We start from the raw sequence: 49,829 nt of genomic DNA on the forward strand, positions 1-49,829 counted from the left end.
CGAGCCCTTCCCCTCATTCATCGTTATTGTCGCTGTGGCAAAAACAGCCCGCTATATCGTGGTTGCGCTGATTACCTTGCAGTTCACCTGAGGATGAAGAATAGCGGCTTGAAGCAGGCCGAGCTATACAGAATTACTGTGCCAACGCGTGCGCCAATCAGTGCCAACCGCCCCGCGATCATGTAAAACAGGCAGGGGGTGACAGGTGGGTGACTGGCAGGCAACCAAACAGATATTTTGCCCCAAAAACAAAAAAGGATGTCACATGAAAAACCATGTAACATCCTGATTTATTTATTGGCGCTCCCGAGAGGAATCGAACCCCTGACCAAGAACTTAGAAGGTTCCTGCTCTATCATTCTATCATTTACTGCCAATTACCATATCTTACTATTTCCAAAGGCTTTTTTGAATTTAATTTCGTTGATCTACCGTCTTTTACCCTCTATTTTGGCCTTGCGTGTTGGGAATGGTGTTGGGAAGAATAACACCTGCAACCCTTAAATAGAGATAGAAAATGGCTGCCGCAAAAAGAGGAAAAACAAAATATCCCGGTGTATTCTTTCGCCTCCAGTCAAGGCTAGATGGTCTTGGCGAAGAACGCCAGTATTATATCATCTACCGTCGCGCAGGCGAGGGCCGTTCCGGCAAGCTCATTGAAGAACCCATAGGTCGAGAATCTGAGGGCATGAGCGCGGCCAAGGCAAACCGCATTCGCGCCCTTCGGGCTTCAGGCTCAGAAAAATCAAACACCGAACGCAGGGCGGCGGCTGAAGCCGCTCAAGTTGCTGAAGGTGGCCCCCTCACGTTTTCTCGGCTTTGGCTCCTGTACCATGAGGTAAACGCAAGCAAGCCTTCTGCCAAAGGCGATGCCTTTCGCTACCAGAAGCATATTGCCCCCGGCCTGGCCGCCAAGCTGATTGCCGACATTTCCACTGCTGACATTGATATCATTCGCGGGCGAATGGTCAAGGATGGATACTCACCCCAAACCATCAAAAACATTTTGGGGCAGATAAGGCGCATCATTCGCTTTGGGATAAAACGCGGGCTATGCAACATGCCCACGGCCTTGCATTTCGAAATGCCCAAGGTGGACAATGAACGCACCGAAGCCTTCACAGATAAACAGCTTGCGGCTTACCTCACGGCTCTGGATGAAGAACCTGATCAAAATGCTGTGGGCATCCTTCGCCTTGCACTAGTAACAGGCATGCGCCGTGGCGCGCTACTGGCTTTGCGCTGGAGCGACTGCGACTTTGAAAGCGACATAATTACGCTGCAAGGCGCTTCTGCCAAAAAAGGAAAAACTGAATTCATCCCCATGACCGCCGCCGCGCGGCGCATCCTTGCTGCACTTGACCACACCAGTGAATTTGTATTCCCAGGCAAGGACGGGGGACAACGGCAAGACTTCCGGCGCATAGCCCGCCGTGTTCGTGACAAGGCAGGTCTGCCCAAAGATTTTCGGCCTATGCACGGCCTGCGACACGCATACGCCAGCATGCTTATCAGCAGTGGCCAAGTTGATCTTTACACCCTGCAAAAGATCCTCACGCACGAAAGCCCTGCCATGACACAACGATACAGCCAGTTGCGGGATGAGGCTTTGCGCAAGGCCGCCAGCGTTATTAACGATTGCCTTGATATAGGCACGAAAGACAAATAACGGTCTTGACAGGTTGCCCCAAAATGGCAACCATACACCCAAGGGAGATCAGTAGTGGCTTGGACAGTCAATGTTACCCGCAAGGCGCAAAAACAGCTTGCGCGCCTCCCCAAGGTTGTATTTGAAACGCTACTCGCGCTTATGCTCGACATTGAGCTTGAGGGGCCGGTGCGTGGTGACTGGCCCAATTATGGCAAGCTGGATGCAAAAACCCATCACTGCCATTTGAAGAAAGGCCACCCCACATACGTGGCCGTATGGGAAGAAAGCGCAGAGAGCATGAAACTTATCGAGGTGACATATGTTGGAACGCACGAACGCGCCCCGTACTGACACAAAAATTCTTTCCTTTGCCGTGCCTCATGACATGGTAGAGAAAATTTTGAACACCATGCACGGCTATGGCCTGCGGGAAGAAAACGAATCGATCCCCTGGCGGGAAGCCTTGGGCCTCACTGGTGAAGAGTGTATCCCCGCCATGTATCTGCGCGGCGCTCGGTATCGGGAGAACCTCACGCAACGGCAGCTTTCCGAAATGACCGGAATCAGCGTGCCGCACTTGTCTGCCATGGAAAATGGCAAACGCACTATTGGCAAGAAAAACGCCCGCCTGCTGGCCGATGCACTGAACATTGACCCACGCCGGTTGCTGGACGTTTAGATTAAAGTCTTCACCGACAAAGCCAGCGGCAAAAGTAGGCAGCGCCCCCAACTAGAGGCTTGCTTGGAATACCTGCGTGACGGTGACACTCTCCACGTTCACAGCATTGACCGCTTCGCCCGCAATCTTCAGGATTTGCTTACGCTCATTTCGGATTTGACCAGCCGCGCCGTGACGGTGCAGTTCCACAAAGAGGGATTGATTTTTACAGGCGAAGACAGCCCGTTCCAGCGCCTTCAGTTGCAGATCATCGGCAGCGTGGCTGAATTTGAACGGGCAATGATTCGAGAGCGCCAGCGCGAAGGCATCGCCCTAGCAAAGAAGGAAGGGAAATACAAAGGCCGTAAGGCTGCGCTAGATGCAGCCCAGATAGCCAAAGCCCGCGTACAAATTAATGCTGGGGCCAAGGTCGCACAAGTCGCGCGTGATTTAGGTGTTTCGCGGCAAACACTTTACACGTCTCTTGAGAGATAGCGCGCTGAAATTTTGCAGATGGCAAACCTAGTCTTCAAATAATGACAGTAGCCATTCCACATCGTTGTCAGAAAATTCGAAATCAAATTCATCAAGATTCTGGCAGGCGGAAAGAACTTCTTCGATTGTCGAAACCAGTTCACTTGCCCCATCAGTGCGGTACTTCTCACCGTTATTTGCGCTGACGTCAGCTGTTTTTTGATCGCCGAATGTCGTCACGCTAATGGAAGGACCCTTAGCTAACTGTATGGTCTTTGTTACGCATGTGCTTAAGGCCATTTCTGCCATTTCTTCTAAGTCGCTCATTTTTTCACCCCCCTTTTTTGTAAAATTATATGAAACTACTTTAAACGGCTAGTGTGTTGGGAACTGTGTTGGGAATAAAAAAAGCTCTCATGGTTTACTAACCATAAGAGCTTGATTTTATTGGCGCGCCCGAGAGGAATCGAACCCCTGACCAAGAACTTAGAAGGTTCCTGCTCTATCCAACTGAGCTACGGGCGCACATGGCAAGGGCGCAGAGCCCTGCCGTGTGGCGGCCAATATAGTGATAGCGCCCCACTGCGTCAAGCGTTCCCGCGCATTCAGGCATACACGCCTTTGCTGCGAGGTTTGCGTGATGGCGCACTTTTTTTACGCAAGCATCGGGCAAGACTTGCGCGGCTTTTGCCTGTGCGCGCCCGCTGACAGACAGCGCGCTTTGCGCTACCATATATAAATGAGCAACACGTTCAGCACTCCCGCAGATATCCAGCGCCATCTGGACAGCCTGGGGCTTTTTCATATGGATATGGGCCTGGGCCGCATGCGCCGGGCTTTGGCCGCCCTTGATCTGGCTCGCCCGCCCTTTGTGGTCGTTCAGGTGCTCGGCACCAACGGCAAGGGATCAACTTCGTCCTTTCTGGCTTCCCTTGCTCTTGCTCACGGCTGCCGGGTAGGCCTCTACACCTCGCCGCACTTTGTCAGCCCCACTGAGCGCATCCGCATTGGCGGGCCCAATGATGCCGCCTGCGCCCCATGGTCTGCGGATGATTGGGTTGAACCAGCCAATCAGGTCATGGCTGCCGCGCCCGATCTGACCTATTTTGAATTTCTTACGGTGCTGGCCCTGCTGGGTTTTGCCCGCAAGGACGTGGAGCTGGCAGTGCTTGAAGCTGGCCTTGGCGGCAAACACGACGCCACAACCGCCGTTGCCGCCGACCTCATGTGCTATGCGCCCATTGCCCTTGACCACAAGGACATCCTTGGCCCCACCCTTGCCGACATTGCGGCAGACAAGGCCGCAGCCATACGCAGCGCCGCGCCCGTGTGCAGTGTTGCGCAGTTTCCCGAAGCCGCAAAAATTCTTGAAAGCGCGGCCCGCAGCCATAACGCACCCTTCATAAGGGCTTGTCCGCTTGCCGCCGATACCCGCCTTGGGCTCAGCGGCCCTCACCAGCGCGCCAACGCAGGTCTGGCCCTCACGGCATGGCGCGAGCTTGCCCCCATGCTGGGCAAAAGTGCGGGCGACACCCCAGCGCAGGCTCAAGGGCTGGCGCAAGCCTTTATGCCGGGCCGCTTGCAGCGGGTGCCGGGTACAGATCAGTATCCGCCGCTGCTGCTTGACGGCGCCCACAATCCGCACGGCATGGCCGCACTGATCAAGGCCCTGCGCGCCGAAGGCCTGCAACCCGCCGGAGCGGTGTTTTCCTGCCTTGCAGACAAAGACTGGCTGCCTGCCGCCCAGATGCTCAAGCACTATCTGGGTGAAGCCCCCATTTTTGTGGTTACGTTGGGCAACCACCGGGCCGCAGCGGCGCAAGACATAGCCGCCGCCTGCAATGCCCTGCCGCCGACCACGGCGCAGGCATTGCCCGAAGGCCCTCAAGGCTTGGCAAAGGCGCTTGAACTGGCGCGCGCCCTGCCCGCCGCCACTGAAGCCCGCCCGGTACTCATGACGGGTTCGCTGTACCTGCTTTCGGAATTTTTTACGCAGCACCCCCAATGGCTGCTGCAACCGCAGCTTCAGTAGGCGCAGGCAAACCCTCCGCTGGCCCGGCTTACGGCGCAGCATGGCAAACAAAGCCCAAGCCGCCGTGCTCGCGTATTTTTCATTTTTTGCGGTAAACGCAGTATAAAGGACGCCCATGCAAAATCTTTTTCGCGCCATTCCCGCCGTAGACGCCAGCATTGCCGCGCTGCACCGCGCGGATGCCGCACTGGGCGACAGCCAGCAAACACCGCGCGCTTTGCTGCGCGATCTTGTGGCCGCCTATTGGGATATTCGGCGGGATGACGTCCGCGCCGGGCGCTGCACCGCCCCCGAAGACCTGCACCTTGAGCGCCAGTTGCCAGGACTGCTGGCCTTTGTGCAGCGCGGGCTGCGCCCCCGTTTCCGGTCAGCGCTCAACGCCACGGGCGTTGTGGTGCATACCAACATGGGGCGCTCCGTACTGGCAGAAGAAGCCCGAGAGGCAGTGCTGCGGGCAGCTACCGGCTACTGCAATCTGGAACTGAATCTCGCCACAGGTGGCCGGGGCAGCCGTCACGCACTGGTGGAAGAACTCATTTGCCGCGTCACCGGGGCCGAAGCGGCCCTTGTGGTCAACAACAACGCCGCCGCCGTGCTGCTGGTGCTCGACACCTTCTGCAAAGGCGGCGAAGTTATTGTTTCACGCGGCGAGCTGGTGGAGATAGGCGGCAGCTTCCGCATTCCTGAAGTGATGGAAAAAAGCGGGGCCACCCTGCGCGAGGTGGGGGCCACCAACCGCACCCACCTGCGCGATTACCGCACCGCCATCAACGAGAATACCCGCGCCCTCATGCGCGTGCACACGTCCAACTACCGGATTGTGGGTTTTCATGCTGCCGTGGCCCTGCCCGAGCTGGCGGAACTGGCGCGCGAGCACAACCTGCCGCTCATTGAAGACCTCGGCAGCGGCAGTCTTATGGATTTTTCTGCCTGCGGCCTGCCCAACGAACCCACCGTGCCGGAAGTGCTCTCGCAGGGCGCGGATATCGCAACTTTTTCGGGTGACAAAGTGCTTGGCGGCCCTCAGGCTGGCATCATCACCGGGCGCAAGAGCATGGTGGAAAAGCTCAAGAGCAATCCGCTCACGCGGGCGCTGCGCTGCGACAAGCTGTGCCTCTCCGCCCTGGAGGCAACCCTGCGCCTGTACCTTGACCCGGAAAAAGCCCGCAAGAGCGTGCCAACCCTGCGCATGATAACCTGCCCACCCGATGAACTGGCCAAGGCTGCCCGCAATCTGGCAAACCGCCTGCGCAAGGGGCTTAACGCAGACAGCACCCTGTGCGAGATAGGCTTGCGGGAGGATGTGTCGCGCGTAGGCGGCGGCGCTTTTCCGCAGTACGACCTGCCCACGACCCTGGTGCGGATCAGGCCCACGGCATGCAGCCCCACGGCCCTCAAGGCTGCCCTGCTTGAAACGGTTCCCCCGCTCATAGGGCGGCTGGAAGACGACGCCTTCTGCCTTGACCCGCGCACACTTGATGTCAAAGAATACCCAGAGGTACTGCGCGTCCTGCGTCAGGCGCTGAACGCTGCAAACCCTCAACAGGCATAATACGCGAAACACATAGCGTGATATAAAAGGAACAGCATCATGGAAAAGAATCTTGCCTACAAGCCCAAAAGCATCTGGGACAACGCCGACGCCAAAACCCGCAAGGACATGGAAGCCCTGACCCAGCGCTATATCGACTTTATCACCCACTGCAAGACCGAGCGCGAAACAGTGGAATACGTGCGCCAGCGCCTTGCCGAGCATGGTTACGCGGAAGATTTCAGCGGCGACCGCGTTATGCGGTCCCTGCGGGGCAAGGCCATTTTTGCGGCCCGCAAGGGTGCACTGCCCCTGAGCAAGGGGCTTTCGCTGCTGGCCGCCCACGCCGATACCCCACGCCTTGATTTCAAGCAGCGCCCGCTCATCGAGCAGCCCGGCGTTGCTCAGGCCAAGACCCACTACTATGGCGGTATCCGCAAATATCAGTGGCTGGCGCGCCCCCTGGCCCTGCACGGCGTTATCGTGCGTGAAAATGGCGAAACCCTCACGGTGACCATTGGCGAAAAGCCCGGGGAGCCAGTGTTCTGCATTGCCGACCTTTTGCCCCATCTGGCCCAGAAGCAGGTTACCCAGCCGGTCAGCGAAGCTTTTGAGGCCGAAAAACTCAACATCATTCTGGCCCACAGCACGCCCAAGGCTGGCAAATCCAGCAAGGACGATACACCCAAAGACCCCATCAAAACCCAGCTGCTCGAACTGCTGCACAAAAAATACGGCATTTGCGAAGAAGACCTCATCACTGCCGAGCTTCAGGCTGTGCCCGCTGGCCCGGCCCGCTTTGTGGGCTTTGACAAGGCCATGATCGGCGGCTACGGGCAGGACGACCGCATCTGCGTGTTTACCGCGCTGGAGGCCCTGCTTGAGGCCGAAGCCACAGGCCACAGCATGGCTGTTATTTTCTGGGACAAAGAGGAAATCGGCTCGGACGGCGCATCTGGCGCGGCCTCGCGCTTTATGCAGTATTGCGTGGAAGACCTCACCCGCGCGTGGGAAAAGGACGTCCCGCCCTCGCATGTGCTGCTTGAAACCCGTGCCCTTTCTGCCGATGTTTCCGCAGCGCTGGATCCCGATTATCAGGATGTGCACGAAAAACAGAACGCCGCCATGCTGGGCTACGGCCCGGTATTTTCCAAGTTCACCGGTTCGCGCGGCAAGTACGGTGCAAGCGAGGCCGACGCCGAATTTTTCGGCGCGTTGCGCGGACTTTTCAACGGCAAGGGCATCGCATGGCAGAGTGCGGAGCTTGGCAAGGTCGACCTTGGCGGCGGCGGCACCGTGGCCCTGTTCCTTGCAGCCTACGGCATGCAGGTTATTGACCTTGGCCCTGCCATCCTGTCCATGCACAGCCCCTTTGAACTGGCAAGCAGCGCCGACCTCTTCGCCACCAAGCAGGCCTTCCGCGCATTTCTGGAAGCCCAGCTATAGCCCGGCAAGCCCAGGCAGCGAGCATCTGAACAACTGACGCTTCCCGCCCCGGCTGCACAAAGCCACATAGATAACAGACTGCCCTTGCGGGCTGGCGAAAAAATCAGCCAGCCCGCAAGGGCAGTCTATGTATGGCATGTGCGGATGCGCTCTATTTTTTATGCAGACTGCGCAGCGCTCTTTTGCAGATGCGCGCGGTCGCCTTACCCGGATTTTGCGCAAGCCACGCGTCGCAGAGCGCGCTCACCCACTGCGGCTGAGATTTGGCGGCATCATTGAGCCAGTTCCCCACGCTGTCCTGCACATAGGTGGAGGGGTCGGCCCGCAAGGGTTCAAGAACAGGCAAGCCCAGCGCCGGATTCTCCTTGAGGATAGTCAGGTGGGCGCACCACACGCCGCGCGGGCGGGTGCTTTCGCTGGCAAAACGGCGCACCCTTTCCGAGGGGTCGGCGGTCCAGCCTGCAAGGTGGCGTATGGCGTGTTCCGGCTGCTTTGCCAGATGAGGCCGCACAGCCATCCATACCCATTCGCGCACGCCAAAATGTGCATCATCCGCGAAGGGACGCACGGCTTCCAGCAGATTTTCCAGCGGCTCCGCCGGAGAATGCAGGGCATGCTCGTGCGTTAGAGCATAGCATATCCAGCCCCGAACAGTATCCGACCTGTGCGCGGCAAGCCTTGCCAATCCCTGCGCGCCCACGGCCCGGTGCACCAGCTCGCCAGCCAGCAGCATGCGCTTTGAAATCCCAAGGGATGCGGCCGCGCGCATTTCGCCCAGCAATGCGGCATCAGCCTGTGGCAAAGCCGCAGCCATCAGGGCGGCAAAATCCACCGCCAAGCCCTCTGCCAGATTTTTTGAAGCATCCTGCCCGCTGTTGAGCTGGGCCAGACGCGTGGAAGAAATGGTCATGGCACTCCCGGCGACACCAAGGCTCAAGGTATGCAAAGACCTGCGTCAAACTGGCGCAGGTCTTTGCATATCAAAATTATTGTCACAAAAGTCAAATGCATGATGCAGCACTGTTATCCCAAACGGGCGCGGCAGCCTCACCAGCCTACGCGCTGCGCCCCATACCCTCAGCCCGTGTAACCAGCTTGCCAATGTCCGAAACAATATGTTGCAGCGGACACTTATCGGGCGTTCTGGCATAAATGCTACACACGGCTCCCCTGTCTTCATCGTAGGGAAGCAAAAACTTGGGGCCAACACCTTTCTGAACCCATTCAGGGTTGATGCCCTTTTTCTTCAGCAAGCTGAGTAGCCACTTGGAAGGGATGGCCAGCCGCTTTTTGGAATCAGAAATGCAGGATTGAGAAACATCAAAAAACTGCGCAAGTTCCTGTTGGGTTCTGCATTGGGTGACATTCTTGATACGATCCATAATGGCCATATACTCAAATACCTTTCCACTCATTTGAAGAGCCTCCTCTGTACGCTGTAGCGTGCAAAATGCCCGGAATTATCAACGTCTTGAAACGAAGGAACCGGGTGCGGCGAGCGGATGCTCAGATGCGCGTTTATTGTGCTGGCCAAGATGTGGCAAACCCATAAAAACGGACGCGAGGATGCTTTTCTGAAAGGGAGCGGTCTGGACAGTGGAACAGGCCGACGGATTGTTGCACAAAGAATAGTGCAACAGCCGGGAGAACTGACATAGACTCCGTGCAGCCACAACAGTTGCCTAAAGAACCGTGACAATATGCCAACGCTTCGTAGCCCTGCAGGTCGCAACCGGGTTTTGGTGAGGCAGAAATAAAATTTCAGCCCCAAGGGGAGAGTAGGGGGAACCCAAATGCGGTTCCCGTGCACATTAAGCCAAACCAGCGGGACAAAATTATCGCAAATCTGGAGAGACTTACTGTGTACGCCTTAACAAATACACACAACATGAGATAAGTCAAGGAGTTTAATTATCAGGTATGCGTGTTTTTGGCCGCGCATAGGGCTGAAATATCCGCGCAATCAGGCAAGGCTGCGTGTAAAATTAATGAGATATGAAAGAAAAATATCTGACATTAGAACAATAAAAATGCACGGTTTCAAAAACAACCGAGCAGATCAGAAAGGCCGAAGCAGCTTTCAACCGCTTCGGCCCCATATGCTTCTGAAATTTTCAACCAAGTCCGTCAGCATCGCTGCTGGCGGCAAAAGGCCTGTTCAGCCCTAGCGCGCCAGCAGCACCCAGGCGGGCCCCTTGGCGTCCAGATGGCTTGCCACGTAGTTGGCGCGTTGGTCGCCGCCGCAGAAAATATCTATGCGGTTACGCTTGATGGCTCCGCCCACGTCCTGGGCAAGGCCAATGCCGCGCAGGGGCATCTTGCCCTTGGTTTCATCCGGAATATTGACGCCGTAGGCCACAATGGAGCCGAGCGGGATAAAGCCGCGATCCGTTGCGAGCGTCAGCCAGTCGTCCACCTGGTAGCCCATGGCTCCCGTGGGGCCGCGCATGCCGTATTTAAAGAAGACATAGCTCGGGTTATCATTGAGAATTTCGCGCACCCGGCCGGGATTATTTTTGAACCACTCGCGCTGTTCAAAAATATCGCCGCGCCTGAGCAGGCCTTTTTCACGCATGATGCGGCCAGAGCTTTTGTATTTGTGCCCGTTCTGGCCTGCGTAGTTAACATAGGCCTGAGTGCCGTCGTCAAAAATCAGGCGGCCAGAACCTTGGATTTCAAGAAAAAACACGTCAACAGGGTCTGCGGCCCAAGCCAGTTCCAGCCCCTTGCCCGCCAGCACCTGCTTTTCTTCGATGGTGCGGCGGTCATAGTACTGCCCACGCTTGGCAATGACCTTGTTCAGATCCGGGGGCAGGCCATAGATGGCCTGGGTGTACCCCGGTTTGCGGGTACGGCTGGCGGGGACGGCAGGCTCGTAGTAACCGGAATAGTTGATGCCGCCCGTCACTTCCGCCCAGCGAAAGTTTGCCAGCAGCAGCTCCGGTTCTTTGTCCAGCCGGGGCAAAAGTTCCTGCAAACGCTCAAGCGTACGCGACAGGTCGCCCCACGTCACGGTCAGGCCGGGGCGCTGCACAGCGATGGCGTCCTTGGGCTTGCTGTTGACGTAACGCAGCGACTTACGCACACTGGGGGCCATATCCTTCCAGCTTGTCAGATCCTGACTGGCAGGAATAAGATTGCTCACAAAAAATTCCGGGCTTTCAAACCCCACCGGCGGCAGGGTTCTTTCCACCACTGGCGGCGGGGCCTGCTTGGCGCAGGCAAACAAAACCATTGTAACCGCCAGCAGAAGCAACAGGCGCAACATGCCGCCTGCACGGTTTGCAAATCCGCTGCAACAACGCCCGGAAAACGCGTAACAAGGAGCCGTTTCGTGCATGACCAATTTCCCACCCCTGATATTTGGATGCCGCACCGCGTGTCGTATGGCGAAACAGACACGATGGGCGTGCTTTATTATGCGGAATATCTGCATCTCTTCGAGCGGGCGCGCAGCGAATACATTCGCCGTTGCGGCATGAGCTATGCGGAAGTTGAAAAGAAAGGCCTTATCCTGCCTGTGCGCGAGGCCCAGTGCCGTTACCGCTCATCCGCCCGCTATGATGACCTTGTACTTGTGCGCGCTGGCATAGCCGAATGGGCGCGCGCATCCCTGCGCTTTGTATATGAGATATGGAACGAGGACAAGACGAGACTTCTGGCCACGGGCATGACCCAGCATGCGCTGGTCAATCACGAAGGTCGCCCCGCTCCTGTGCCGGACTGGTTCCGTAATCTCACCTTTACGGAGTAACCGCCAGCCCTCTCCTCTGCCCTGGGATGATGCCGAGCCACGCTGCCGTATGAATGTCGGTTCGATCTGCCGCCGCAATCACTTGCGGCGGCAGAAAAATATTTTTTCTAAGCCCTTAACGGTGCCTGCTCCCGATGGGGCCGGGGTTGGCCCGCAGCTGCTTGCGCGCGGCACGGGCGTCTTCCAAACGTCGCAGCCTTTCAAGGCGGCCCTCCTCCTCATCGCGTCGCACCGCAGGCAGCCGCTTCTGCCGCACAGGCCGCGCACTACTGAAACGGCGCGCAAGATGCGGCAATTCAGGGGGCACATCGGCTGCAGGGTCCCCAAGGGGGCAATACGGCGCGCTGGCGCTCTCCCCTCCACCAAGGTACATGGCCAGCCTCGCACTGAGCGCGCGCATGAGCGGCACAAGGTCTGTATATTCCTCGTTCAGGCCCAAACCGTTAAGATGCCACCGCCCATGCCCGTGGACAACCTTGCGCATCCCTTTAAGCTCCCGCTCGCGCATGCTCAGGCTGATGCGCACCTCGCCCTCGGGCAAGTGCAGCACAAGGGCCTCGCCCTGCGCTTCGCCCTGCCCCCTGGCGAGAGACTCAAGCCGCATGCCGGGCGGATTGCCCGCCAGCCGCAAAAGATCTTCCAGCCCGGCGCGGGCTACGCGCAGGTGTTCGCTGGAAGCCATATTTTTTTGATCTTCCTGAATTTTTTCTTCCATCTGGCGAATGCGCTCAAGGCATTGTGCGCGCTCGTCCTCAAGCGTGGTCAAACCACGCTTCATCAGCCGCACGCAAAAAACCACAGCCGCCAAAAAAATCGCACCAGCGCCAGCCCATTCCCATAGCGCCATGGTCGCTCCCTCCGCCTGCTCCAATATATCCGAATAACTGTCACAGTGGCGGCCTCTGCTGTCAAGCGTTAAGCCTTACATTAAAAGTCGCGGCCTCTTTCCTTTTTTGCGACAAGCCTGTAACGTGGGAACCAATAGCAGATGGAAGACTTGTTCCTTTCCCTAGTTTCGTTCACCAGGCCGCCAAGGGCGCGCCATATCGCTTACGAAGGGAGAAAACCATGCCTACTCCACTGGAAATGCAACGCACGTTCGCCATCGTCGGGACCGGCGGTTGCGGCAAAACATCCCTGGCAGAGATGCTTCTCTACAAGGCCGGGGCGGTGAATCGCCTGGGGGCTGTAGAAGACGGCACCACATGCCTTGACTACGAACCCGAAGAAACCCGCCGACGCGGATCCGTTCAACCCTCCTGCGCAACATATCTCTGGAATAAAAACCGCCATTTCCTTCTGGATATCCCCGGTGACGGCAACTTTACAGGCGACATGGAATGCCTGCTCAAAGGCGTGGACAGCGTTGTTTTTGTGCTGGACGCCGTGGACGGTGTGCGCCCCCTTGCCAAAAAGTTCTGGAATCTGGTCCGCGCAGCCGGATTGCCCTCCATTATAGTGGTCAACAAGGTTGACCGCGACCGCGCCGATTTTCAGATGGCCCTTGACGGGCTCTCGGGCCTGAACGTCAAGCCCGTTGTGCTGCAATTGCCCATTCGCCAGGGCGAATCCTTTGTGGGTGTTGCCGATGTGCTGACGGGCAAGGCCCGCATGTTTGGCGAAAACGGCGCCATCGCAGAGGCTGAAATTCCTGCCGCTCTGGCTGACGATGTCAGCCTGCTGCGCGATGTGACCGTAGAAAATATCGCAGAAAGCGATGAAGAACTCATGGAAAAGTATCTGGAAGAAGGCATTCTTTCAGAAGATGACCTCAAAACAGGCCTGCGCTCGGGTGTGCTCAAAGGCGAGCTTACGCCGGTGCTGGCCTGCTCGGCCCTTGAAAACAAGGGCGGCGAATCCGTGCTGGCCGCCATTGAAGCCCTGCTGCCCTCGCCCCTCGATCGCCCGCCCTTTGCGGGTCGCGATGGCGCAGAACGCGCCGCTGCCCCGGATGGGCCGGTGGCCTGCTTTATTTTCAAAACTTTGGCCGATCCTTTTTCGGGGCAGCTTTCCCTCCTGCGGGTTCTTTCCGGCACCATCAACGGCGATGCCACGCTGAAAAACTCCCGCACGGAAGAAAACGAACGCCTAGGCAACCTGCTGTACATTCAGGGCAAAACGCAGACCCCCTGCAAGGAGCCCATTGGCCCCGGTGCCATCGTGGCCGTTGCCAAGCTCAAGAACACCCGCACGGGCGACACCCTCTACGATGAAAAAGCCCCCTTTGCCCTGCCCATGCCCGCCCTGCCCCCGCAGCTCATCACCTATGCCCTCGCCCCCAAGGAAAAAGGGGAGGAAGACAAGGTCTACGCAGCCATCCAGCGGCTGCTGGATGAAGACATCACCCTGCGTCTGGGGCGCGACGAAGAAACCGGCGACATTCTGCTTTCCGGCATGGGGCAGTTGCATATCGAGCTTTCGGTCGAAAAGGCCAAACGCCGCTTCAAGGTGGATATCATCCTCAAAACGCCCAAGGTTCCCTACCGCGAAACCGTGCGCGGCAAATGTCAGGTACAGGGCCGTCACAAAAAGCAGTCCGGCGGCCGTGGTCAGTTTGGCGATTGCTGGATCGAGATGGAAGGCCTGCCGCGCGGTTCCGGCTATGTGTTTGAAGACGCCATCGTGGGCGGCGTTATCCCCCGCCAGTACGTTCCCGCCATCGACAAGGGCGTTCAGGAAGCCGCAGCTCGCGGATTTCTGGCCGGATGCCAGGTGGTGGACTTCCGCGTCAAGGTCTACGATGGCAGCTACCACACGGTAGACTCGTCAGAAATGGCCTTCAAGGTGGCTGGCTCCGTCGCTTTCAAAAAGGCCATGGAAGGCCTCAAGCCCGTGCTGCTCGAACCCATTGTGCTGCTCACCGTTTCCGTGCCCGATGAAAGCATGGGCGATGTCATCGGCGACCTTTCCTCCCGCCGGGGCAAGGTGCTGGGTTCTGATTCGCAGGGCGGCAGCACGGAAATCAAGGCCCACGTGCCCATGAGCGAAGTACTGCGCTACGCGCCCGACCTGCGCTCCATGACCGGTGGGCAGGGATTCTTCACCATGGAATTTGCCCATTATGAAGAAGCCCCGCAACCCGTGGCGGAAAAGGTCATTGCCGAGCACCAGAAGCACAAGGCTGCCGAATAACCATTGGGGTGGGGCAGACCACCTCTTCCTCTTATAGATGACAAACCGGCTGTTTTCTGTAAAACAGCCGGTTTGCGCGTCTTTGCCGCAAGCAACATCATATGGAAAATCATGGAACGCCCGCTCACAATACTCTGCACCCCCCTGCCCGCTGGCTCCAGTAAAGATCTGGAAGACTGGCGTTGTGCGCTTGAAGCGGCGCTGGAACCATGGCAGGACGACAGGCAGCTTGCCCATGTGCGCCGCTTTGGCCGCTCGCCAAACGGTCAGGCCGAGGCTCGGGAGATGCGGCAGGACGTGCTGCGGGCGGCTTTGTCGCGGCTACTCGCGCGCGCCCAACTGGTGACGCATGCCGCACAGCAGGCCAGAGCAATAAGTTCAAGCATCGCAGGGCCGCTGCCGCAACTGGGCATGGATACTCAGGGCCGCCCCCTGTTCACCGGTTGGCACGCGGCCTTCAGCCACAGCGGCGAGGCGGCCTTTTGCGCCCTTTGCCCTGAGCCAGCAGATGCCGCCGTTGCCCCTCATGCGCTGGATGCGGAATCGTTGCTTTCACCGCCGCCAGCCCTCAATGCCTTTGCCCCGGCAGAACTGCCCCGGCACGAGACCGGCCTTTCACAGCAGGGCATCAACCGTGAAGCCCTGCGCCGCTGGACAATCAAGGAGGCCCTGCTCAAGGCCTCCGGTCTGGGGCTGGGCATGAATCCCGCCAGGATTCCCACAGGGAGGTTCGGCCAGCGGGCCGGGATCTGGCACGGGCCGATGGGCATATTTTACTGGCGCAGCCTGCCCTATCCCGGACACTGGCTGTGCCTGGCGCAACAGGTGGGCGCAAAAACAGATTTCCGGCCGGGTCTTTTACGACCACTGGTGCACCGTCAGACCCCGACTACCCTGCTGCGCGCCCTTTCCGCCTTACGCCCGCGCGTCTGATCGGCCCTGGCAGACATTTCCTTGCAAGGCGAACGTTTTTACGGCACTCTCCGCCCATGCCGCGTTTTCACCTTGTCACGCTTTTTCCCGAATTTTTCGAGTCGCCCCTGTCCACCGCCCTCATGGGCCGTGCACGGGAGGCTGGCATTGTGGAATGCAGCCTTCATGACCCCCGGCAGTTCAGCACAGACAAACACCGCCATGTGGACGACCGCCCCTACGGCGGCGGCCCCGGCATGGTCATGCAGGGCGAGCCTCTGGCCCGCGCCCTGCGCTCCATTGAGCGGCCCGGCCGCATGCTGTTCATGGCCCCCGGCGGACGCCCGCTGACGCAGGACATGGTGCGCGATCTTGCGCGCGAGGAAGACCTGACCATTGTTTGCGGCCGGTACGAGGGCATTGACGCGCGGCTGTTGCAGCTGTTTCCGCTTGAACCTGTGAGCGTGGGCGATATTGTGCTCAACGGCGGCGAAAGCGCGGCTCTTTCCGTGCTGGAGGCCGTGGCCCGCCTCATGCCCGGTTTTATGGGCAAGGAAGAATCCGGCGACGATGAAAGTTTTTCTCACGGATTGCTGGAATATCCGCACTACACGCGGCCAGAATCCCTGGAAGGTCTGTCGGTTCCCGAGGTGCTGCAAAGCGGCGACCATGCCCGCATCGCCCAGTGGCGCAGGCAGGAATCTGTGCGCGCCACCTTGCGCATGCGCCCGGAAATGTTGAATGAAGCGCCGCTCTATCGCGAAGACGTGCAAACGCTGGCTGAAACCCCACGTGACAGGCCGGGACGCAACCTTTCGTTCTGCCTTGTTCACTACCCGGTTTCCCTTGGGCCAAAAAAAATCGGCGCTTCCTCTTTGACAAATCTGGACATACACGATATAGCCCGAATTTCCCGCAGCTATGCGATGGGTTCCTTTTATCCGGTGACCCCTCTTCGCGATCAGTTGCGGGTACTGGAAGAAATTTTGCGTCACTGGACGCGGGGGCCGGGCGGTATCGGAAACGCCGACCGCGCTCAGGCCCTCGGCCTGGTGCAACCCGCGACTTCGCTTGAAGAAGCGGTGGCGCATATGACCGCGCAGCATGGAACGCGACCCAGACTGGTGGCTAGTTCTGCCGTCTGGCCTGCCAAGGGCAAGGCATCCCAACCGGGACGCATGCCCATGACTCCGCGTGACGTGCGGCGCTGGTGCGACCAGGGGCCGGTTATGCTCTGCCTGGGCACGGCGCAAGGGCTTGCGCCGGAGGTGCTCGAACAGTGCGAAGGCACTCTGAGGCCGGTGCGTTTTTTGGGCTACAACCATCTTTCGGTGCGCAGCGCGGCCGCCATTCTGGCCGACAGGATATTAGGCGACTACTACTGACGCAACACGGCGGCCTGAGCGCATCGGCGCCGCTTTGCAACGACGCAACAATCCGCCCGGATTTGCAAGGAGTTCACGATGGACATCATCAGGAAAATTGAACTGGAAAACCAGCGCATGGATCTTCCCGCGTTTCGCTCCGGCGACACGGTGAAAGTGCACCTGCGCATTGTGGAAGGCGAAAAAGAACGTATCCAGGTCTTCCAGGGTAACGTTATCCGCATCAAGCGCGGTACCACCAGCGCCACCTTTACGGTGCGCAAGGTTTCCGACGGCGTGGGCGTGGAACGTATTTTCCCGCTCAACTCGCCCTTCATCGACCGCGTTGAGCTGATCACGCAGGGCCGCGTGCGCCGCAGCCGCCTGTACTACCTGCGTGCCCTCAAGGGCAAAGCCGCGCGCATCAAGCCGCGTGGCCGCTTCTGATCCTTTTTTAGGCATCAGAATCGCAGCGAGCGTTTTTACGGCGCGCCAGGGCATGCAGGCAACTGCAAAATCCCTGGCGCGCTGTTCGCGCGTCTTTAGAACAGTTAGCGCTTGAAATACTCGGTTACGGCAGGCAAAGCTGCCTGCTCGCTTTTTGTGGCAAGGATTTTCAAAAAAATTCTTGCAGAGCAGTTAACACATTTCATTTATAAACTGCTCTAAACCGACGCGCTGACCATCACGTATTGACCATAGGGTCGCGGCCCTTGCTGCGCAGCGGAGAAATCATGGGCAGAAAAGCAATGAGCCGCCCGGCAAAGCCGCGCAACCAGCAGGCACAGGCGAGCCTTGTCCAGATGGTGAGCACCTTGAGCGCCCCGCTGCCCCAGGATGATTCTCCCCTTTTGCAGGCAAGCAGCCAGACAGGCCCACAAATTTTTACCGCTGGCATAGACGAGGCCGGTCGCGGTTGTCTGGCCGGGCCGGTAGTAGCCGCTGCGGTCATATTGCCGGAGTGCTACGACCTGCCGGGCCTCAACGATTCCAAGGCATGCAGCGCCAAAACCCGCGACATGCTCGCCCCGCGCATACGCCAGTGCGCGGTGGCCTGGGGTCTGGGTGTAGTGTGGCCCGCCCGCATTGACGCCATCAATATTTTACAGGCCACTTTTGAAGCCATGAGCAGGGCTGTGCGCTGCCTGCGCTGCGCGCCCGCGCATCTGCTCATCGATGGCAACAAGACCGTACCCGGCGAGGTTTTTGCCTTCCACTGGCGCAAGGGGCATACAGCCCCCCTGCCCTCGCAGCGCTGCATTATTGGCGGCGACGCCAGCGAACCGGCCATCTCCGCCGCGTCCATCCTTGCCAAAACTTACAGGGACAAGCTCATGACCCGGCTGGAAAAACGCTGGCCCGGCTACGGCTTTGAAGCCCACAAAGGCTATGGCACAGAGGATCATTACGAAGCCCTGCGCCGCCTAGGGCCCTGCCCGCAGCACCGTCTGACCTTTCGGGGCGTTTTACCCGAAAAGCCAAGCCCCCAGCAGGGCAGCCTGTTGTGAAGCCGCGCTGGCTGCAAACGCTTTTTGGCGGCAAGGATGAACCAGCCGCCGCCCCGGCCCATCTGAACCTTGGGCGCAAAGGCGAGGAAGCCGCGCGCAAGCTGCTGCAACGCAGCGGCATGGAACTGCTGGACTGCAACTGGCGCAGCGGCAGGCTTGAACTGGATATTGTCTGCCGCGATGGCGACACCGTTGTTTTTGTCGAAGTAAAAACCCGCAGCGGTTCAACCTACGGCGGCCCCGCCGCCGCACTGACCCCTGCCAAGCAGCGTACCCTGTGCCGGGCGGCCAGGGCGTGGCTTGCGGCCCACGATGCATGGAGCAGCCCCTGCCGGTTTGATGTGGTCTGCATTGTGCGCGAGGGCGATACCCTGCACCTGGAGCACTGCCGCCATGCCTTTGAATGCGAACCGTCTGTGGATAGTGGCAACGCCGCTTGGCAACCCTGGTGATCTTTCGCCTCGTGCGCGCGAGGTGCTGGCGAGCGCCGATCTTGTGCTGGCCGAGGATACCCGCCGCACTGCCCGCCTGTTGCGCGATTGCGGCATTGAAGCCCGCCGCCTGCTGAGTTTTTACGATCACAACGAGGCCGAGCGGCAGGAGGGCGTATTGCGCATGCTGCGTGAAGGCCAGACCGTTGCCCTTGTCTCCGATGCCGGAACGCCGCTCTTGGCTGATCCCGGCTACCGTCTGGTGCGGGCCTGCCGCAAGGAGGGCCTTGCCGTATCCCCACTGCCGGGGCCTTCGGCTCCTGTGACGGCCCTTTCCGCAGCTGGCATTCCTCCGCTGCCGCACAGTTTTCTGGGTTTTCTGCCGCGCGATGCCGCAGGGCGCGACGCCCTTTTTGCCGCATTTACCCATGTGCCGGGCGCGCTCATTTTTTTTGAGCGCAAGGATCGTCTCAAGGAAAGCCTCGCTCAGGCCGCGCGCATTCTTGGCCCCCGCGAGGTGGCCGTGTGCCGGGAATTGACCAAGGAACACGAGGAATTTATAGTAGGACGTCTGGAAGACAGCGACCTGCTGCCCGATGAACTGCTGGGCGAAATCACGGTTGTTGTAGGCCCGCCGGAGCAGGCAGAGCGCACCCCAAGGGAAGATGTGCTGCTGCTGGCCCAAGAAGAACTTGCTCAGGGCGGCAAACCTCGTCAGGTTGCCCGCAGGGTGCAGGATGCCGTGCGCGGCTGGTCGGGCAAGGAAATCTACGCCCTGCTGACGGGCACAGAGCAGGCGGAGCCGGACGCTTAGGGGCTGTTCACTCCATGGCTCTTTTGCTCTCTGCAAGACGGGCTTTGCATCAGGCCAGCAGTTGCGCACGTTGCGAAAGCAGTTTGCGACAGCAGATCATGGCCGAGTGTTCATAAGGCGGCGCTTTCCTTTTGAATGCGCCCTCGCCGCAACTGCCAAACCGGCATGCCACGGGGTTGCCATGTATCCCACACGCGTTGTACTTGCCTGCCTGGCGCGCACAGGCTGCATCAATGCAGCCATGACCGCTCGGGGGATGCAGCAGATAGGCCTGGCCTACGTGCTGGAGCCTGCCCTGCGCGAGCTGTATCCCGAACCGCAGGCCTTTGCCCGCGCCATGAGCCGTTACGCGGGGCACAGCAACACCCACCCCTTCATGATTCCCCTTTTCGTGGGCATCCTGCTCTCGCTTGAGCAGGCCATCGCCAAGGGGGCGCTGCCGGAAGGCGCGCTGAATTCCGTGCGCGAAACTCTGGCCACAACCCTTTCCGCCCTGGGCGACTCATTTTTCAGCGGCACATTGCTGCCCCTGTGGTCGCTGCTCAGCATCAGCCTGCTGCTGGCGGGCTTTACCAACATTGCCATGCTGCTGGCGGTGATCCTGTTCGGTTCCCTGCTGCTGTTCAGGGCCATCTGTTTTGTTTCCGGCCTGCGGTACGGGCTGACCACGCTCGCCCGCCTGCGCAAGCTCAACCTCATCAACTGGGTGGACAGGCTCAAGATGGTCAATGCCGCGCTGGCCGCACTGGTTATCTGGCATCTGCCCATCAGCACCATGAAGCCCTTTCCCTGGACAGCTTACGCCATGGGCGCCGCAGCGGTGCTTGCCGCCGCATGGCTTGTGGGGCGAATGCGCCTGCCAAGGCTGCTGCTTTGGGCTGTGACAACAGGAGCCCTTATTCTCGTGGACTTGGGCTTCATAGGCATGTAGAATATACGTGTTTTTCGGTAGTGGACACGCTTTGTCCCCTTTTGGCCGATAACACGCTCATAAGGTAGGATGATGGAAGAAGCCATAGAACAAACGCCGCGCGGGCTGGCGCTACGGGTATGCATTGGCCTGCGCAACGGCCTGCACGCCCGACCGGCGGCCCGTCTGGCGCAAGAGGCGCAGCGCTATGCCTCAGATATACTGCTTGTCAGCGACACCGGCGAGGTAGACGCCAAAAGCATGCTCGACATACTTTCTCTTGCGCCGCCCGCCAATGCGGAACTGACCCTGGTGGCTCAGGGTGACGATGCCCGCGAGGCCCTTTGCGGTCTGGCCCAATTTTTAACCAATCTACAGGACTGACATGGCCCGCGCGGTACTTTTCGGCACACCTGTTTCGCCTGGCGTAGCCATAGGCAGGGTGCGCTTCATGCACAAGACACGGCAGGATGACGAACGCCGCATCACTGCCGCCGAAGTGGCTGCGGAGCAGGAGACCCTGCGCGCCGCCGCTGAAAGTGTGCGCGCCTCGCTGGCCGCCACCATGGAAAATGTGCCGGAAGACCTTTCGGAATACCGCGACGTCATTGCCGCCCAGATGGAAATGGCCCGCGACCCCAAGCTGCTCAAGGCCGCGCTGGCCCGCATAGAGAGCAACCTTGTGTGCGCCTCGTGGGCGCTCAAACTCACGGTGGATGAACTGTGCGCGCTGTTCAGAAGTATGGACGATGCCTACCTGCGCGACCGCGCCCAGGATATCCGCGCCGTGGGCCTGCGCCTGCGCGAGCATCTGGCGGCAGACCCGGCCCACAAGGGAGAGGATGAAACCCCCGGCGTGCTGGTGGCGGAAGACCTCTCCCCCGCCGATGTCATGGAACTCAACCTTGACTTGGTGCTGGGCATTCTGACCGCAGAAGGCGGCCCCACCTCCCACACGGCCATTTTGTCGCGCGGGCTGCACATTCCCTGCCTTGCGGGGGTTACCGGGCTCATGGACATTGCCCGCGAAAACGAAACCCTGGTGGTGGACGGTCTCGGCGGCAGCGTACTGCTCAGCCCCGATGAGGCTGACGAGGCCCGCTTTACGGCCCGGCGCGAGGAATATACGGCGTGGGAAGACCTCACGCTCAAATCTGCCCGCTGGCCTGCCGAAATGTGCGATGGCGTACGAGTGGAAGTTCAGGCCAACCTTGAAGGCACCAATGAACTGTCAGCTCTTGCCCAGTGCGGGGCCGACGGCGTGGGCCTGTACCGCACCGAATTTGCCTATTTTACCGACCGCCTGCCGTCAGAAGAAGACCTGCTGGCAGAATACGCGGCAGTGGCACAGCGGGCCGCGCCGGATCGGGTGGTGTTTCGCACGCTTGACGTGGGCGCAGACAAGATGCTCCACGCGCAGGCAGTGCTCAAGGAACCTAACCCGGCGCTGGGTTTGCGCGGCATACGTTTTTGCCTGCGGCATCAGGGCATTTTTCGCACGCAGCTGCGGGCGCTCATGCGCGCCGGGGCTATGGGCAATGTGGCCATCATGCTGCCCATGATTTCCTGCATGGATGAAGTGCAGCAGGTGCGCCGCATCATGCAGGAACTGCATCAGGAGCTTGCGGCGCAAAACCTGCCCCACGCCCCATTGCTGCCCTTGGGCGTCATGGTTGAAACCCCGGCTGCGGCCCTTATTTGCGATGCCCTTGCGCGGGAGTGCGACTTTTTCAGCATCGGCACCAATGACCTTATCCACTACATAATGGGCATTGACCGCAACAACCGCCATGTGGCCTACCTCAACGAGCCGCTGCATCCGGCTATCGTGCGCTCGCTCAAGCACATAATTGACGCCGCCCACCGCGAGGGCATAGGTGTTTCCGTCTGCGGCGAGCTTGCTTCTGACCCCTTTGGCCTGGCCCTGCTGCTGGGCATGGGCGTGGATACTGTGTCCGCCGCCCCCCGATTTGTACCGGGCATGAAGCACCTTATACGCCAGTTCAACGCCCAGACCTGCATGGATCTGGCCAACAGCGTGCTGCTCAGCACCGATGTGGCCGCTTCCAAACGCATGGTGCGCGAAGCGTTGCAACAGTCACTGGGACAGGAACTGGCCTTTCACACCACAAGCCTTTTCACATACAGTCACCCATGAACCAAAAAATATCCCCATCCACTGTGGCCCTGAATAAAAAGGCCCGCCACCTCTATGAACTTTCCGAGTTCACCGAGGCGGGCATTGTACTGACCGGCCCGGAAGTCAAAAGCATCCGCGCGGGCAAGGTCAACTTTATCGACAGCTACGTAGACTTTCGCCAAGGAGAAGCCTGGCTTGTTTCGCTGCACATCGCGCCCTACGCCAACGCGGGCTATGTGTCGCAGGAGCCAGACCGCGCGCGCAAACTGCTGATGCACGAACGGGAAATTTCCAAATTCGCAGGGCTGGTGGCCCAGCAGGGCCTGACGGTTGTGCCCGTGCGCCTCTACTTCAAGCGGGGCAAGATCAAGGTAGAAATTGCCCTCGGCAAGGGCAAAAAACTGCACGACCACCGCGAAACACTCAAACGCAGGGCAGAAGAACGGGATATGGCCCGGGAGCTGTCCTAGCCTCCCGCTGTTCAAAGGGGCGCTCTTGCTGCAAGGGCGCTCCTTTTTTTACGCGCACTGCCCCGCCACAACCGCGCGGTACATCACTTTTACAAGGTTCGTCATGCGGCACCCTCCATTGCAAGCCCCCCTGCTCTGGCAGACGTATCTGGGCTTCTGGATAGCGGGCATTACCGCAGCACCCTGGCCTCTGCCCTCACTTTGCTGCGCCTTGCTGCTGTTTTTTGCGGATGCCCGCCTGTGGCGCGCCGCGCGCACGGCTCTTGCCGCCTTGTGCCTGCTGGCGGGATTTCTGACCGGATACTGGCAACTCTATGGTTGCCCGTGGCAAACGCTGCTCTCAACAGAAGAGCAGACAAGGCAAAGGGGCCAGCCGCCCCAATGGCTGCACGAGTCTGCCCAGCCGCCGCGAGTGTGCGGCATTGTACGCGATCTGCAGGGCCTGCCCGACAACCGCCTGCGCCTGCTGCTGAGCGATGTGCGCCCCGCCTGTGCAGACGGCAGAGACGGCCTGTCCTCCGCCTCTGATGCTGCCGCAATACCGCCAGACGCCACAAATTCAACGGTTCGCCCCCTGCCCGGCAAACTGGCCTGGACATGGGAAGCCCCCACAGCCGCCATTGCCCTTTCTCCTCCGCTCCCCGGCCAGACAGTCTGCCTGACGCGGCGGCCCATGCCCGCGCAGGGCTTTGCCAATGAAGGCCAGACCGACTGGGGCCTGTGGCTGGCGGCTCAAGGCGTGCGCTGGCGCATGTGGTCTCTGGGCAATCAGGGAGACCCGCGCATTTCCGGCCAGCCAACCCTCTCCGCCCGCTGGCGCGAATCATTACGGCAGGATTTTGTGGGCGTGCTGTTTCCAGCCCAGGAGGCGGCACAGTCCCACGCAGACAAGCCAGACGAAACCACAGAGGCTGGCGCTTCCCCTCCGGCATCCCATAACAAACCCACGCAGTACAAACTTTCGCAGGGCAAGGCCATCCTGCTGGCTCTGCTCTTTGGCGACAGGCAATACCTGAACCAGCAGACACTGAACAATTTTGCCTCGGCCACGTTGGTGCACAGCCTCGCCCTTTCCGGCCAGCACCTCACCGTGGCGGGCCTTGTGGGCCTGCTCTGCGTGCTTGCCGCCGCGCGCGTTCGCCCCGGCATCTACCTACGCCGCCCCCGAGCAGTCTGGACGCTGCTGGCAACACTGCCGCCAGCACTGGCCTACCTGTGGCTGGGCGATGCCCCGGCGTCATTGCTGCGGGCTGCTGTCATGCTGCTGCTTCTTGCCGTCTATTTCTTGCGCGGACGGCCCCACACAACACTTGATGTGCTCTGCGCCGCCCTGCTCTGCATCAGCGTGGTTTCCCCCCTGAGCATGCTGGATACAGGCCTGCAACTTTCCGTACTGTGCGTGGCGGTCATCGGCATGAGCCTGCCCTGGCTGCGGGTACTGGCCCCGGAGCCGGATCCGGCTGCGCAGATGCGGCGGAGCGGAGGCTTTGGCAGACGTATGAATCAGCAGCTTAAACGGGGAACGTGGGCCTTAACGCGGATATTTCTGGTTTCCCTGGGCATCCAGATTGCCCTTCTGCCTCTGAACATGATGCTGTTCAACAATATGGGGCACTGGTTCTGGCTCAATGTGCTCTGGCTGCCCGTGGCCGACATGCTGGTGTTGCCCGCCTCTGTGCTCGGCCTGTTCCTGTCCGCTCTGGGCCTTGACCTTGCGGCGCGGGCAGTGCTGGACACGGCGGCTCTGCCCTGCCAATGGCTTACAGACTGCCTTGCGTGGCTGGCTGGCGCGAACCTGTTGCAGCCCCCGGCCCTGCTGCGCCCGCACTGGACAGCCCTGCCAGCTTTTGCGGCCTTGCTTGGGGCCCTGGCGCTGAAGGCGGGGCGCGCAGACCTGCCCCGCGCGGCGCAACGTCTGCTGCTGGCCGGGGCGCTGCTGCTATGCGTTGGCCCGGCCCTGCGCACGGCTGAGCGGCTGTCAGACAACATTCGCCTTGATGTGCTGGATGTGGGGCAGAGTCAGGCCCTGCTGCTGCGTCTGCCGGGGCATGTGCGCCTGCTGCTGGACGGCGGGGGCAGCGCCTCTCCGCGTTTTGATCCGGGGCAGGCACTGGTGGCCCCGGCCCTGACCTATAATGACGCGCCGCACCTGACCGCCATACTCAACACCCACCCCGACCTTGACCACATGGGCGGCTTGCTGCACATACTGCGCGTTTTTTGTGTGGATCACCTGCTGGACAACGGGCGCGAAGGCAAGGGCAGCTGGGGCGAACAGTGGCGCGCGGCGCGCACGGCCCACCACAGCCGCGCCCTTGTCCGTGGTGATGTTCTGATACTGGGCAAACCGTCTCTGGGTCTGCGCCTGGAAATTCTGCACCCTCCAATGAACGAGTGGGACGCATGGCAAGGCAACGATGCCTCTGTGGTGGCCCGGCTGACCCAGCATGGCCGTGGTCTGGCCCTGTTTTTGGGCGATGCGGAACGCCCTGTGCTGCGCCGCCTGCTGGATAACGGAGATGACCTGCGGGCCGAAGTTCTTGTTGCGCCGCACCACGGTTCTGCCACAGGGTTTCTGCCGGAATTTTATGAAGTTGTGCAGCCCGGCCTTGTGGTCGCCTCGTGCGGATTTGAAAACCGCTACGGCTACCCTTCACAACCGCTGCGGGCGTGGTGCGATGCCGCGAGCGCACCACTGCACTACACAGGGCGCGACGGCGCTGTGCGGATTATCTGGCCCGCGCGCGGCGACAGCCTTGGTCAGCCAGCCATTCATTCCGCGCGGCCCTGAACGCATACACCCCGGCGGCCTTTGCGGGCAACCGGGGTGCATCAGGAGGAACAATAACGCCTCTTGCAGGTCTTACCTATTTTTTAAGCCAGGCTTCTACCAGCTGGGGATTTTCCTTCATGAAGCTGCGGGCGTTTTTCAGAGGATCTGCGCCCTTTTCCTGATTCCTGTCCATGAGCCTCTGGAGCTGGCTTGGATCTTCGTACCGGAAGTTGATCAAAAAGGCCCAGGCCTCGGGGTGGTCCTTTTTCAGACCTTTGCGGCCAACCTTGAAAATACCTTCTTCCTTGCCCAGGCTGCCCAGCGGGTCATCCAGATAATGCATCTGCCAGCGGCCAAACATCCAGTGCGGCGACCAGGCCGTCACTACAATCCACTCCTGCTTGCGGATGGCCTCGGCCAGGCTGGAGGTCATGATGGTTCCACTGCCCTCCACAAGCTGCAACTTCTTGATGCCATAATCCTTCATGGCTTTTTCCGTAAGCTGCATCAGGCCGGAGCCCGGATCAATGCCCACAATGCGCCCCTGGAACTTGTCCGCATTGGCGTCCAGTTCATCAATGGACTTGAGCGGCACATAGTCCGGCACGGCCAGTCCAAGGCGCGCACCGCCCACAAGCTTGCCCAGCATTTCCACCTGACTTTTCACCTTGCCGTACATGGCGGCGTGGGTATCGGGCAACCACGCCGTAACCATGGCATCGGCATCGCCGGTAGCAATGCTCGTCCATAATATTGGCTGGGTAACGGGCAGCAATTCCACCTTATAACCGAGTTTGTCTTCCAGCACGGCCTTGGCAAGATTGCTGGAGGCAGTGGCGCAATCCCACTCGACATAGACGATTTTAAGGGTTTTGTTCTGTTTGCTGCCAGCAGCGGCCTGAGCAGGCCACGCCCACAAAACCATGATGGCAAGAACCATTATAAAAAGTCTGCGTGTCATTGCGTCCTCCCGTCTAGTTTTGTCCGGCGCATTTTTGCGCCAACGCACGAAAGAGGCGATCAAGTGTGATTGCCACGATAACAATTCCAAGTCCGGCTTCAAAGCCATTTCCTATCTGCAATCTCTGGATTGCTTTCCAGACTTCGCCGCCAAGGCCGCGCGCACCGATCATGGCGGCAATGACCGCCATGGAAAGCGCCAGCATGATTGTCTGGTTCACGCCTGCCACGATGGTGGGCATGGCGAGGGGCAGCTCAAGCTTGCGCAGGCGCTGCACACGCGTGAGGCCAAAGGCCTCGGCGCACTCCACAAGGTCTGCAGGAATCTGCCGGATGCCCAGGCAGGTAAGGCGAATGGCGGGGGGCACGGAAAAAACCACCGTTGCCACCACTGCGCTTACCTTGCCGATACCGAAAAAGGGAATGGCGGGAATAAGATACACAAATGCGGGCATGGTCTGCATAACGTCCAGTACGGGCATGATGATCTGCCTGCCCCAGCGCGACACAGCCGCCAGGATGCCGCAGGGAACTCCCAGCAGCACGGAAAGCAAGGTTGCGGAAAGCACCAGGGCAAGCGTGCTCATGGTCGGTTCCCACAAGCCAAGGTTCCACAGCAGGGCAAAGCCGAGCATGGAAAAGGCGGGCAACTTGATGCTGCGCGTGGCCCACCAGCACACAAGGCCCAGCAGGATGATGAAAAGCCAGGGCTGGGGCAGCATGAGCAGGTTTTCAAATCCGTCCAGCAGCTTGCCCATTGCGGCAGAGCCAGCACGGGTAAAATCCGAGCAGGTTTCCACCAGAAAATCTACGGAGGCGTCAATGCTCTGGGCTAAGGGGATTCTAGGCAGCATTTTGACCTCCCGATTCCATGCCCTCCACCATTGCCGCCAGCAGCAGGCCGCGCACGATGACGCCCTGAAGCCGCTGTCGCTCGTCAACAACGGCCAGCGGATAAGGAAGCTCAGCCATGATGGGCATCACTTCTGCAATGGGGGTCGAGGGCGAAACTGTTGTTATGTCGCGCTGGGTGATGGCGGCAATGTCAGTCTTGCCTTGGGCCACCATGCGCTCGGCATCGGCGGCATACAGGATGCCCGCAAAGCGCCGCTGCGCATCAATGACAAACAGCGAGCTTATGGAATGAGCGGCCATCTTGCGCAAAACGGAATGCGGCCCGTCAAGGCCCAACACGGCCCAGTCTTCTGACCGTTTCATGATGCCGCCAGCCGTGAGCACATGGGTCACGTCGGCAGAGGCCACAAAGCGGGCCACGTGACTGTTGGCTGGCGATTGCAGTATCTGCTCCGGCGTGCCGGTCTGCACCACCGCGCCGTCCTGCAGCAGCACAATGCGGTCGCCAAGCCTGAAGGCCTCGTTCAGATCATGGGTAATAAAGATGATTGTCTTGCGGATATCCTGCTGGAGCGTCAGGAGTTCTTCCTGCATTTCCTGCCGGATAAGCGGATCAAGCGCGCTGAAGGCCTCGTCCATGAGCAGCACTTCCGGCTCCATTGCCAGGGCGCGGGCAAGGCCCACACGCTGCTTCATGCCGCCGGAAAGCTGCCGGGGATAGGCATTGGCCCATTGGGAGAGGCCAACGCGCTCGAGTATTTCACCGCTTTTTTTCAGCCGCAGGGCCTCGCCCATGCCCATGGCCTCAAGGCCGAAGGCCGCGTTTTGCAGCACCGTGCGGTGTGGGAAAAGGGCAAAATTCTGAAAAACCATGCCAAAACAGCGCTGCCGCACACGACGCAGCTCGCGCGGCTTCATCTGCATGATGTCCTGATCATCCACCAGCACGGAACCAGCCGTGGGCATGATAAGACCGTTGAGGCAGCGCAGCAGTGTGGACTTGCCGCTGCCGGAAAGTCCCATGACCACGAGCAGCTCGCTCTCTGCAATATTGAGGGAGACATCACGCAATGCCACGGTGGAGCGTGTCTGCCGCAAAATATCTTCGCGGGAACGCCCCTTGGATGCCAGTTGAAGGGCATGCTCCGGGTTTGGCCCAAAGACCTTGAACAGATTCTTGACGGAAATCTTCGCCATATACTCTCCTTCTGCCGCAGCAGAAAACCGCTGCGGGTGTAGCCCCTGAGGAGGGACGAGTATATGGAAGCACGGCCCCAATGTGGCCGTCAAAACGAACGGGCTGGAGTCATCAGCGCAGACAGCACCAGCTTTTGAACGCCTCCTCGGTTATTACCGAACTTCCATAATGTTATAACAAAATCGTTAAACAACCAAGGCAGAAAAAAATCATAACTATACACGCAGCAGGTTATACTACGTCCATATGATTTTTGTAGTTTCTGCACCGACATTGCCACATTACTATAAAACAAAATTTTGTGCAAATATGGAAATTTGCTTCGCTATAATACATTATAAGTAATGTGCTGCATCATAAAATTACGCAATATATGCAAAACACAAAACAGCACTCTCGCGATGTAAAGCACATAGCTCAAAGGTGGGGAGGCAACAGAAAATGGGGAAAAACTTTTTCAGCAGCGGGCAAGCGGGAGTTCATCCCAGCTGGTTGTGAGGCGGGGGGAGCGGTGTTCCTGCCGCATATGCCAGGGAGCCTCGCCCATGCCTTGCGCGCCAAAGATAACCGTATCGCGGCCAAAACGGTTATTGATATTGTCCAGCGAGCGCATGAGGCTCTGCCGCCGTCCATCACCGCCGGATTCAAGCCCGGCCGCAAGGGCCAGCAAACTGCCCTGCACGGCATCGGCTCGCTCAAGGCCGTAGAGCATCACCCCGGCCTTTGCGTAGGCAAAGCCGGGCAAAAATATGCGATCCAGCCCCTCCAGCGCCGTGCGGATGAACATCTGGCTGTCAGCCGTAGGCAGGGGCAGGGGGCACTGGGCTGTCTGGTCGTAAAGCCGCTCCCCCGCTGCCGCCTGACCGGGGCGCGCCGTGCGGATATGAACGCCAAGCCCGCTGGCCACAAGGCCCTCGCGCCGCAGCCGCGTGGCCGCGCGCACGGCAAAGGTTGAGAGCGCCTGCGCCAGCATAGCCTTGTCGTGGATGCGCTGCGCAAACGAACGTGTGGACATGAGTGTTTTACGCGCCACAGGAGCGGTCTCGTTGCCAAGGCAGGGGACACCGCGCAACTCCAGAGCCGTGCGCCAGCCTGTCACGGTGAGCAGACGGCGCAGCATGATGTCGTCAGCGTTTTTCATATGCAGGGCCGTGCAGATGCCCTCGGCCCACAAGCGCCGCGCCTGCCGCCGCCCCACACCCCAAACATCCTCAACGGGCGTGCCCGCAAGCACGCGGTCGATGTCGCGTTTTTGCCGTGCCAGGGAAAACACGCCCCCGTAGGACGGATGCTTTTTGGCCACATGTGTGGCAATCTTGGCAAGGGTGCGCGTTGCTCCAACCCCGACGGAAACTGTGATTCCCGTCCAGCGCTGGATGCGTTGCCGCACATCGCGGCAGAATTCAGGCAGATTGGCCCGCTGGGGGGCCTCAAGCCGCAAAAAGGATTCATCAATGGAGTACGGCTCCACCTGCGAGCAGCATTGCTCCAGAATATCGACCACCCGTGCGGAGATATCGCCGTACAGCGCGTAATTGGAGGAAAATACCGCCACGTTCAGCGCGCGCAACTGGGAACGCAGCTTGAATTCCGGCGCGCCCATGGGGATGCCCAGAGCCTTGGCCTCTGCCGAGCGCGACACAATGCAGCCATCGTTGTTGGAGAGCACCACCACAGGGCGATCTGCAAGATCGGGCCGGAACAGTTTTTCACACGAGGCGTAAAAATTGTTGCAGTCCACAAGCGCCCACAGGGACGCTGGCGAATCAGAGCTTGTGGACGACATAGGTGACAACGCCCCAAATGTGCACGAATTCGCTTTCTGTAATGTCGATGGGGTCAAACCGGGGATTCTCGGGGGCAAGCAAGACGCGCCCATCGCGGCGCAGCAGGCGCTTGACGGTCAGCTCCCCTTCCAGCGCGGCGATAACCACCTTGCGGTGCCCAGCCTCTACCGAGCGGTCAACCACCAGCAGGTCTCCGTCATGGATACCTGCGCCCAGCATGGACTCACCATGCGCCCGCAAAAAGAAGGTGGCAGCCTCGTTACGCACCATGTGCCGGTGCAGATCCAGCTTGCAGTCGAGGTAATCCTCCGCCGGAGAAGGAAAACCCGCCTCCACAGGCGTAAGATACAGGGGCAGCCCCGCCCTGTGGTCAGAAATGGCCGCTGCCGGAGCCAGCAGTTCCAGCGAAGACGAAATGAAAGCCATACCGCCTCCTGTGGATCGGTTCACCGCAGCCCAATGGGTACGGGTGGCAAGATCTGCAAAAATGCGGGGCAAAGCCACGCGACCATCAGTTTTTAGCTTATTTTATCCTTGCAAGCAACGCCTGAGGTTGATACCCTGAATGAAAAGTTGAAACAACCCCGCCGAAAGCGTGTGCGGCAATCACCCATTCGCGCGGAAGCGAGGAACGCCATGCCCGAGAAATCAGATTTCAAAGAAACATTGCAAAGGCTTATGCAGGCCCTCAGCGTGGTCAGCGATGCGGAACTGGCAAGATCGCTGGGCATCACCCCGCAATCCGTGAGTGGAGCGCGCAAACGCGGCGAGGTGCCGCCTGCGTGGATTCAGACCTGCGCCGCCCAGACAGGCGTAAACGCCCACTGGCTTTTTTTTGGCAGCGGGCCCATGCGGCTGCCGGAAGCGGCAGATGGCGAACTGCCCAGCATTCAGGCGGATTGTGAGACGGATCTCATCAGTGTGCCGCTGGCAGAAGCGCGGCTCTCTGCCGGAACGGGCAGCCTTGAGGTCAATAATCACAGCCAGGGCAGCTATGCCTTCAGGGGCGATTTTTTACGCCGCAAGGGCAACCCCCGGCGCATGGTGCTCATGCGTGTTTCTGGCGACAGCATGGTGCCGGAAATTTTTGACAACGATCTGGTGCTGCTGGATCGGGGCCAGACGGAAATCAGCCCTGGGCGGCTTTATGCCGTTGGCTTTGAAGACGCCATCTATATAAAACGCATCGACAAGCTGCCCGGCAAGATTGTGCTGAACAGCGTCAACCCGGCCTATCCGCCTGTGAGCCTTGACTTGCGCGGCGACTGCGCCGACCAGTTCAGGGTTATTGGCCGCGTGCTGTGGTCTGGAAGGGAATACAGGTAAGAATGCTTGCGCACGACACCCGGCGCGCGTACACTTTCAACATATAAGGTTTTTTCGCCAAGGAGTCTGGGATGTCGTCTGCTTGTCAATCCTTTGCAACGTTTTTTGCCAATCTTGCGGCATTCAGTGCGCTCTGTGCCGTGCTGCTTGTTGCCCACCCCGCCCTTGCCGCAGAGGCCACGCCGCAGGCTGCGCCGCCGGTTCAGCAGGACGCCAGCGCCGCCGCTGCCGCCGACAGCCCTGACCAGCAAGACTCCGCCCTTCCGGCGGAGAATCTGTTCAGCCAGACCTATCAGGCCTGCATGGACGAAGCTGCGGGGGTGACCACCGGCATGCAGGACTGCATGAATGCGGAACAGGAACGCCTTGAAACCCGCCTGAACGCGCAACGCGCGCGCGTTGCCGCCACACTTAACCCGGAACGCGCCAAGGCCTTTAATGACGCCCTGAGCGCGTGGGATGCCCTGCGCAAGAACGGTTCCCTTGCCATGTTTGACCCCAACGGCGGCACCCTTTCGCCGCTTATGGCATCGCTCTGGTATCTGGAACAAACTGCCCGCATGACGCGCTGGGTTGACGTCTTGCAGGAAAGCGCCGAACAGTAGCTAACAAGGTCCGGCATCACGGCTGGTACAAATCAATGACATGCAAAAGCGCATCCTTGGGGGTGCGCTTTTTTTGTACCCGGCCTCTCGCGTAACAGGCAAAGCAGCGGCGCTCTATGCGCAAATGGCACATTGCCACGTTTATACCCAGAAATAATTCAATAATTTCATATTATTGGTTTAGCAAGTTAGCACATTTTACCCTTCACAGGCTACGCAAAACAGACCAACAAGCTAGTAATTACATATCGTTGCGCCTATTATCAGTTACCAGTATACTCCCACGATGCAAAATATGGCGAGAGTCTAACATGCTGCGCAACATACTGATGCTTGCCTCCATTATAATCATTCTTTCCGGGTGCCTTCCAGATTTGGCTGCTATTTCGACTGACCCACCTCCCAGCAAGCCTGTCATAGATGTCAATACCGGGAAAGTCCTCAACATGTGGATTCCAAAAGAAATGCTGCGGGTTGAAACGTGGAAATATATCGCCAGAGCCGAGGAGCGAATGTGTTCAGATGGTGACTATCTGGGGAAGTATATTCATGAGCTATCTTCATTCCAAAGATCAATATATAAAAAATATAATGATGATGGGGACAAAATCTGGGCATATTACTATTACTACGATTCTCCTGCTGCACCAAGCAGAATGGACTCTGTTACAGTCAAACGCATGACTGTTTTCAATCTGTACACGGACAGAAACGGTAAAATTTATGGCTGCACGTGGGCCAGATATTCCGGCGGCTACCACAGGGACCACGGCACGGACGATTGGCTAACCCCGTAGATCGAGACTCAGCAATCAAGATGCCCGATCATCAATACTATACTGTCAACGCAGCAAAATGAACGCCTGATGGAACTCCTGCTATTCTGTAAAAGCATGCTTCTCGGCCTTGCCGTTGCAGCTCCGCTTGGCCCCATCGGCGTATTGTGCATAAACCGCGCGCTTGAACGCGGCTTTTGGGCAGGGGTAGCCGGAGGGCTGGGAACGGCCCTGGCCGATGCCATCTACGCGAGCCTTGCGGCGATCGGCTTTTCAGCATTAACAGCAACATTGGCAACGCTTGCCCCGTGGCTCAAACTTGCAGGCGGTCTGTTCATGCTTTGGCTTGGCTGTAAAAGCCTGCGGCCAAATCCCCGGCGGGCGGCTGCGCCTGCCCCCACCACTGAATTCAGGGGACTCTCCGGAACTATCGCCGCGACCTTCCTTCTTACGCTCACCAACCCGGTGACCATCTTCTCCTTTGCAGCAATGTTCGCTGGCCTCGGCTTGACCGACACACCAGGGGCGATCAATGCCCTTGCCGTTGTTGCTGGAGTCTTTCTGGGGTCGCTATTGTGGTGGTTCTTGTTGAGCGGGGGCGTTGCTCTGGCTCAACGGCGCTTGCCCGAAGGATTTTCCCTTTGTGTATCACGAATGTCCGGGGTGATCCTCATGGGTTTCGGCTTTTATGCGCTCGGGTCTCTGCTTTATATGACAATCTGGCAATCTTGAGATGTAGCCTCGTAACTGAAAATTTCTCCCCCACAGCTTCACCTCTCCATTGCCGATAGAAAAATCAAAAAAAAGGCCGCAGGAACATGTATCATTCCTGCGGCCCTTTGCATAACAGCATGCTGATTACAGCTAACCCGCTTCAACACTCCCTTTCAATGCCCTGTAGTCCGTTTTGCCGCTGCCCAGCAGGGGGATCGCCTCCACCTTCACAATGCGCTTTATAGCGTACAGGGATGAAAGCCCCGCCCCGCGCAGGGCTGCGTTTACTTCCGGCAAGGAGAGCACCAGCGGGGTGAAGAGCATAATTGCCGAGCCGCTTTCTTCCGCTGTGGCTTCCACTGCCAGCGCTGGGCCTTGCTCCGGCGCATCGCCCCGCTTGCCGAATATTTCAAGCAACACTGATTCGATCTGCGGCAGAGAAATCATTTCTCCGCCAATCTTCACAAAACGCTTGAGCCGCCCCTGAAATGTCAGGCGGCCAGTTTCATCCATTCGCACAAGGTCGCCCGTGCGGTACCATGTATGGCCTTCAAACTCCACAAAGGGCGAGGGCGCATCACTCAGGTAGCCGCCAAAAATGCTGGGGCCGCGCACCAGAAGCATGCCGGTCTGCCCCGCCTCCACGCGCCCGCAGATATTGCCGTCTTCTTCGCGCACAAGGGCCAGCGTTACCGAGGGCATGGCGTGGCCTATGGTTCCGCACACAATGTCGCCCGGCCTGTTGACGGAAACCACCGGAGAGCATTCCGTAACGCCATAGCCCTCACAAAGCGCCGCTTGCGGGCATTGCGCGGCAAAAGCGCGGTAGACGTGATCCGGGCATTTCTCCGCCCCCACGAAGGCGCAGCGCAGGCTTGCCAGATTTTCTGTCCCTGCTGCCCGATCAAGCACTGCCCCAAGAAAGGTTGGCGGCGCGGCCATGAGCGAGAGTCTGTAATCGCGCACCAAAGCCGCCAACGGGCCGGGTTCTGTGGGATTGGGATGAAAGGCGGCCCGGATGCCCAGCGACAGGGGCAACACAATATTCACCATGAGGCCGAAGGAATGGAACGGCGGCAACATGGCGAGCACGCTGTCGTCCGGCTCAAGGTGCAGCACCTCCACAATATCGCGGGCATTGGCGAGCAGATTGGCGTGGCTCAGGGGCACGGCCTTGGGCAGGGATTCCGAGCCGGATGTAAAGAGCACCGCCGCTGTTTCCGGCACCTTGTAGTCTTTCAGATTACGCAGCAAGCGGGCTTTGAGGACGCCGCAAAGCTTCTCCCATATGGTCAGCGATGCCGCCAGTTTGTCCAGCAGCACCCACTGCACTGACAGGGATGCAAGGTCAAGCCCCTGGCGTTCCAGCCGCTCCTGCAAGGCTGTTGCGCTGAGAATATGGCTGACCCCGGTTATACTGATGCAGTGGCGGAGATTGGCTTCGCCCACTGTCCAGTTGAACAGCACAGGCGTCTTGCCTGCCAGCAGTGCGGCAAGCCACACCGTAACCACTGCGGGCGTGGCGGGCAGCATGATGCCAAGGCGCTCGCCGGGCAGCGTCCGTAAACGGGGAGCCAGAATCAATGCGCCCATGAGGATGTCCCTCCGGCTGCGCAGGCTTGCGCGGTCAGCCAGCAATGGCTGGGCAGGGTCGGAACGCACCTGGGTCAGAAAGGCATCTGCAATGGTTGCGGCGTGTTCGGGTATGGCAAACTTATTGTCGGCGGCAGGCGCAAACCAGCCAGCAGGGGCGGGAGCGTCCGTATTGGCCTCGCCAAGCTGACCGCTCGCCGCCAGCAGGCAATCACGCACAGTAACCAGAAGTTCCAGATTTGCGATATTGGTGCCGTGCGCCCCTTCCAGGCTGAGGGCCAGATCCATGAGTGCCAGGCTGTCCAACCCCAGATCGCCGCCCAGAGTCATATCGTCCGAGAGCGGCTGACCTTCAGGCAGGCCAGCCGCCTCACGCAAGGCCGCATACACGGCGGCGCGCACTTCCGCAGGGATATCTGCCGCCTCTGGCGCGCGGTTTTGCGGCACGGCATCCAGAATCCGCGCCTCGCTGCCCTGCCAGAAAAAGCGGGAAATCCCCTGCGCCGGGCGCTCCGCTTGATTATAAAACTGCTCCAGCCAGAGGTTGAGCACACGCTTGTCGCCCGTGCGGGGCAGATCAGCGGCTTCCACAAACTCCACCGCCACGGGGCGGCGCGGTGTGAAGAACACCAGATTGGCAACTACCGCCAGCGCGCCCCGCAGCAGCACCTTGCCAAAATGCGGCGCCTTGCCTGTGGCCCCATAGCCGAAAGCACTGCCCCACAATCCCGTTGTGCGCACCAGCACCACCCGCAGGCCGGGCATTTTTTGCAGAACAAGCGCTGCCCCGGAGTTGCCGCCAAGGCTCTCCCTGGCTGAGCGATAAATCCTCCCTGCGGGATAGAGCAATACGTTGTCCCCGGCCTGCAAGGCATTCAGCACGGCCTGCATGCCAGCTTCAACGCCCTGCCGGGCCTTGGCCCCATCCTTCATGGCGTCAGGAATAAGCACTGCGCGCAGGGCCTTTGCTGCCAGCCGCCCAAACGGGCCTTCCATCTGGCGCTCGTCTGCCAGGGGGCGCGGCGCATGATCTGCCAGCAGTGAATATATAATAATAGGGTCAATCAGCGCGGGATGGTTGGGCATGAACAGGATAGGGCCGGGGCCGGATATGGTTTCAAGCCCGGTCGCCGTCACTTGGTAGCGCAGGCTCAGCAGTAGACGCAGGCACACGCCCAACAGGCTAAAGTGCGTGCCGCAAGAAAGCATATGTGCAATGCGCACGGCGGCCCAGCCGATGAAAACCAGCGCCACAAGGCCGCTGCCAGCCAAAAGCCAGGCCGGCGGCACCTTGCCCAGCCATGCGAACAGCAGCCCGGAAAGAAGTATGCCGCTGAAGCACGAAAAGTTGGAAATCCCCAAGGTTTTGCCTTTTTCCGTGGACGCTGGCTTTACCTGAATAAAGCTTACAAGCGGGATGAGGTACAGGCCGCCGCAAACGCCGGAAAACGTCAACAGCAGAAAAAGCCAGGGGAATTGCAACGCCTCCGGCAGCAACGGGGCAAGGCCGGAAAGCACGAGGCCAAGGCCAAGCCCTGCGCCCGCCGGAACCATAATGCGCCGCCAGCTTGTGGCCTCGTACCGCCCGGCCAGAACAGAGCCTATGCATATGCCAATCATCATCGCCACAGAAAGCAGGCTCGTAACGGTAAGCGAAAAACCAAGCTGGATGATGCCGAGATTATTGATGCACAACAGGGCAAAGGACGACAGGCAGTAGAAAAAAGCTTCCCCTGCCAGCGTGAGAAACAGGTGCGGGTCGCGCCTGCGGCACTCCAGCGCATGGAGTACGGAATGCACAGGCCCCAACAGGGGAAAGGGAGCGTTTGCCCCCGCAGAAACAACGCTCTTGCCAATACCGAAGGCAGACGCCAGACCGATAACAGCGATAAATACAGCCACCGCACCCACTGCCAATCGGCCAAAACCGTGCCCTCCCTGCGGGATGAATGCGGCAAAGGCTGAAAATTCCGGCAGATCCAGCACCATGCCCCCAGCGGCGATACCCAGCAGAATAGTTGCCGTGGTTGCCAGCTTGAGCAGTGCATTGACCCGTGGCACCTCCAGCGGAGGGAAGTTTTCCGGTATGGCTCCGTTAAGGGCCGGGCTGAAGATTGTGGATTGCAGGCCCATCAAAAAAACCACGGCCACCATGCCCGTCCAGCTCATGTTCACGAGCGCCCACACACCATAGAGCATGGCAGCCAGTTCCATGAATTTGGACCAGATGACCATTCTATTTTTGGGCATGCGGTCGGCCAGCCAGCCAGCCCAGGCAGAAAAAGCCACAAATGGCAGGGCGAACATGGCGGAGGCAATGCCCTGAATGGACTCAAGCCCCGCACTGGCGGCAAGCAGCAGCGCGGCCTGTTTGAAAAAATTGTCGTTGAATGTGCCCATGGCATAGGTGGTGCCCATGCTCAGTAGTATTTTTTTCCCACTGGCTGCCGGGAGTGATTCGGACGGCTGGTTCATGTGTTTGTTCCCTTTTCTGCTTGGGGCTGCTCTGCGGCCCCTTCTTGCAGATCTTCTTCAATAAAGAGGCGAAGTTTTTCCAGAGAATCCAGCACAATATGGTGGCATACAGAATACAGTGCCTGCCTGCCCTCGCGCCGCACGGCGAGGATTCCGGCTTTTTCCAGCACGGCAAGGTGATGCACAATGGTGGAACGGCCAAAATCAAATTCTGCGGCAATATCCTTGATGGAAAGCTCCTCGCCAGGCTCGAACAAAAGCAGGATGCGCTGGCGTGTGGTATCCCCCATGGCTGCGAATACTGCGGCTACGGGCTGCCAATGGTCAGGGAGGGTATTCAGATACGTCGTTCTCATAACTATATAACTAGTTTTTTAGTTATAATAAGTCAAATAAAAATTTTCATCAATTATCACAAATAATTGTTTTGAATAAATGCAGGAGGGACAACATTACCATCACTGGTCAGGGGGCAATTCCCCACTGTGAAATGCCCCCTGCTTCCCGGTCTTTATTACCAGCAATGTCCTCAGGATTCGGACCTATTGGAACACTGCACCGAGCCAGCCGTGCGCGGCGCAGCAGTAGAAGTGCGCGTAATGAGTTTATGACTGTATTCCACACGGGTGATATTTCGGTCAGAGGCCGCACCGCTGATTTTATTGTGCAAAATTTCCAGTGCGTTGCGGCCTTTGTCGCGCATATAATGCTCAACCGTGGTCAGTGCCACGCCCGCAAAACCTGAAGGGAAAATATTGTCAAAGCCGCAAACACTGTAGTCGCCAGGAATGGTAAAGCCTGCCCCGCGCACGGCATCTATCACGCCGTAAGCCACCATGTCGTTCACCGCCACAAAGGCGGTGATTTTTTTGTCATCAAGGCATTTGCGCGTCAGCTCAAGGCCCACAATGTGTTCGATCTGCAAATTCTCCAGCTCTGTCTCGGGGCTGATATCCCGGCTTTTTACCAGCACCGTGCCTTGGGGGCACAGTTGGGCAAAGGTGTCGCGCAGGCCCTGCAATCGCTGCATGCGGATGGGGTTGGCCTGATCCAGCGTAGTGGAAATGTAGGCCAGATGCTGATGCCCCAGATCGTGCATATGCCGGGCAATGAGGCTGCCGGCATCGTAATTGTTCAATTCCACCGTATCCACGTTAAGATCCTGCCGCCTGTCGCCAATAACAACCATGGGCAACTTGCGGTCAGCCTTTTCAAGCACTTCTTCCGGATGGGCCAGCAGGGCAAAAATAATACCTGCCATGCCCATATTGCGCGCAAGGCGCAGGGCCGCCAGCTCGCTCTCAAGGCTGCGGTAGGTGGTATAGATGCTGGTGGCATAGCCCTTGAGCGCGGCGGCCTGCTGCATGGCCTGAATAACGGTGGAATAATATGGATTGGTGACGTTGGGGGCCACCACAAGCACTGAGGGAACGTTTGCACACCCCGTTGCCCTCCTCGCACCCCGATAACCAAGGCTTTCCGCCGCCGCAAAAACTGCGGCAATGGTTTCGTCAGCAAACGACACACCTTCGCGCCCGTTGAGCACCATAGAAACCGTAGCCTGAGAAACTCCGGCTGCCTTTGCCACATGGGCAAGCGTGACTTTTTTTGCGGCGGTATGCCTGACGCGACTCTTGCTGCTTGCTTCTGCCGTCATGGCAGCCTCCTGTTCAGTCATGGGCGATTCCACACGGCAGACGCATGGCAACCAGGCCTAAGGCTTTATTCAGATTTTTATGTATCAAAAGAATTATTTTTTATTTAATAAATATTCAATTGACACAATTTTTTTCAACGTGATATCAAACCCTAAATTTAGCCATATTCAACATTATTTTTGAAGTGGAGGCAATTAAAAAATTTTATATTAAAATTTTATTTCACCGCATGATTAAAATTCAATTAAAATTTTAATTGCACCCGCAAAAAAATTGCGGTGCTGACAGCCCACACGGAGGGTGTCTGTATGGACGACAGCTCACAGCAAAAATACGTTCCTTCCAAAAAAGAAATGCGCAAGGTCGTAATTGCCAGCCTGCTTGGCGCCACCATTGAGTGGTACGACTTTTTCCTCTACGGCGTGGTGGCGGGCATTGTGTTCAACAAGCTCTACTTCCCCACCGCCGACCCCTTCATCGGCACCATCATGGCCTACAGCACCTTTGCCATCGGCTATCTGGCACGCCCCCTTGGCGGCTTTATATTCGGCCATTACGGCGACAAGCTCGGCCGCAAGCGCATGCTCATTCTCACCATGCTCATCATGGGCATTGCCACAATGGGTATCGGCCTTGTGCCCACATATGCCTCCATTGGCATTGCCGCGCCCATCCTTCTGCAAACGCTGCGCCTGTGTCAGGGCCTTGGCCTTGGCGGCGAGTGGGGCGGCGCGGTGCTCATGACCTATGAGTACGCCAGCGATCGCCAAAAGGCCTTTTACGCCAGTATCCCCCAGATGGGCCTTGCCACTGGCTTGTGCCTTTCTTCCGGCATGGTTGCCCTGCTCTCCTGGCTGCTGGACAACGAGCAGTTCCTGGAGTGGGGCTGGCGCTTTGCCTTCCTTGTGAGCGTGGTGCTCATCGCCATTGCCCTCTATGTACGCACGCATATTCTGGAAACCCCCGAATTCCGCAAGGCCGAAGCCAAGGGCGATACCAGCAAAAAGACCCTGCCCATCGTGACCGTGTGCAAAAACTACCCTGGCAACATTGCCCTGGGTGTTGGCGCGCGGTGGATTGACGGCGTGTTCTTCAACGTGCTGGCCGTGTTTTCCATCACCTACCTTGTGCAGCAGATCCACACCACGCGCACCGAGGCCCTTACGGCGGTCATGTTTGCGGCCCTGCTCATGTGCCCCTTTATTCTGATCGCCGGCCACCTGGCAGACCGCTTTGGCCGGGGCCGCATTTACGGCCTTGCCAGCCTTGCCTGCGGCATCTCCATCTTCCCCTCGTTCTGGCTTATGCAGAGCAGCGGCGGCAACATGTTTCTGGTTGGCCTTGCCATCGCCATCCCGCTGAGCATCTTTTACGCTGGTGTTTTTGGGCCCGAGGCCGCGTTGTTCTCTGACCTCTTCCCGGCTGAAGTGCGTTACACTGGCATTTCCATCGTGTACCAGTTCCCGGGCTTTCTGGTTGCGGGCATAGTGCCCGGCGTGTGCACCGCACTGATCCAGTGGAACGACGGCGATCCCTTCTACATCTGCATCTTCGTACTCGTAGCCGCAGCAACCAGCGCGTTCTCGGCCTTTACCATCCAGGCGCGGCATAACAGACTGGCTGCGCAGGCTGCGGGAACCGCACAGGATTAGCATCATGCGTATATTGCAACTTTCAGACACGCACCTGCGGGGCGACCACAGCCTGTCTTTCAGGGTGGTAGATACCCGGCGTTGCCTGGACGAAGCCGTGGCTCACGTGAAAAACCTGACGCAACAGCCGGATATTATTGTCATCACAGGCGATCTTGCCGACAGCGGAGACCTTAACGCATATCACATTCTGCACGACGAACTCTCACCCATTGGGGTGCCCGTGTACGCCGTGCCCGGCAACCACGACAGGCGCGACCGCCTGCGCGAGGTAATGCCCCACTGGTGCCCGGCCAAGGAAGATATTGCGCCCTACCTCTGCTATACGGTGGAAGAGGATAACCTTCGGCTGATCATGATGGACAGCATGAGCCCCGGCTCCCATTCCGGTCACTTCCCCGCCGAAACCGGCGACTGGCTGGAGCGTGAACTGGCAAAGCGCCCGGATACGCCAACCATATTCTTCATGCACCACCCCCCGTTTGTTACGGGCATGGGGGCCATGGACGAACCTTTTGAAAATGTGGAGCGCTTCGCAGCAATTGTAGAGCGCAATCCGCAGATGCGGCTGAGTTTCGGCCACATGCACCGCCCCATCGTCACCGAGTGGCATGGACGGATCGCCATGACAGCACCTGCGGTTTCCATGCAGATAGACCTTGATCTCTCCCCCGAGGGCGGCGACACCTTCCGCATGGAAACGCCGGGCTATCTGCTCCACCACTTTGACAACGGCGTGTGGAATTCCCACATCTGCCAGATTGCAGTGCAGGCTACGTTTGCCGGGCCGTATCCCTTTGCTGGCTCGGTGAATCCTACCCAATAGTGTTTCCCGACATGAAACACCCGCGCAAGCGGGCCGGGGCTGCCGACATCGTGTCGGCAGCCCCGGCACCCTCCAGAAATCACGCCGCATATCTGCCTTCCCCTCTTTTTTTCTGCCCCACTTGTGCCAAATCCACTCACTTTGAGATAGCTTTTCGCATTTGAGAGCGAACTCCAGCCTTAAGCCGCCACTTGCAATCCAAGTGGACACTCCTCTTCACATTGCCCACACCAAGCTGATGAAAAACTGGACACAGCAGATATTGACATCACTATCAGACCGGTCTAATTTTTAGACATGAAAGAAAGCGCACGAGAAAAAATAATTGCTGCCGGTGTTGAAATAGTCGCTGTTTCCGGCTTCAACGCCACAGGCATAGATGCCATACTCAAGGCGGCAGGCGTGCCGAAAGGCTCGTTCTACCACCATTTTGGCACCAAGGAAAACTTCGGCATCGAGGTCATCAACCTCTTTGCTGAAAACTATACAAAAAAACTGCACGGCTACCTAGATGATGAAACGCTGCCCCCACTCCAGCGCATCCGCAGGTATCTGGAAGAAAGCATTGAACGTACAGTGCAGGACAACTTCAGCAAGGGTTGCCTCATCGGAAATCTGGGGCAGGAGCTGGCCGCTCAGAGCGAACGGTTCAGATGCCGCCTGGAAGAAGTCTTCCACGACTGGCTCGGACTTTTTGCCAAGTGCCTGCACGAAGCGCAACAGGCTGGCGAGCTGAACCCGGGGCTTGATCCCCAGTCGCTTGCAGGCTTTCTCCTCTCTGGCTGGGAAGGAGCCATTTTGCGGGCAAAGGTCATGCGCTCGCCCGAGCCACTGAAACAATTTGTGAACGTGCTGTTCACAAGGGTTTTAACAGCAGGGTAATTGTTATGCCGCAACAAGAAATCGGCAATCCTGAGGAGGCGGGGCAAGCCCGCGCATGCCCGGGCCACTGTCAGCCAAAATCTGCGGCATCCCAACCCACACCACACATATAACAGCGAGCATTCTTATGAACGCGCAGAAAAAAATACTTATGGTTACGACCAGCGCCGATGCCTTGACCAACGGCAGAAAAACAGGCGTGTGGCTTGAAGAAATCGCGGTTCCCTATCTTGCTTTGTCAAAGGCTGGCCTCTCCATAACCGTTGCCAGCCCCAAGGGCGGGGCGGTGCCCGTTGATCCCCACAGCCTTGATGATGCATCCGTTGCCAAATGGCCCGACATCCTTGAACTGCTGAAAAATTCTGCACCCCTCAAGGAGATTCAGGCTGAAGGCTTTGACGCCATCTTTCTGCCTGGCGGGCACGGCACCATGATGGATTTTGCCACCGATGCCGAGCTGAAACGCCTGCTCAACGATTTTGCCAAGGCAGACAAGATTATTGCGGCAGTGTGCCACGGCCCAGCTGGGCTGGTAGGGGCAAAAAAAGCTGACGGTTCCCCCCTTGTGGCGGGCAAAACCATAACCGCCTTTACCGATGATGAAGAAATTGCCATGCAGCTGGAAAAGGCCGTTCCATTTATGCTGGAGACAACACTGCGCGGCGAAGGCGCTAACTTTGTGGTCGGCCCCATGTGGGCGCCGCATGTGGAAGTGGACGGCAAGCTCATAACCGGGCAAAACCCGGCCTCCAGCGAACCCATTGCCCAGGCGGTTCTTGAACGGCTGCGGTAAGTTATCTCGTATAAAAAGCGGCAACGCCCGGTTCCCCATTACTCTGGGGAACCGGGCGTTTTCCGTTGGCCTTGGCCAGGCGTTAGCACACGGTCGGAAGTCCGGCCAAAAGTTATTTCACGTAGTGGATGCGCTCCGCATTAAACCTGTCCTGCTGCGTTTTTTTCTCCGCAGGATAGCCCAGTGGGAAAATGGAAAAAGCCCTCTGCCCCGCTGTCACAGGCAGAATTTTTTCCACCTTTTCCATCCGGTCTTCGTCAGGGGCCACACCAAGCCATACGCCGCCCAAGCCCAGTGAATCCACCGCCAGCCAGAGGTTTTGCATGGCTATGGCAAGATCAATCTGCGCATATTGCGGAAAGCGGCAGCCCTCCTGCCGATAGGCAGCCACAATGGCCAGAGGGGCGTCTGCCGCGCACCCGGCATATGGGCTGACCTTGGCGAGCGCGTGCAACTTTTCTCTGGATGTCACCACATAAAAATCCCACGGTTGCTGATTGCCCGCAGAGGGTGCGGCCATGGCGGCGCGCAATATCTGCTCGACCTTGTCACTTTCAACGGCGCGGTCTTCAAACTTACGCACGCTGACCCTGTGGAAAATTTCCTTCATGGGACCCCCTTGGCTAGTGTGCTGCCAATTTAAATTATTGCAGAATATATGCGCTGACAATTTCGCCATAATAGGCGATGTGCGCATCGCGGTTTGCTCCAACTGCGGAGCCGTCAACATCCTGAGGATAAAACTTTGACTGGTATTCGGTGATCAGGCTGGGGAGATCCTGCTTCTGCTTGTACACGATCTTGCACTCAAGGGTGAGCGGCAGCTCCTTGATGGCGGGGACAGAAATAAGTTCTGAATCCACAAGGGTCAGGCCAGCTTCAGAAATTTTATCCAGATTTCGCCCGCATTTTGAGCCGCAAATACCAATAATTTTTTTGGCATATTCTCCAAAAGGCACGTTAACGGTGAATTCTGGATTTTTATCCAGCAATTCGCGTGTAAAACGGTGTTCGCGCACATAGGCAACAAATACCGGGCTGGACCAGTCAATGCCGAGGGTTCCCCAGCCAATGGTCATGCTGTTTACCCGGCCATCTGCCTTTGAAGTAAGCAATATGCCCTTGGGCAGAGCTTCAAGAATATTCTTGGCATATTCGGCAACGATAATTTTTTTTCTTTCCATAATTCAATCCTCATTTGGGTGGTAATATACTGCGGGCTTAAAAGCCACTCGGCAGATTTGTGGGTGCAGCCAGAACGGGTTTGGTGGGGCATTGATGATTCCCGCGAATAGGGCTTGCACTCCCTTGAAAAAAAATGCCTGTTTCCCGTGTTGCGAATCAATTATTAGACCGGTCGTATAATAAGTCAAGCAGATTTATTTGTCGCAGCATGAGGGGCATACTCGGCAGCATAACCATTTGCCCATATTATGATTTTGGAGAATAAGGCAAACAAACAGGAGAATCGTGCTAGCGACCAGCCCCTTGGCAGGGGTATGAAAATATCGGGATTAAGGCCTGCCCGCTCTTGGCAGCCCCCTGCCGCAGGCGGTATTCTCCTCATGGCAGCCGCGCCATGAAAGCGAGAAATAAAAATTTTGTAACCGCGCACAAGTTGCTGCACTTTTTGGCTCACGCTCAATTATGCAATACAATCTTTCCGGTTCATACAGCTAAACGCAAAGGTGAATACTTATGGAAAAAGCAAAGGTGTACTTTACAGATTTTCGCACCAAGGCTTTTGGCGATGGCTTGCCCACCAAGCTGAAGAAAATGATCAAAAAAGCAGGCATCGGTCATATTGATATGAAGGGTCGCTTTGTTGCCATCAAACTGCACTTTGGAGAACTTGGCAACATCAGTTACCTGCGCCCCAACTATGCGCGCGCTGTTGTTGACACGGTCAAGGATTTTGGCGGTAAACCGTTCTTGACCGACTGCAACACCATGTATCCCGGTAGCCGCAAAAATGCCCTGGAGCATCTGGAATGCGCCTGGCAGAACGGTTTTACGCCCCTTACGGTGAATTGCCCCATCATCATTGGCGACGGACTCAAAGGCACGGACGAAGCCCTGGTGCCTGTTGTGGGCGGCGAATATGTCAAGGAAGCCAAGATTGGCCGCGCAGTTATGGACGCCGACATTTTCATCAGCCTCACCCACTTCAAGGGGCATGAGATGACCGGCTTTGGCGGAGCCATCAAGAACATCGGCATGGGTTGCGGATCGCGCGCTGGTAAAACAGAGCAGCACAGCAACGGGCAGGCAAATATCAAAGAATCGCTGTGTGTAGGCTGCAAGGCCTGCATCAAGCAATGCGCCAATGACGCCTTGCACTACTCTGCCGAAACCAAGAAGACTACAGTTGACCACAATAACTGCGTAGGCTGTGGACGCTGCCTGGGTGCGTGTAATTTTGACGCCATTTCCTTTGCGCATGATGCCGCCATTGAAATGCTCAACTACAAAATGGCGGAATACACCAAGGCAGTGCTGGACGGTCGCCCGCATTTCCATATTTCGCTGATTGTGGATGTTTCACCCAACTGCGATTGCCATGGCGAAAATGACGCGCCCATTCTGCCCAACATCGGCATGTTCGCCTCATTTGACCCGCTGGCGCTTGATCAGGCCTGCGTGGATGCCTGCATGAAGGCAAAGCCCCTGCCCGGCAGCCAGCTTGCAGAAAATCTTGCGAAAAAAGGATTTGTGGATCACCACGACCACTTTAAAAATTCTGGTCCCGAATCCGAGTGGCGTGCCTGTCTGGAGCATGCCGAAAAAATCGGTTTGGGCACGCGCGAATATAATCTGATTGTGGTGAAGTAAGCAGCAATTATTGCAAGCGCAAAAAAGGCCGGGGCAACCCGGCCTTTTTTGCGTAATGCCGCATGAAGCAAAAACTCTAACTCTCAAGCGCCAAAGCACAGGCAAACACTAGGGAACCAGCATTAGCGGAGTCACGTTCAGCACATTCGGGCAAAATTTTGCTTTCCACGAGTCACTAACATCCAGGCCTTTAAAGGGTCATGGTGAGGGATAGCTATGGCGTTACCTTTCACTCCGCCTTTTGCAGGACGGGTGTGTGATTATTGTGACGTAGCCTGCCGCCTTGCCTTTCGCAGGTCGTGATTAGGAGAGGGTTGTCGCGTCGCCTTCCTTAAACTCGCCGGAGCGTAGGCGGAGGCGACGTGCTGGTGTTGGGCGAGTTTGCAAAATACGCATTTTTGTGGACTGACAAGGAAAAATTAGTTTTTTAAGCGCAGCGTACTCAAGTACGTGAGCATTAAAAAACTAATTTTGACGTAGTCAGGCCCAAAAAGACGGGTTTGCGTAAAAGCGGCTGACGGGCTCTGGCAGAACTGCAAGCAAGGAGGTTCAAGGGTTTCGGGCAGAGGGAGGCTGTGAAGCAAGGGAAAGAAGAAGAAGAAGAAGAAGGCCGCGCCCAAGGTGGCGGTGAGGAGGTAAAGGGGAGGGATGTTGATGCAGTCAAGGAGACAGCGAGGAATGGGGTGGGCGGAGGGAAAGAGTAAGGAAAAGACAAAGCCCCTTGCGCTAGTAGCAGCAAGGGGCTTTGGAGCAATCGTTGACAGCGGCCTACTTTCCCACATGACGTTATGCAGTATCATCGGCGATGGAGAGCTTAACTTCCGAGTTCGGAATGGGATCGGGTGTACCCTCTCCTCCATGGCTATCAACGAAATTTGTCAAAATATTAATTGACAGGGACGGAAGGATTTTTTCAAACACAAGCCTCACGGGCTATTAGTACTGGTCAGCTCCACACCTCGCGGCGCTTCCACCTCCAGCCTATCAACGAGGTAGTCTACCTCGGCCCTTTAGGGATTGCTCCAGGGAGAACTTATCTTAAGGCAGGCTTCCCGCTTAGATGCTTTCAGCGGTTATCCCTTCCGCACATAGCTACCCTGCTGTGCCGTTGGCACGACAACAGGTCCACCAGGGGTGCGTCCATCCCGGTCCTCTCGTACTAGGGACAGGCCCTTTCAATTCTCCAGCGCCCACAGAAGATAGGGACCAAACTGTCTCACGACGTTTTAAACCCAGCTCGCGTACCACTTTAAACGGCGAACAGCCGTACCCTTGGGACCTGCTTCAGCCCCAGGATGTGATGAGCCGACATCGAGGTGCCAAACCGCATCGTCGATGTGAACTCTTGGATGCGATCAGCCTGTTATCCCCGGCGTACCTTTTATCCAATGAGCGATGACCCTTCCATTCGGGATCACCGGATCACTAACACCTACTTTCGTACCTGCTCGAGATGTCTCTCTTGCAGTCAAGCTCCCTTATGCGTTTGCACTCGACGGCTGGTTTCCAATCAGCCTGAGGGAACCTTTGCATGCCTCCGTTACTCTTTAGGAGGCGACCGCCCCAGTCAAACTACCCACCAGACACTGTTCCCTCACCGGATAACGGTCGAGGGTTAGGGACCTGAAAAAACAAGGGTGGTATTTCAACAATGACTCCCCCCATACTAGCGTACAGAGTTCACAGTCTCCCACCTATCCTACACATGCAGTTCCAAATCCCAATGTCAAGCTATAGTAAAGGTGCACAGGGTCTTTCCGTCTTTCTGCGGGTACACGGCATTTTCACCGCGACTTCAATTTCACCGAGTCTCTGGCCGAGACAGTGTGGAGATCGTTACGCCATTCGTGCAGGTCGGAACTTACCCGACAAGGAATTTCGCTACCTTAGGACCGTTATAGTTACGGCCGCCGTTTACCGGGGCTTCAATTCGAAGCTTCGCTTGCGCTGACCTCTCCTTTTAACCTTCCGGCACCGGGCAGGCGTCAGTCCGTATACGTCGTCTTTAGGACTTCGCACAGACCTATGTTTTTAGTAAACAGTCGCCACCACCATTTCTCTGCGGCTCCCTCAGGCTCGTTAAGTGAATTAACTTCACCCGGAGGAGCACCCCTTCTTCCGAAGGTACGGGGTTATTTTGCCGAGTTCCTTGGCCAGAGTTCTCTCGAGCGCCTTGGATTATTCATCCCACCCACCTGAGTTGGTTTGCGGTACGGTTTGCACATCCTAAACTTAGAAGATTTTCTAGGCAGTATAGGCTCAACAGCTTCAGACCTTACGGTCACGGACTCGCGTCTCGACGTAGAGCGGTACGGATTTGCCTGTACCACACGTCTACCTGCTTGCACCGGGACAACCAACACCCGGCCTGTCTACCTTTCTGCGTCCCTCCATCGCACAGATGTACAAGTACGAGAATATTAACTCGTTTCCCATCAGCTACGCCTTTCAGCCTCACCTTAGGGACCGACTAACCCTGGGAAGATTACCTTTACCCAGGAAACCTTGGGTTTACGGCGAACGGGTTTTTCACCCGTTTTATCGTTACTCATGTCAGCATAATCACTTCTCCACAGTCCAGCATGCTTTACAACACACCTTCAGCCCGTGAAGAACGCTCCCCTACCAGACCACATACGTGGAATTCAAAGCTTCGGTACTATGCTTAGCCCCGTTACATTTTCGGCGCAACGTCATTAGACCAGTGAGCTATTACGCTTTCTTTAAACGATGGCTGCTTCTAAGCCAACGTCCTGGGTGTCTCTACAACGTCACCACCTTAACCACTGAGCATAGATTTGGAGACCTTAGCTGTTGATCTGGGCTCTTACCCTCTCGACAATGGACCTTAGCACCCACTGTCTGACTCCCATGGTACATCTGACCGGCATTCTGAG

45 protein-coding genes, 1 tRNA gene and 2 rRNA genes (2 of these 48 cut by a window edge) are annotated in these 49,829 nt (G+C 57.9%); 30 read left to right on the forward strand and 18 right to left on the reverse strand.

Features of this window, described 5'->3' with window-relative positions; genetic code table 11:
- From ACUZ9P_RS00250 to ACUZ9P_RS00270, 5 genes are all read left to right on the forward strand, one after another.
- Positions 1-91: the end of a YqaA family protein gene (locus tag ACUZ9P_RS00250; protein WP_449248185.1), read on the forward strand. Its footprint begins 344 nt before the window's first position; only the last 91 of its 435 coding nucleotides appear in the window; its start codon lies beyond the left edge, outside the window; the stop codon is at positions 89-91.
- Between the two features lie 426 nt (positions 92-517).
- Positions 518-1,669 (forward strand): tyrosine-type recombinase/integrase, encoded by a 1,152-nt coding sequence (locus tag ACUZ9P_RS00255; protein WP_449248186.1) that lies wholly within the window; start codon positions 518-520, stop codon positions 1,667-1,669.
- Positions 1,670-1,723: 54 nt separating this feature from the next.
- Positions 1,724-2,002, forward strand: coding sequence for a cytotoxic translational repressor of toxin-antitoxin stability system (locus tag ACUZ9P_RS00260; RefSeq protein ID WP_449248187.1), 279 nt, complete (start codon positions 1,724-1,726; stop codon positions 2,000-2,002).
- Complete coding sequence (locus ACUZ9P_RS00265; RefSeq protein ID WP_449248188.1) at positions 1,971-2,330, forward strand: helix-turn-helix domain-containing protein; 360 nt, start codon at positions 1,971-1,973, stop codon at positions 2,328-2,330. The genes ACUZ9P_RS00260 and ACUZ9P_RS00265 overlap by 32 nt, the downstream gene beginning before the upstream one ends.
- Positions 2,331-2,804 (forward strand): recombinase family protein, encoded by a 474-nt coding sequence (locus tag ACUZ9P_RS00270; protein ID WP_449250216.1) that lies wholly within the window; start codon positions 2,331-2,333, stop codon positions 2,802-2,804.
- A 27-nt stretch (positions 2,805-2,831) separates the two neighbouring features.
- On the opposite strand, the gene ACUZ9P_RS00275 is transcribed toward ACUZ9P_RS00270, so the two are convergent.
- Positions 2,832-3,110 carry a hypothetical protein gene (locus tag ACUZ9P_RS00275; protein WP_449248189.1) on the reverse strand — a complete coding sequence of 93 codons (279 nt, stop codon included), beginning with the start codon at positions 3,108-3,110 and terminating at the stop codon, positions 2,832-2,834.
- Between the two features lie 121 nt (positions 3,111-3,231).
- Positions 3,232-3,308: transfer RNA gene (locus ACUZ9P_RS00280), tRNA-Arg, on the reverse strand.
- A 214-nt stretch (positions 3,309-3,522) separates the two neighbouring features.
- Between ACUZ9P_RS00280 and ACUZ9P_RS00285 the strand changes: the two genes are divergently transcribed.
- From ACUZ9P_RS00285 to ACUZ9P_RS00295, 3 genes are all read left to right on the forward strand, one after another.
- The gene (locus ACUZ9P_RS00285) at positions 3,523-4,815 is read left to right on the forward strand and encodes a bifunctional folylpolyglutamate synthase/dihydrofolate synthase (protein WP_449248190.1); all 1,293 of its coding nucleotides are present in this window, start codon (positions 3,523-3,525) and stop codon (positions 4,813-4,815) included.
- A 115-nt stretch (positions 4,816-4,930) separates the two neighbouring features.
- A complete protein-coding gene (gene selA, locus ACUZ9P_RS00290; RefSeq protein WP_449248191.1) occupies positions 4,931-6,367 on the forward strand; it encodes an L-seryl-tRNA(Sec) selenium transferase in 1,437 nt (478 codons plus the stop codon).
- Positions 6,368-6,406: 39 nt separating this feature from the next.
- Positions 6,407-7,792 carry an aminopeptidase gene (locus tag ACUZ9P_RS00295; RefSeq protein WP_449248192.1) on the forward strand — a complete coding sequence of 462 codons (1,386 nt, stop codon included), beginning with the start codon at positions 6,407-6,409 and terminating at the stop codon, positions 7,790-7,792.
- 151 nt (positions 7,793-7,943) lie between these two features.
- Here the strand turns inward: ACUZ9P_RS00295 and ACUZ9P_RS00300 are convergent, their stop codons facing one another.
- The 3 genes from ACUZ9P_RS00300 to ACUZ9P_RS00310 all read right to left on the reverse strand — a co-directional run bounded on the left by ACUZ9P_RS00300 (position 7,944) and on the right by ACUZ9P_RS00310 (position 11,060).
- Positions 7,944-8,702, reverse strand: coding sequence for a DNA alkylation repair protein (locus ACUZ9P_RS00300; protein WP_449248193.1), 759 nt, complete (start codon positions 8,700-8,702; stop codon positions 7,944-7,946).
- A gap of 145 nt (positions 8,703-8,847) precedes the next feature.
- The gene (locus tag ACUZ9P_RS00305; protein WP_240825162.1) at positions 8,848-9,207 is read right to left on the reverse strand and encodes a helix-turn-helix domain-containing protein; all 360 of its coding nucleotides are present in this window, start codon (positions 9,205-9,207) and stop codon (positions 8,848-8,850) included.
- A 749-nt stretch (positions 9,208-9,956) separates the two neighbouring features.
- Positions 9,957-11,060 carry an MltA domain-containing protein gene (locus ACUZ9P_RS00310; protein ID WP_449248194.1) on the reverse strand — a complete coding sequence of 368 codons (1,104 nt, stop codon included), beginning with the start codon at positions 11,058-11,060 and terminating at the stop codon, positions 9,957-9,959.
- Positions 11,061-11,126: 66 nt separating this feature from the next.
- Between ACUZ9P_RS00310 and ACUZ9P_RS00315 the strand changes: the two genes are divergently transcribed.
- On the forward strand, positions 11,127-11,546 hold the full coding sequence (locus ACUZ9P_RS00315; RefSeq protein ID WP_449248195.1) for an acyl-CoA thioesterase: 420 nt from the start codon (positions 11,127-11,129) through the stop codon (positions 11,544-11,546).
- Positions 11,547-11,661: 115 nt separating this feature from the next.
- Here the strand turns inward: ACUZ9P_RS00315 and ACUZ9P_RS00320 are convergent, their stop codons facing one another.
- Complete coding sequence (locus ACUZ9P_RS00320) at positions 11,662-12,393, reverse strand: hypothetical protein (RefSeq protein ID WP_298993973.1); 732 nt, start codon at positions 12,391-12,393, stop codon at positions 11,662-11,664.
- Between the two features lie 221 nt (positions 12,394-12,614).
- On the opposite strand from ACUZ9P_RS00320, the gene ACUZ9P_RS00325 reads away from it, so the two are divergent.
- From ACUZ9P_RS00325 to ACUZ9P_RS00380, 12 genes are all read left to right on the forward strand, one after another.
- The gene (locus ACUZ9P_RS00325) at positions 12,615-14,678 is read left to right on the forward strand and encodes an elongation factor G (RefSeq protein ID WP_449248196.1); all 2,064 of its coding nucleotides are present in this window, start codon (positions 12,615-12,617) and stop codon (positions 14,676-14,678) included.
- Between the two features lie 111 nt (positions 14,679-14,789).
- A complete protein-coding gene (locus ACUZ9P_RS00330; RefSeq protein WP_449248197.1) occupies positions 14,790-15,611 on the forward strand; it encodes a 4'-phosphopantetheinyl transferase superfamily protein in 822 nt (273 codons plus the stop codon).
- 56 nt (positions 15,612-15,667) lie between these two features.
- Positions 15,668-16,975: a tRNA (guanosine(37)-N1)-methyltransferase TrmD gene (gene trmD / locus ACUZ9P_RS00335; RefSeq protein ID WP_298993968.1), complete on the forward strand. Its 1,308-nt coding sequence runs from the start codon at positions 15,668-15,670 to the stop codon at positions 16,973-16,975.
- 78 nt (positions 16,976-17,053) lie between these two features.
- A complete protein-coding gene (gene rplS / locus ACUZ9P_RS00340) occupies positions 17,054-17,401 on the forward strand; it encodes a 50S ribosomal protein L19 (protein WP_022658201.1) in 348 nt (115 codons plus the stop codon).
- Between the two features lie 287 nt (positions 17,402-17,688).
- A complete protein-coding gene (locus ACUZ9P_RS00345) occupies positions 17,689-18,462 on the forward strand; it encodes a ribonuclease HII (protein ID WP_449248198.1) in 774 nt (257 codons plus the stop codon).
- Between the two features lie 62 nt (positions 18,463-18,524).
- Positions 18,525-18,914 carry a YraN family protein gene (locus tag ACUZ9P_RS00350; RefSeq protein WP_449250217.1) on the forward strand — a complete coding sequence of 130 codons (390 nt, stop codon included), beginning with the start codon at positions 18,525-18,527 and terminating at the stop codon, positions 18,912-18,914.
- Positions 18,856-19,707 carry a 16S rRNA (cytidine(1402)-2'-O)-methyltransferase gene (rsmI, locus tag ACUZ9P_RS00355; protein WP_449248199.1) on the forward strand — a complete coding sequence of 284 codons (852 nt, stop codon included), beginning with the start codon at positions 18,856-18,858 and terminating at the stop codon, positions 19,705-19,707. Before ACUZ9P_RS00350 ends, rsmI begins: the two co-directional genes overlap by 59 nt.
- A gap of 181 nt (positions 19,708-19,888) precedes the next feature.
- The gene (locus ACUZ9P_RS00360) at positions 19,889-20,638 is read left to right on the forward strand and encodes a PTS system mannose/fructose/sorbose family transporter subunit IID (RefSeq protein ID WP_027180723.1); all 750 of its coding nucleotides are present in this window, start codon (positions 19,889-19,891) and stop codon (positions 20,636-20,638) included.
- 72 nt (positions 20,639-20,710) lie between these two features.
- A complete protein-coding gene (locus tag ACUZ9P_RS00365) occupies positions 20,711-21,001 on the forward strand; it encodes an HPr family phosphocarrier protein (protein WP_027180722.1) in 291 nt (96 codons plus the stop codon).
- A 1-nt stretch (position 21,002) separates the two neighbouring features.
- Positions 21,003-22,775 carry a phosphoenolpyruvate--protein phosphotransferase gene (ptsP, locus tag ACUZ9P_RS00370; protein ID WP_298993961.1) on the forward strand — a complete coding sequence of 591 codons (1,773 nt, stop codon included), beginning with the start codon at positions 21,003-21,005 and terminating at the stop codon, positions 22,773-22,775.
- Positions 22,772-23,227, forward strand: a complete 456-nt coding sequence (gene smpB, locus ACUZ9P_RS00375) for an SsrA-binding protein SmpB (protein WP_298993959.1) — start codon at positions 22,772-22,774, stop codon at positions 23,225-23,227. Before ptsP ends, smpB begins: the two co-directional genes overlap by 4 nt.
- A gap of 103 nt (positions 23,228-23,330) precedes the next feature.
- Positions 23,331-26,018 carry a ComEC/Rec2 family competence protein gene (locus ACUZ9P_RS00380; protein WP_449248201.1) on the forward strand — a complete coding sequence of 896 codons (2,688 nt, stop codon included), beginning with the start codon at positions 23,331-23,333 and terminating at the stop codon, positions 26,016-26,018.
- Positions 26,019-26,094: 76 nt separating this feature from the next.
- On the opposite strand, the gene ACUZ9P_RS00385 is transcribed toward ACUZ9P_RS00380, so the two are convergent.
- From ACUZ9P_RS00385 to ACUZ9P_RS00405, 5 genes are all read right to left on the reverse strand, one after another.
- Positions 26,095-26,961, reverse strand: a complete 867-nt coding sequence (locus tag ACUZ9P_RS00385; protein ID WP_449248202.1) for a glycine betaine ABC transporter substrate-binding protein — start codon at positions 26,959-26,961, stop codon at positions 26,095-26,097.
- A gap of 13 nt (positions 26,962-26,974) precedes the next feature.
- The gene (locus ACUZ9P_RS00390) at positions 26,975-27,814 is read right to left on the reverse strand and encodes an ABC transporter permease (RefSeq protein WP_449248203.1); all 840 of its coding nucleotides are present in this window, start codon (positions 27,812-27,814) and stop codon (positions 26,975-26,977) included.
- Positions 27,804-29,012, reverse strand: a complete 1,209-nt coding sequence (locus ACUZ9P_RS00395) for a quaternary amine ABC transporter ATP-binding protein (RefSeq protein ID WP_298993952.1) — start codon at positions 29,010-29,012, stop codon at positions 27,804-27,806. The genes ACUZ9P_RS00390 and ACUZ9P_RS00395 overlap by 11 nt, the downstream gene beginning before the upstream one ends.
- Before the next feature lie 458 nt (positions 29,013-29,470).
- The gene (locus tag ACUZ9P_RS00400) at positions 29,471-30,799 is read right to left on the reverse strand and encodes a Y-family DNA polymerase (protein ID WP_449248204.1); all 1,329 of its coding nucleotides are present in this window, start codon (positions 30,797-30,799) and stop codon (positions 29,471-29,473) included.
- Complete coding sequence (locus ACUZ9P_RS00405) at positions 30,780-31,226, reverse strand: LexA family protein (RefSeq protein ID WP_298993949.1); 447 nt, start codon at positions 31,224-31,226, stop codon at positions 30,780-30,782. The genes ACUZ9P_RS00400 and ACUZ9P_RS00405 overlap by 20 nt, the downstream gene beginning before the upstream one ends.
- Before the next feature lie 210 nt (positions 31,227-31,436).
- On the opposite strand from ACUZ9P_RS00405, the gene ACUZ9P_RS00410 reads away from it, so the two are divergent.
- The 4 genes from ACUZ9P_RS00410 (at position 31,437) to ACUZ9P_RS00425 (ending at position 34,239) form a co-directional block, all read left to right on the forward strand.
- On the forward strand, positions 31,437-32,126 hold the full coding sequence (locus ACUZ9P_RS00410) for a LexA family transcriptional regulator (RefSeq protein WP_298993947.1): 690 nt from the start codon (positions 31,437-31,439) through the stop codon (positions 32,124-32,126).
- A 71-nt stretch (positions 32,127-32,197) separates the two neighbouring features.
- The gene (locus ACUZ9P_RS00415; RefSeq protein ID WP_449248205.1) at positions 32,198-32,731 is read left to right on the forward strand and encodes a lysozyme inhibitor LprI family protein; all 534 of its coding nucleotides are present in this window, start codon (positions 32,198-32,200) and stop codon (positions 32,729-32,731) included.
- Positions 32,732-33,042: 311 nt separating this feature from the next.
- Entirely contained in the window at positions 33,043-33,528 is a 486-nt protein-coding gene (locus tag ACUZ9P_RS00420) for a hypothetical protein (RefSeq protein ID WP_022658186.1), read from the forward strand.
- Positions 33,529-33,597: 69 nt separating this feature from the next.
- Entirely contained in the window at positions 33,598-34,239 is a 642-nt protein-coding gene (locus ACUZ9P_RS00425) for a LysE family translocator (RefSeq protein ID WP_449248206.1), read from the forward strand.
- Between the two features lie 132 nt (positions 34,240-34,371).
- Here the strand turns inward: ACUZ9P_RS00425 and ACUZ9P_RS00430 are convergent, their stop codons facing one another.
- From ACUZ9P_RS00430 to ACUZ9P_RS00440, 3 genes are all read right to left on the reverse strand, one after another.
- Positions 34,372-38,289, reverse strand: coding sequence for an MFS transporter (locus ACUZ9P_RS00430; protein ID WP_449248207.1), 3,918 nt, complete (start codon positions 38,287-38,289; stop codon positions 34,372-34,374).
- Positions 38,286-38,579 (reverse strand): ArsR/SmtB family transcription factor, encoded by a 294-nt coding sequence (locus ACUZ9P_RS00435; protein WP_449248208.1) that lies wholly within the window; start codon positions 38,577-38,579, stop codon positions 38,286-38,288. The genes ACUZ9P_RS00430 and ACUZ9P_RS00435 overlap by 4 nt, the downstream gene beginning before the upstream one ends.
- Before the next feature lie 239 nt (positions 38,580-38,818).
- Entirely contained in the window at positions 38,819-39,967 is a 1,149-nt protein-coding gene (locus tag ACUZ9P_RS00440) for a LacI family DNA-binding transcriptional regulator (RefSeq protein WP_449248209.1), read from the reverse strand.
- 288 nt (positions 39,968-40,255) lie between these two features.
- Between ACUZ9P_RS00440 and ACUZ9P_RS00445 the strand changes: the two genes are divergently transcribed.
- From ACUZ9P_RS00445 to ACUZ9P_RS00460, 4 genes are all read left to right on the forward strand, one after another.
- A complete protein-coding gene (locus ACUZ9P_RS00445) occupies positions 40,256-41,599 on the forward strand; it encodes an MFS transporter (protein WP_449248210.1) in 1,344 nt (447 codons plus the stop codon).
- Between the two features lie 4 nt (positions 41,600-41,603).
- Positions 41,604-42,425, forward strand: a complete 822-nt coding sequence (locus ACUZ9P_RS00450) for a phosphodiesterase (RefSeq protein WP_449248211.1) — start codon at positions 41,604-41,606, stop codon at positions 42,423-42,425.
- A gap of 297 nt (positions 42,426-42,722) precedes the next feature.
- Positions 42,723-43,307, forward strand: coding sequence for a TetR family transcriptional regulator C-terminal domain-containing protein (locus tag ACUZ9P_RS00455; RefSeq protein ID WP_449248212.1), 585 nt, complete (start codon positions 42,723-42,725; stop codon positions 43,305-43,307).
- 127 nt (positions 43,308-43,434) lie between these two features.
- Entirely contained in the window at positions 43,435-44,100 is a 666-nt protein-coding gene (locus ACUZ9P_RS00460) for a type 1 glutamine amidotransferase domain-containing protein (protein WP_449248213.1), read from the forward strand.
- Between the two features lie 112 nt (positions 44,101-44,212).
- On the opposite strand, the gene ACUZ9P_RS00465 is transcribed toward ACUZ9P_RS00460, so the two are convergent.
- Together ACUZ9P_RS00465 and ACUZ9P_RS00470 are read right to left on the reverse strand one after the other, a co-directional pair.
- Entirely contained in the window at positions 44,213-44,710 is a 498-nt protein-coding gene (locus tag ACUZ9P_RS00465) for a nitroreductase family protein (RefSeq protein ID WP_449248214.1), read from the reverse strand.
- A 34-nt stretch (positions 44,711-44,744) separates the two neighbouring features.
- A complete protein-coding gene (locus ACUZ9P_RS00470; RefSeq protein ID WP_449248215.1) occupies positions 44,745-45,284 on the reverse strand; it encodes a flavin reductase family protein in 540 nt (179 codons plus the stop codon).
- Between the two features lie 514 nt (positions 45,285-45,798).
- Here ACUZ9P_RS00470 and ACUZ9P_RS00475 point away from each other — a divergent pair.
- Positions 45,799-46,932: a DUF362 domain-containing protein gene (locus ACUZ9P_RS00475; RefSeq protein ID WP_449248216.1), complete on the forward strand. Its 1,134-nt coding sequence runs from the start codon at positions 45,799-45,801 to the stop codon at positions 46,930-46,932.
- Between the two features lie 755 nt (positions 46,933-47,687).
- Here ACUZ9P_RS00475 and rrf read toward each other — a convergent pair.
- Both rrf and ACUZ9P_RS00485 read right to left on the reverse strand, forming a co-directional pair.
- A 5S ribosomal RNA gene (gene rrf, locus ACUZ9P_RS00480) occupies positions 47,688-47,802 on the reverse strand.
- A gap of 45 nt (positions 47,803-47,847) precedes the next feature.
- Positions 47,848-49,829, reverse strand: a 23S ribosomal RNA gene (locus tag ACUZ9P_RS00485); it runs 952 nt beyond the window's last position.

The sequence above is a fragment of the Desulfovibrio intestinivivus genome (assembly GCF_053570665.1).

Coding starts and splice junctions, on each gene's coding strand:
- ACUZ9P_RS00385 (WP_449248202.1), bottom strand. CDS start 26,961: ATGACACGCAGACTTTTTATAATGGTTCTTGCCATCATGGTTTTGTGG.
- ACUZ9P_RS00460 (WP_449248213.1), top strand. CDS start 43,435: ATGAACGCGCAGAAAAAAATACTTATGGTTACGACCAGCGCCGATGCC.
- ptsP (WP_298993961.1), top strand. CDS start 21,003: ATGGCCCGCGCGGTACTTTTCGGCACACCTGTTTCGCCTGGCGTAGCC.
- ACUZ9P_RS00255 (WP_449248186.1), top strand. CDS start 518: ATGGCTGCCGCAAAAAGAGGAAAAACAAAATATCCCGGTGTATTCTTT.
- ACUZ9P_RS00435 (WP_449248208.1), bottom strand. CDS start 38,579: ATGGGGGATACCACACGCCAGCGCATCCTGCTTTTGTTCGAGCCTGGC.
- ACUZ9P_RS00415 (WP_449248205.1), top strand. CDS start 32,198: ATGTCGTCTGCTTGTCAATCCTTTGCAACGTTTTTTGCCAATCTTGCG.
- ACUZ9P_RS00365 (WP_027180722.1), top strand. CDS start 20,711: ATGGAAGAAGCCATAGAACAAACGCCGCGCGGGCTGGCGCTACGGGTA.
- ACUZ9P_RS00420 (WP_022658186.1), top strand. CDS start 33,043: ATGCTGCGCAACATACTGATGCTTGCCTCCATTATAATCATTCTTTCC.
- ACUZ9P_RS00330 (WP_449248197.1), top strand. CDS start 14,790: ATGGAACGCCCGCTCACAATACTCTGCACCCCCCTGCCCGCTGGCTCC.
- rplS (WP_022658201.1), top strand. CDS start 17,054: ATGGACATCATCAGGAAAATTGAACTGGAAAACCAGCGCATGGATCTT.
- ACUZ9P_RS00310 (WP_449248194.1), bottom strand. CDS start 11,060: ATGTTGCGCCTGTTGCTTCTGCTGGCGGTTACAATGGTTTTGTTTGCC.
- ACUZ9P_RS00305 (WP_240825162.1), bottom strand. CDS start 9,207: ATGAGTGGAAAGGTATTTGAGTATATGGCCATTATGGATCGTATCAAG.
- ACUZ9P_RS00345 (WP_449248198.1), top strand. CDS start 17,689: ATGGGCAGAAAAGCAATGAGCCGCCCGGCAAAGCCGCGCAACCAGCAG.
- rsmI (WP_449248199.1), top strand. CDS start 18,856: ATGCCTTTGAATGCGAACCGTCTGTGGATAGTGGCAACGCCGCTTGGC.
- selA (WP_449248191.1), top strand. CDS start 4,931: ATGCAAAATCTTTTTCGCGCCATTCCCGCCGTAGACGCCAGCATTGCC.
- ACUZ9P_RS00440 (WP_449248209.1), bottom strand. CDS start 39,967: ATGACTGAACAGGAGGCTGCCATGACGGCAGAAGCAAGCAGCAAGAGT.
- ACUZ9P_RS00320 (WP_298993973.1), bottom strand. CDS start 12,393: ATGGCGCTATGGGAATGGGCTGGCGCTGGTGCGATTTTTTTGGCGGCT.
- ACUZ9P_RS00470 (WP_449248215.1), bottom strand. CDS start 45,284: ATGGAAAGAAAAAAAATTATCGTTGCCGAATATGCCAAGAATATTCTT.
- ACUZ9P_RS00425 (WP_449248206.1), top strand. CDS start 33,598: ATGGAACTCCTGCTATTCTGTAAAAGCATGCTTCTCGGCCTTGCCGTT.
- ACUZ9P_RS00445 (WP_449248210.1), top strand. CDS start 40,256: ATGGACGACAGCTCACAGCAAAAATACGTTCCTTCCAAAAAAGAAATG.
- ACUZ9P_RS00285 (WP_449248190.1), top strand. CDS start 3,523: ATGAGCAACACGTTCAGCACTCCCGCAGATATCCAGCGCCATCTGGAC.
- ACUZ9P_RS00405 (WP_298993949.1), bottom strand. CDS start 31,226: ATGGCTTTCATTTCGTCTTCGCTGGAACTGCTGGCTCCGGCAGCGGCC.
- ACUZ9P_RS00265 (WP_449248188.1), top strand. CDS start 1,971: ATGTTGGAACGCACGAACGCGCCCCGTACTGACACAAAAATTCTTTCC.
- ACUZ9P_RS00450 (WP_449248211.1), top strand. CDS start 41,604: ATGCGTATATTGCAACTTTCAGACACGCACCTGCGGGGCGACCACAGC.
- ACUZ9P_RS00475 (WP_449248216.1), top strand. CDS start 45,799: ATGGAAAAAGCAAAGGTGTACTTTACAGATTTTCGCACCAAGGCTTTT.
- smpB (WP_298993959.1), top strand. CDS start 22,772: ATGAACCAAAAAATATCCCCATCCACTGTGGCCCTGAATAAAAAGGCC.
- ACUZ9P_RS00325 (WP_449248196.1), top strand. CDS start 12,615: ATGCCTACTCCACTGGAAATGCAACGCACGTTCGCCATCGTCGGGACC.
- ACUZ9P_RS00300 (WP_449248193.1), bottom strand. CDS start 8,702: ATGACCATTTCTTCCACGCGTCTGGCCCAGCTCAACAGCGGGCAGGAT.
- ACUZ9P_RS00455 (WP_449248212.1), top strand. CDS start 42,723: ATGAAAGAAAGCGCACGAGAAAAAATAATTGCTGCCGGTGTTGAAATA.
- ACUZ9P_RS00275 (WP_449248189.1), bottom strand. CDS start 3,110: ATGAGCGACTTAGAAGAAATGGCAGAAATGGCCTTAAGCACATGCGTA.
- trmD (WP_298993968.1), top strand. CDS start 15,668: ATGCCGCGTTTTCACCTTGTCACGCTTTTTCCCGAATTTTTCGAGTCG.
- ACUZ9P_RS00360 (WP_027180723.1), top strand. CDS start 19,889: ATGTATCCCACACGCGTTGTACTTGCCTGCCTGGCGCGCACAGGCTGC.
- ACUZ9P_RS00465 (WP_449248214.1), bottom strand. CDS start 44,710: ATGAAGGAAATTTTCCACAGGGTCAGCGTGCGTAAGTTTGAAGACCGC.
- ACUZ9P_RS00400 (WP_449248204.1), bottom strand. CDS start 30,799: ATGTCGTCCACAAGCTCTGATTCGCCAGCGTCCCTGTGGGCGCTTGTG.
- ACUZ9P_RS00390 (WP_449248203.1), bottom strand. CDS start 27,814: ATGCTGCCTAGAATCCCCTTAGCCCAGAGCATTGACGCCTCCGTAGAT.
- ACUZ9P_RS00430 (WP_449248207.1), bottom strand. CDS start 38,289: ATGAACCAGCCGTCCGAATCACTCCCGGCAGCCAGTGGGAAAAAAATA.
- ACUZ9P_RS00380 (WP_449248201.1), top strand. CDS start 23,331: ATGCGGCACCCTCCATTGCAAGCCCCCCTGCTCTGGCAGACGTATCTG.
- ACUZ9P_RS00295 (WP_449248192.1), top strand. CDS start 6,407: ATGGAAAAGAATCTTGCCTACAAGCCCAAAAGCATCTGGGACAACGCC.
- ACUZ9P_RS00410 (WP_298993947.1), top strand. CDS start 31,437: ATGCCCGAGAAATCAGATTTCAAAGAAACATTGCAAAGGCTTATGCAG.
- ACUZ9P_RS00395 (WP_298993952.1), bottom strand. CDS start 29,012: ATGGCGAAGATTTCCGTCAAGAATCTGTTCAAGGTCTTTGGGCCAAAC.